Annotated in this window: 62 protein-coding genes and 1 tRNA gene (1 of these 63 running past the window's edge); 62 read left to right on the top strand and 1 reads right to left on the bottom strand. The window is 29.1% G+C overall.

Annotated elements, in window-relative coordinates:
- The 32 genes from VJI77_RS04480 to fabZ form a co-directional block, all read left to right on the top strand.
- Positions 1-837, top strand: the 3' portion of a protein-coding gene (locus VJI77_RS04480; protein ID WP_323988436.1) for an alpha/beta hydrolase fold domain-containing protein. It extends 78 nt beyond the left edge of the window; 837 of the gene's 915 nt are visible here — the last part of the coding sequence; its start codon lies off the left edge, out of view; it ends in the stop codon at positions 835-837.
- A 49-nt stretch (positions 838-886) separates the two neighbouring features.
- Positions 887-1216: a nuclear transport factor 2 family protein gene (locus tag VJI77_RS04475; protein ID WP_323988435.1), complete on the top strand. Its 330-nt coding sequence runs from the start codon at positions 887-889 to the stop codon at positions 1214-1216.
- A 171-nt stretch (positions 1217-1387) separates the two neighbouring features.
- Positions 1388-2836: a glutamate--tRNA ligase gene (gene gltX, locus VJI77_RS04470; protein WP_323988434.1), complete on the top strand. Its 1449-nt coding sequence runs from the start codon at positions 1388-1390 to the stop codon at positions 2834-2836.
- Positions 2837-2849: 13 nt separating this feature from the next.
- Positions 2850-4547 carry a DUF2207 family protein gene (locus VJI77_RS04465; protein WP_323988433.1) on the top strand — a complete coding sequence of 566 codons (1698 nt, stop codon included), beginning with the start codon at positions 2850-2852 and terminating at the stop codon, positions 4545-4547.
- A gap of 50 nt (positions 4548-4597) precedes the next feature.
- A complete protein-coding gene (locus tag VJI77_RS04460) occupies positions 4598-6319 on the top strand; it encodes a DUF2207 family protein (RefSeq protein ID WP_323988432.1) in 1722 nt (573 codons plus the stop codon).
- A 47-nt stretch (positions 6320-6366) separates the two neighbouring features.
- A complete protein-coding gene (locus VJI77_RS04455) occupies positions 6367-6915 on the top strand; it encodes a LemA family protein (protein ID WP_323988431.1) in 549 nt (182 codons plus the stop codon).
- A 141-nt stretch (positions 6916-7056) separates the two neighbouring features.
- On the top strand, positions 7057-7530 hold the full coding sequence (locus VJI77_RS04450; protein ID WP_009354514.1) for a YehR family lipoprotein: 474 nt from the start codon (positions 7057-7059) through the stop codon (positions 7528-7530).
- Between the two features lie 149 nt (positions 7531-7679).
- On the top strand, positions 7680-8153 hold the full coding sequence (locus VJI77_RS04445) for a YehR family lipoprotein (protein ID WP_323988429.1): 474 nt from the start codon (positions 7680-7682) through the stop codon (positions 8151-8153).
- A 253-nt stretch (positions 8154-8406) separates the two neighbouring features.
- A complete protein-coding gene (locus VJI77_RS04440; protein WP_009355006.1) occupies positions 8407-8880 on the top strand; it encodes a YehR family lipoprotein in 474 nt (157 codons plus the stop codon).
- A gap of 245 nt (positions 8881-9125) precedes the next feature.
- Positions 9126-10088 carry a metal ABC transporter solute-binding protein, Zn/Mn family gene (locus VJI77_RS04435; RefSeq protein WP_323988428.1) on the top strand — a complete coding sequence of 321 codons (963 nt, stop codon included), beginning with the start codon at positions 9126-9128 and terminating at the stop codon, positions 10086-10088.
- A gap of 68 nt (positions 10089-10156) precedes the next feature.
- Positions 10157-10867: a metal ABC transporter ATP-binding protein gene (locus VJI77_RS04430; protein ID WP_009354812.1), complete on the top strand. Its 711-nt coding sequence runs from the start codon at positions 10157-10159 to the stop codon at positions 10865-10867.
- A 3-nt stretch (positions 10868-10870) separates the two neighbouring features.
- Positions 10871-11755 (top strand): metal ABC transporter permease, encoded by an 885-nt coding sequence (locus tag VJI77_RS04425; RefSeq protein ID WP_323988427.1) that lies wholly within the window; start codon positions 10871-10873, stop codon positions 11753-11755.
- Positions 11752-12861 carry a metal ABC transporter permease gene (locus VJI77_RS04420; protein WP_323988426.1) on the top strand — a complete coding sequence of 370 codons (1110 nt, stop codon included), beginning with the start codon at positions 11752-11754 and terminating at the stop codon, positions 12859-12861. The genes VJI77_RS04425 and VJI77_RS04420 overlap by 4 nt, the downstream gene beginning before the upstream one ends.
- Positions 12862-13196: 335 nt before the next feature.
- Complete coding sequence (locus tag VJI77_RS04415; RefSeq protein WP_323988424.1) at positions 13197-14255, top strand: ABC transporter substrate-binding protein; 1059 nt, start codon at positions 13197-13199, stop codon at positions 14253-14255.
- Between the two features lie 92 nt (positions 14256-14347).
- Positions 14348-16033, top strand: coding sequence for an ABC transporter permease (locus tag VJI77_RS04410; protein WP_323988423.1), 1686 nt, complete (start codon positions 14348-14350; stop codon positions 16031-16033).
- 8 nt (positions 16034-16041) lie between these two features.
- A complete protein-coding gene (locus VJI77_RS04405; RefSeq protein ID WP_323988422.1) occupies positions 16042-17112 on the top strand; it encodes an ABC transporter ATP-binding protein in 1071 nt (356 codons plus the stop codon).
- A 112-nt stretch (positions 17113-17224) separates the two neighbouring features.
- Complete coding sequence (locus tag VJI77_RS04400) at positions 17225-17809, top strand: DUF3841 domain-containing protein (RefSeq protein WP_009354448.1); 585 nt, start codon at positions 17225-17227, stop codon at positions 17807-17809.
- Positions 17810-17910: 101 nt separating this feature from the next.
- Positions 17911-18357 (top strand): hypothetical protein, encoded by a 447-nt coding sequence (locus VJI77_RS04395; protein ID WP_323988421.1) that lies wholly within the window; start codon positions 17911-17913, stop codon positions 18355-18357.
- Between the two features lie 84 nt (positions 18358-18441).
- The gene (locus VJI77_RS04390; RefSeq protein ID WP_323988419.1) at positions 18442-19050 is read left to right on the top strand and encodes a hypothetical protein; all 609 of its coding nucleotides are present in this window, start codon (positions 18442-18444) and stop codon (positions 19048-19050) included.
- A gap of 171 nt (positions 19051-19221) precedes the next feature.
- A complete protein-coding gene (locus VJI77_RS04385; protein ID WP_009354570.1) occupies positions 19222-19740 on the top strand; it encodes a biotin transporter BioY in 519 nt (172 codons plus the stop codon).
- Between the two features lie 222 nt (positions 19741-19962).
- Entirely contained in the window at positions 19963-20190 is a 228-nt protein-coding gene (gene acpP, locus VJI77_RS04380; protein WP_009354724.1) for an acyl carrier protein, read from the top strand.
- Positions 20191-20231: 41 nt separating this feature from the next.
- Positions 20232-20669: an acetyl-CoA carboxylase biotin carboxyl carrier protein gene (gene accB / locus VJI77_RS04375; protein ID WP_323988418.1), complete on the top strand. Its 438-nt coding sequence runs from the start codon at positions 20232-20234 to the stop codon at positions 20667-20669.
- Between the two features lies 1 nt (position 20670).
- A complete protein-coding gene (accC, locus tag VJI77_RS04370; protein ID WP_323988417.1) occupies positions 20671-22038 on the top strand; it encodes an acetyl-CoA carboxylase biotin carboxylase subunit in 1368 nt (455 codons plus the stop codon).
- Complete coding sequence (accD, locus tag VJI77_RS04365) at positions 22022-22888, top strand: acetyl-CoA carboxylase, carboxyltransferase subunit beta (protein ID WP_323988416.1); 867 nt, start codon at positions 22022-22024, stop codon at positions 22886-22888. The genes accC and accD overlap by 17 nt, the downstream gene beginning before the upstream one ends.
- Positions 22888-23805, top strand: coding sequence for an acetyl-CoA carboxylase carboxyltransferase subunit alpha (locus VJI77_RS04360; protein WP_323988415.1), 918 nt, complete (start codon positions 22888-22890; stop codon positions 23803-23805). Before accD ends, VJI77_RS04360 begins: the two co-directional genes overlap by 1 nt.
- On the top strand, positions 23805-24752 hold the full coding sequence (locus VJI77_RS04355) for a beta-ketoacyl-ACP synthase III (RefSeq protein WP_323988414.1): 948 nt from the start codon (positions 23805-23807) through the stop codon (positions 24750-24752). Before VJI77_RS04360 ends, VJI77_RS04355 begins: the two co-directional genes overlap by 1 nt.
- A 9-nt stretch (positions 24753-24761) precedes the next feature.
- On the top strand, positions 24762-25706 hold the full coding sequence (fabK, locus tag VJI77_RS04350; RefSeq protein ID WP_323988413.1) for an enoyl-[acyl-carrier-protein] reductase FabK: 945 nt from the start codon (positions 24762-24764) through the stop codon (positions 25704-25706).
- Positions 25699-26778 (top strand): NAD(P)H-dependent flavin oxidoreductase, encoded by a 1080-nt coding sequence (locus VJI77_RS04345; protein ID WP_323988412.1) that lies wholly within the window; start codon positions 25699-25701, stop codon positions 26776-26778. Before fabK ends, VJI77_RS04345 begins: the two co-directional genes overlap by 8 nt.
- A gap of 4 nt (positions 26779-26782) precedes the next feature.
- Positions 26783-27679: an ACP S-malonyltransferase gene (locus VJI77_RS04340; protein ID WP_323988410.1), complete on the top strand. Its 897-nt coding sequence runs from the start codon at positions 26783-26785 to the stop codon at positions 27677-27679.
- The gene (gene fabG, locus VJI77_RS04335; protein WP_323988409.1) at positions 27672-28406 is read left to right on the top strand and encodes a 3-oxoacyl-[acyl-carrier-protein] reductase; all 735 of its coding nucleotides are present in this window, start codon (positions 27672-27674) and stop codon (positions 28404-28406) included. Before VJI77_RS04340 ends, fabG begins: the two co-directional genes overlap by 8 nt.
- A gap of 7 nt (positions 28407-28413) precedes the next feature.
- A complete protein-coding gene (gene fabF, locus VJI77_RS04330; RefSeq protein ID WP_323988408.1) occupies positions 28414-29646 on the top strand; it encodes a beta-ketoacyl-ACP synthase II in 1233 nt (410 codons plus the stop codon).
- 1 nt (position 29647) lies between these two features.
- Positions 29648-30079, top strand: a complete 432-nt coding sequence (gene fabZ, locus VJI77_RS04325; RefSeq protein WP_009354623.1) for a 3-hydroxyacyl-ACP dehydratase FabZ — start codon at positions 29648-29650, stop codon at positions 30077-30079.
- A 20-nt stretch (positions 30080-30099) separates the two neighbouring features.
- On the opposite strand, the gene VJI77_RS04320 is transcribed toward fabZ, so the two are convergent.
- Complete coding sequence (locus VJI77_RS04320; RefSeq protein WP_323988407.1) at positions 30100-30870, bottom strand: biotin--[acetyl-CoA-carboxylase] ligase; 771 nt, start codon at positions 30868-30870, stop codon at positions 30100-30102.
- 107 nt (positions 30871-30977) lie between these two features.
- Between VJI77_RS04320 and VJI77_RS04315 the strand changes: the two genes are divergently transcribed.
- The 30 genes from VJI77_RS04315 to VJI77_RS04170 all read left to right on the top strand — a co-directional run.
- Positions 30978-31523, top strand: a complete 546-nt coding sequence (locus VJI77_RS04315) for a MarR family winged helix-turn-helix transcriptional regulator (RefSeq protein WP_293439297.1) — start codon at positions 30978-30980, stop codon at positions 31521-31523.
- Between the two features lie 102 nt (positions 31524-31625).
- Positions 31626-31910 carry an Asp-tRNA(Asn)/Glu-tRNA(Gln) amidotransferase subunit GatC gene (gene gatC / locus VJI77_RS04310; protein ID WP_009354885.1) on the top strand — a complete coding sequence of 95 codons (285 nt, stop codon included), beginning with the start codon at positions 31626-31628 and terminating at the stop codon, positions 31908-31910.
- Complete coding sequence (gatA, locus tag VJI77_RS04305) at positions 31910-33316, top strand: Asp-tRNA(Asn)/Glu-tRNA(Gln) amidotransferase subunit GatA (RefSeq protein WP_323988406.1); 1407 nt, start codon at positions 31910-31912, stop codon at positions 33314-33316. The genes gatC and gatA overlap by 1 nt, the downstream gene beginning before the upstream one ends.
- 1 nt (position 33317) lies before the next feature.
- Positions 33318-34745, top strand: a complete 1428-nt coding sequence (gatB, locus tag VJI77_RS04300; RefSeq protein ID WP_323988404.1) for an Asp-tRNA(Asn)/Glu-tRNA(Gln) amidotransferase subunit GatB — start codon at positions 33318-33320, stop codon at positions 34743-34745.
- Positions 34745-35347 carry an RdgB/HAM1 family non-canonical purine NTP pyrophosphatase gene (rdgB, locus tag VJI77_RS04295; RefSeq protein WP_323988403.1) on the top strand — a complete coding sequence of 201 codons (603 nt, stop codon included), beginning with the start codon at positions 34745-34747 and terminating at the stop codon, positions 35345-35347. The genes gatB and rdgB overlap by 1 nt, the downstream gene beginning before the upstream one ends.
- Complete coding sequence (locus VJI77_RS04290) at positions 35328-35798, top strand: metallophosphoesterase family protein (RefSeq protein ID WP_323988402.1); 471 nt, start codon at positions 35328-35330, stop codon at positions 35796-35798. The genes rdgB and VJI77_RS04290 overlap by 20 nt, the downstream gene beginning before the upstream one ends.
- Positions 35799-35858: 60 nt before the next feature.
- Entirely contained in the window at positions 35859-36890 is a 1032-nt protein-coding gene (locus tag VJI77_RS04285; protein ID WP_323988400.1) for a S66 family peptidase, read from the top strand.
- Between the two features lie 4 nt (positions 36891-36894).
- Positions 36895-37212 carry a nitrous oxide-stimulated promoter family protein gene (locus VJI77_RS04280; protein WP_323988398.1) on the top strand — a complete coding sequence of 106 codons (318 nt, stop codon included), beginning with the start codon at positions 36895-36897 and terminating at the stop codon, positions 37210-37212.
- Between the two features lie 417 nt (positions 37213-37629).
- Positions 37630-37956: a hypothetical protein gene (locus tag VJI77_RS04275; RefSeq protein ID WP_009355052.1), complete on the top strand. Its 327-nt coding sequence runs from the start codon at positions 37630-37632 to the stop codon at positions 37954-37956.
- Positions 37943-39886, top strand: a complete 1944-nt coding sequence (locus tag VJI77_RS04270; RefSeq protein ID WP_323988397.1) for a V-type ATP synthase subunit I — start codon at positions 37943-37945, stop codon at positions 39884-39886. The genes VJI77_RS04275 and VJI77_RS04270 overlap by 14 nt, the downstream gene beginning before the upstream one ends.
- 45 nt (positions 39887-39931) lie before the next feature.
- Positions 39932-40417, top strand: coding sequence for a V-type ATP synthase subunit K (locus VJI77_RS04265; RefSeq protein ID WP_009354363.1), 486 nt, complete (start codon positions 39932-39934; stop codon positions 40415-40417).
- 34 nt (positions 40418-40451) lie between these two features.
- Complete coding sequence (locus tag VJI77_RS04260) at positions 40452-41003, top strand: V-type ATP synthase subunit E (RefSeq protein WP_009355146.1); 552 nt, start codon at positions 40452-40454, stop codon at positions 41001-41003.
- Between the two features lie 13 nt (positions 41004-41016).
- On the top strand, positions 41017-42003 hold the full coding sequence (locus VJI77_RS04255) for a V-type ATP synthase subunit C (RefSeq protein ID WP_313961229.1): 987 nt from the start codon (positions 41017-41019) through the stop codon (positions 42001-42003).
- Positions 41996-42304, top strand: a complete 309-nt coding sequence (locus VJI77_RS04250; protein WP_004832801.1) for a V-type ATP synthase subunit F — start codon at positions 41996-41998, stop codon at positions 42302-42304. Before VJI77_RS04255 ends, VJI77_RS04250 begins: the two co-directional genes overlap by 8 nt.
- A gap of 16 nt (positions 42305-42320) precedes the next feature.
- On the top strand, positions 42321-44090 hold the full coding sequence (locus tag VJI77_RS04245) for a V-type ATP synthase subunit A (RefSeq protein WP_009354608.1): 1770 nt from the start codon (positions 42321-42323) through the stop codon (positions 44088-44090).
- On the top strand, positions 44083-45459 hold the full coding sequence (locus tag VJI77_RS04240) for a V-type ATP synthase subunit B (RefSeq protein ID WP_041954576.1): 1377 nt from the start codon (positions 44083-44085) through the stop codon (positions 45457-45459). The genes VJI77_RS04245 and VJI77_RS04240 overlap by 8 nt, the downstream gene beginning before the upstream one ends.
- 13 nt (positions 45460-45472) lie before the next feature.
- Positions 45473-46108: a V-type ATP synthase subunit D gene (locus tag VJI77_RS04235; protein ID WP_004832806.1), complete on the top strand. Its 636-nt coding sequence runs from the start codon at positions 45473-45475 to the stop codon at positions 46106-46108.
- 134 nt (positions 46109-46242) lie between these two features.
- Positions 46243-46983, top strand: a complete 741-nt coding sequence (locus VJI77_RS04230) for a hypothetical protein (protein WP_323988396.1) — start codon at positions 46243-46245, stop codon at positions 46981-46983.
- Between the two features lie 620 nt (positions 46984-47603).
- A complete protein-coding gene (locus VJI77_RS04225) occupies positions 47604-47924 on the top strand; it encodes a PadR family transcriptional regulator (RefSeq protein WP_323988395.1) in 321 nt (106 codons plus the stop codon).
- On the top strand, positions 47917-48531 hold the full coding sequence (locus tag VJI77_RS04220; protein WP_323988394.1) for a DUF1700 domain-containing protein: 615 nt from the start codon (positions 47917-47919) through the stop codon (positions 48529-48531). Before VJI77_RS04225 ends, VJI77_RS04220 begins: the two co-directional genes overlap by 8 nt.
- Complete coding sequence (locus VJI77_RS04215) at positions 48524-49456, top strand: DUF4097 family beta strand repeat-containing protein (protein WP_323988393.1); 933 nt, start codon at positions 48524-48526, stop codon at positions 49454-49456. The genes VJI77_RS04220 and VJI77_RS04215 overlap by 8 nt, the downstream gene beginning before the upstream one ends.
- Positions 49457-49607: 151 nt before the next feature.
- Positions 49608-49910 carry a DUF1292 domain-containing protein gene (locus tag VJI77_RS04210; RefSeq protein ID WP_009354519.1) on the top strand — a complete coding sequence of 101 codons (303 nt, stop codon included), beginning with the start codon at positions 49608-49610 and terminating at the stop codon, positions 49908-49910.
- 56 nt (positions 49911-49966) lie between these two features.
- Positions 49967-50827 (top strand): Cof-type HAD-IIB family hydrolase, encoded by an 861-nt coding sequence (locus VJI77_RS04205; RefSeq protein WP_009354405.1) that lies wholly within the window; start codon positions 49967-49969, stop codon positions 50825-50827.
- Positions 50817-51257, top strand: a complete 441-nt coding sequence (locus VJI77_RS04200) for a peroxiredoxin (protein ID WP_009354702.1) — start codon at positions 50817-50819, stop codon at positions 51255-51257. The genes VJI77_RS04205 and VJI77_RS04200 overlap by 11 nt, the downstream gene beginning before the upstream one ends.
- Complete coding sequence (locus VJI77_RS04195; RefSeq protein WP_323988392.1) at positions 51257-52204, top strand: TIGR01212 family radical SAM protein; 948 nt, start codon at positions 51257-51259, stop codon at positions 52202-52204. Before VJI77_RS04200 ends, VJI77_RS04195 begins: the two co-directional genes overlap by 1 nt.
- Complete coding sequence (sdaAB, locus tag VJI77_RS04190) at positions 52204-52866, top strand: L-serine ammonia-lyase, iron-sulfur-dependent subunit beta (RefSeq protein ID WP_293441099.1); 663 nt, start codon at positions 52204-52206, stop codon at positions 52864-52866. Before VJI77_RS04195 ends, sdaAB begins: the two co-directional genes overlap by 1 nt.
- Positions 52867-52874: 8 nt before the next feature.
- Positions 52875-53756: an L-serine ammonia-lyase, iron-sulfur-dependent, subunit alpha gene (sdaAA, locus tag VJI77_RS04185; protein WP_293441101.1), complete on the top strand. Its 882-nt coding sequence runs from the start codon at positions 52875-52877 to the stop codon at positions 53754-53756.
- Between the two features lie 26 nt (positions 53757-53782).
- A tRNA-Leu gene (locus VJI77_RS04180) sits at positions 53783-53868 on the top strand.
- Between the two features lie 248 nt (positions 53869-54116).
- Positions 54117-54602, top strand: coding sequence for a site-2 protease family protein (locus VJI77_RS04175; RefSeq protein ID WP_323988391.1), 486 nt, complete (start codon positions 54117-54119; stop codon positions 54600-54602).
- Positions 54603-54945: 343 nt separating this feature from the next.
- Positions 54946-57671: GbpC/Spa domain-containing protein (locus VJI77_RS04170; protein ID WP_323988390.1), on the top strand; the 2726-nt coding region annotated here is incomplete at its 3' end.

Raw genomic sequence — 57671 nt, 5'->3', positions numbered from 1 at the left:
AGTGAAACAGAAATTATTTCAAACGCTAGAAAGAGAATGAAAAAAACAAAAATTCCAGTTCTTTCTCATAATGAAATCAACTATGAAATCAAAGAGTTTAATGGAGCAAAGGTTGTGTATATAACACATAAAAAGCCGACAAAAAAAGCTTGTCTATTTATAATAGGAGGAGGGATGATTATGCATCCAAGTAAGAATTCTATTAAAACAGCTTTAAAGGTAGCTCTTGAAAGTGGTCGTAATATGGTTATTCCATATTATCCACTATGTATAAATCATACAATTGATGAAGTGTATGAATGGATGTATAGTTTATATAAGTCAATGCTTAATGAATATAATGTTTCAGATATTCTTGTTACAGGAAGTTCTTCCGGTGCAACTCTTGCATTAGGACTTGTATCATATATAAATATTTCAAAGAAAGATATTGAAGTTCCAAAGAAAATATATGCATCATCTCCAGGAGAATGTTTTAAAGATGAAGATTTGATAAAAAAAGGAGAAATTCTTGATAAAAAAGATATTTTATTGACTTTATCATTTGTTAAAATTTTTGGTAAAATTATGGCTCATGGAAAAGATATGCCAGAGTATATGCTGTATCTTGAAAAGGGTGATTATCACGGAGTAGAGGAAGTCTATCTTTCTTATGGAAGTGATGAAGTGCTTTATGCTGCATATGATAGGATAAAAGATAAACTTGAGAATGATGGAGTTAACGTGATTTCAGAAATAGGAGAAAATTTGTTTCACTGTTATCCGTTCTTTCCTATTGTAAAGGAAAGCAAGTCCGGTTGGAAAAATATGTTACAATATCACAAAACTAATGAATAAACGTATTTAGTATTTTGATAATTTAGAATTTAATGAAAGCAGAGAAATTATGGATAATAGAGATATTTTATATACTTTTTTTAAGGCTGAAAATGAGCGTAATTGGGAATTGTACAAACAGTTTTTACATCAAGAAGTATGTTGGGAATTGTTCAGCAAAGAAAAGAAAAAAATTGTTGGAATAGAAAATTATATGAAAACTATAAAAAATGCATATCTAAATACGGATTCTAAATTTTCGTGTATAGATATGCAGATTTCTAAAAGCGGAAATAGAATAGCCACTTATTTAGTAAATAATTTTGGTGTTCGTTCTTTGGATATTTTTGATTTTAAAGATGGAAAAATATATAGAGAATATGAGTTTATTTTAGATTGATAAATTAAAATTGTTAAATATAAAAAAATTTATAGAATTTTTGACGGTAGAGATAACGTCTTTTTTTGTGTATGAAATTAATTATGTTTTTTGTACTAATTCTTTACAAAATAGTGCAATTAATATATAATTATTGTAAGTTTATGTTTATTTTTTAGGAGGGAAAAAGGAATGGTTAGATTACGTTTTGCACCAAGTCCAACAGGATATTTACATATAGGAGGACTTAGGACTGCTTTATATAATTATTTATATGCTAAGCAAAATGGAGGAAAGTTTTTGCTTAGAATTGAAGATACTGATAGAACAAGATATGTTGAAGGAGCTATAGAAAATTTAATTCACGAACTTAAGTGGGCAGGAGTTGAGGCAGATGAAGGGGTTTGTCTTGATGAAAATGATAAGATTACAGAAGTTGGAGATTGTGGTCCATATATTCAATCTGAAAGAGTTGAAAAGGGAATTTACAATAAATATGCAGAGGAACTTATTGAAAAGGGATATGCTTATTATTGTTTTTGTAGCAAGGAAAGACTTGATGATATAAAAAATCAACAAAAGGCTGATGGAAAAATTCCAAGATATGACGGACTTTGTAGAGGCGTTAGCATTGAAGATGCTAAAAAGAGAATTGCAAACGGCGAAAGTTATGTTATCAGATTAAAATTACCGGAAAATAGAGATATTGTTTTTGAAGATGTAATCAAAGGCAAAATTACAATAAATACAAATGATATGGATGACCAAGTTTTAATTAAGGCTGACGGTTATCCAACTTATCATTTTGCAGTAGTTGTTGATGACTATTTAATGGGAATTACTCATATTGTAAGGGGAGATGAATGGATTTCATCAACTCCAAAACATATTTATCTTTATGAAGCTCTTGGCTTTGAAAAGCCTACTTTTGTTCATTTACCAACAGTTTTAAATAAGAGTGGAAAGAAATTATCCAAGAGAAATGATGATGCGTCTGTTGAAGATTTTAGATTAAAAGGATATTTACCAGAAGCACTTATAAATTATCTTGCTCTTGTAGGTTGGAGTCCTGAAAGTAATGAAGAAATTTTATCCTTAGATGAAATGGTTAAACAATTCTCTTTCGATAGAGTTTCAAAATCTGGTGGAGTTTTTGATGTAGATAAATTAGATTGGGTTAATGCTCAATACATTAGAAAGATGGAAGTTTCAGAACTTGCAAAACTTGTTAAACCTTATTTGGTTGAAGCTGGTTTTATAAAAGAAGATATTTGTGAAAAGAGACTTGAGCTTATCACAAAGACTTTCCAAGAGTCTATTTCAAGACTTCCTGAAATTGTAGATCAATCAAGATTCTTATTTGAAGAAGTTGAAGTTGAGGCTGATGCTTTAGAAATGAGAAATGTAGAACATATAGGAATTTTAAAGGAAAAAATCAAGGAAGAATTATCTCAAATTGACGAAATTGATGAAGAGATTGCTAAGGGCTTTATGAAAAAAGTTCAAAAGGCATCAGGTTTTAAGGGCAAAGACTTGTATATGCCTGTTAGAGCATTGCTTACAGGTCAAGTTCACGGACCTGAACTTTCAAATATTTTAGAAATTTTAGGTAAGGGAGAAATTTTGAGAAGATTGAAATAGGAGGTTAAGTCTTATGAAAAATCTTAAAAATTTAGCAAAAAAAGTTTTTGCATTTTCCATTGTTTTATTAACTTTGTTTGTAATACCTTTCAATAATTCTTTTGCAGACACTTTTTATAAGAATGAAATTAATGTTAAGATTAATAAAGACGGAAGTGCCGATGTTGAAAGTATTATGGATTTTGAACCATCTAAAGGAACTGAATACTATATTCCTATAGAAAATTTAGGAAAAAGTGAAATTTTAAACTATGATGTTTCTGAAATTATAGAAGGAAAAGAAGTTCCTTATGAAACTTTAAAAACTTGGAATGTAAAACAATCTAGAGAACAAAAAGCAAAGAAAGCCGGAGTTGTAAAGACTAAAAATGGTTATGAACTCTGTTTTGGATTTGGTGAGTATCAGAGAAAAACTTTTGTTTTAAGATATAGGGTTACAAATTTTGTAAAACTTTTAAAAGACTCTGATATGGTTTATTGGCAATTTGTCAATAAGGGATTAAATTCAGCGCCACAAGAAGTGAAAATTACTATTTCTAAAGCTGAAGGTAAATTCGACAATTCAAATTCAAAGATTTGGGCTTTTGGAAATAAGGGAAAGATTGAATTTTTAGATGGAAAAATAGTTTTTAATAGTTTAACAGGTCTTTCTAGTTCTAATTATGTAACTATTTTAACTCAGATTAATAAAGGAGAGTTTACCTCTGGTGAAACTATAAATAAAGATTTTTCATATTATCAAGATTTAGCTTTTAAAGGCTCCGATTATACTAAAAAAGCCGATAAAAAAAGTAGCAATAAGATTTTTTATGTTGCAGGAGGTATAATTGTTGCCATTGTTGCTCTTGTTAAAATATTTGGCAAGAAAAAGAGCAATGGATATCAAAAAGGAGACTTTAAAGGAGAATATTACAGAGATATTCCTGAAAAAGAATGGTGGAAATTGTCCGATATTTTAGAAGATATAGGTTTCGATGGTCAAGAATCGATAATTAGAGCATATTTTCTAAAATGGATACAAGAAAAAATATTAATACCTGTAACTGAAGAAAAGGGACTTATTTTTAAAAAAGACACATTGGCTTTGAAAATAAAGAGCGGTTTTAACAATGATTTCGAAGAAAAAGTAGAGAGAAAACTATTTGCTATGTTTGTAGGTGCTGCCGGAGCTGATGGAATCTTACAAGAAAATGAGTTTTCTGATTATTTGGAAGATACGGATAATCAAGAAGAATTTGAATCAATAGAAGAAGATTTAGAAGAACTATCCAATGAATATGCAAGTAAAAATGATCTTTTTGAAAAAAGTAGTAAAGGAAAATATTCTCATACTTATAGTGAAAAAGGCAAAGAATTTACTGCAAAATTAGTAAAAAATTATAATTATTTGAAAGATTTTTCATTATTGAGTGAGAGAGAAATTTCAGAGATAAAAGTTTGGAAAAACTTGTTAATTTATGCAACGCTTTATGATGTTGCAGATGAAGTTGAAAAACAATTAAAGAAATTATCTCCGGAATTTTTGAGAAATATAGATATGGATGTAGAATCATTGCATACGGCAGTTATTTATTCTAATGCATTCTCTAATGATTTCGTAGATGCTTATTCAAGAAGTGTTGAAGAGGCTTCTGATGGAGGTGGAGGCTTTACAAGCATCGGCGGTGGAGATGATTCCTTCGGTGGCGGAGATGGTGGAGGAACTCGTTAATAGTATTTAAGACAAAATAGATAATGATTTTAAGGAAATATAGGAGGCTTATGAAAAATTTTAAAAGTATTATCAGGAGACTTTTTATATTCTCATTTATAATAGTTGGCATTTTTATAATTTCTTCCAATAATTCTTTCGCAGACACTTTTTATAAGAATGAAATTAAAGTTAAAATTAATAAAGACGGAAGTGCTGATATTGAAAGTATTATGGATTTTATGCCAACTAAAGGAACAGAATACTATATTCCTATAGAAAATTTAGGGAAAAGTGAAATATTAAATTTTACAGTTTCTGAAATTCAAGAAGGAAAAGAAGTTCCTTATGAGAGTTTACAGACTTGGAATGTAAAACAAACAAGAGAACAAAAGGCAAAAAAGTCTGGAGTTGTAAAAACGACAAAAGGGTATGAGCTTTGTTTTGGTTTTGGAGAATATAAGAGAAAGACTTTTGTATTAAGATATAGGGTTACGAATTTTGTAAAACTTTTAACTGACTCGGATATGGTTTTTTGGAAGTTTGTAAATGACGGATTAAGTGCAGCACCAAAAGAAGTAAAAGTTACTATTTCAAAGGCAGAAGGAAAATTTGACAATACTAATGCTAAGATTTGGGCATTTGGTAATAAAGGAAAAATAGAATTTTTAGATGGAAATATAGTTTTTACTAGTTTATCAGCACTTTCTGGCTCTAATTATGTAACTGTTTTAACACAGTTGAATAAGGGAGAATTTACTTCTGGAGAAGTTATAGATAAAGACTTTTCATATTATAAAGATATGGCATTTAAAGGTTCAAGTTATAAGAAAAATACAACTAAAAATACAAAAACATCTAAAGCTACTTACAGAACAATAATTAAAGCCATAATATTTTTATTTATTGCTCTTTTTGGATCTTCTGCTGCAATCTCATCTAGTAAGAAATTTAAAGGTGGATACAAAAAAGGAGATTTTAAAGGAGAGTATTACAGAGATATTCCTGAAAAAGAATGGTGGAAATTATCCCATATTTTGAAATGTGCGGGTTTTGATGGTCCAGAGTCAATAATTAGGGCTTATTTTCTAAAGTGGATTCAAACCAAACTTTTAACACCTATGACTGAAGAAAAAGGATTTATCTTTAAAAGAGAAATTTTATCTTTGAAAATAAATTCTGAATCAAATTACGAATTTGAGACTTCTACAGAGAGAAAATTATTTGATATGGTTAAGGCAGCTGCTAGAGATGATGAAATACTACAGGAAAATGAATTTACTGCATATTTAAGAAAGACAAAAAATCAAAATGCGTTTAAAGCTATACAAGAAAGTCTGAAACAAGAATCTGTTACTTATGCAACACAAAATGACTTGCTTGTTAAAAATAGCAGAAATAAATATGTATATACTTATAGTGACAAAGGTAAAGATTTTACTGCTCGTCTAATTAAGTATTATAATTATTTAAAAGATTTCTCATTATTAAGTGAAAGAGAAGTTTCTGAAATAAAAGTTTGGAAAGATTTATTGATTTATGCAACTCTTTTTGATGTTGCAGAAGAAGTTGAAAAGCAATTAAAGAAATTATCTCCAGAATTTTTGGAAAGTTACGATGTTGATGTTTATTCGTTGCATACTGCTATGATTTATTCTCATGTATTTTCTAGTAACTTTTTAGACGCTTACTCAAAAAGTGTTCAAAGTTCCTCTGGCGGAGGCGGAGGCTTTTCAAGTATCGGAGGTGGCGGAGGCTCCTTTGGTGGTGGTTCCGGTGGTGGAACTAGATAGTTGGGTATATATTCAATGAAATATATAAATTTAGAAAGGAGAAAAATATGACTGTTTTATATGTAGTACTTGCAGTAGTAGTCCTACTTGTATTGTGGATTATCTCAAGTTATAACAGATTAATAAGACTTAGAGAAATGGTAAAAAATGCTATGGGACAAATAGCTGCAAATGTTGAATCAAGATGGGATGCTTTAAAATCTTTGATTGATGCAACTAAAAAATATTCACAACATGAAGCTGAAACATTGGAAAAAGTTGTTCAAGCAAGAGGAGGATTAAATAGTAACAGTTCTGTAAAAGATATTGAAGCTGATGATAATATGTTTACTCAAGCTCTATCAAGACTTGCTGTTGTAGTTGAATCATATCCTGAATTAAAAGCTAATACAGTGTATTTAAATACTATGGATAAAATTGACTCTTATGAACAAGATGTAAAGAACTCCAGAATGATTTACAATGACACTGTTACTAGATTTAACAGATCAATGTTAACTTTCCCAATAGTTTTAATTTCAAGAATGTTAGGATTCCATGAATATGAATATTTCCAAAATACGGAATCAAAAGCAAACCCACCAAGTTGGGATTAGTAGGAAAATATTATTATAGTTTAAAAAGCACTTGTAAGAGTGCTTTTTAGTTGAGTTTTTATAAATTTTTTTACAATAAGTAATTGAAAAATTGATTATTATGTGATAAAATTACTTATATATTTTTTATGGAGGAATATTATGAAAAGATTAAGAAATGTTATGTTATCTTTAGCAATGCTTTTTGTTATAGTATTATCAACTGCTTGCTCAAGTAAAGAAACTACTGCTACAAAAACTTTTGTAAAGGAACAAAATGGTGTTAAGGTAACTCTTGTCTATACTTATATTGAAAAGGACGACAAAGTTGTTAAACAAACAAGTAAAACTGAGGCTCTATTCTCAGCATTTCAAGGCAGAGACATAGAACAATTAAAGAAACAAATACAAGATGTTTCTGCTAAATATCAAGGGATTAAAGGTTTAAAAGAAACTTTAGATATCCAAGAAGATAAATTTGTTGAAGAAGTTGAAGTAGATTATACAGACTTTGATTATGAAAAGGCGAAAGGCCTTCCAGGAATGGTGTTCACTGGAAATCCTAGCACGAATAAAGTTAGCATGGAAAAAAGTGCAGAAATGTTAAAATCACAAGGATTTGAAGAACAAAAATAATATTTGTACGATTTGAAAGACGGTATATAATATCGTCTTTTTCATTTTAGATTTAGTGATAATATGATTAGTTTAGAACTTAAACTAGATTGAAAAAAACTTTTTAATATGTTAAAATTAATTATAAAATTTTTACGCGGAGGAAAATTATGAAAAAATTTAGAAAGATACTATTATCAGTAGCTATGCTTTTAGTTGTAGTTTTAGCAACAGCTTGCTCAAGTAAAGAAGCTAATGCAACTAAAACTTTTGTTTTGGATAAGAATGGCTTAAAAACAACTATTACTTATACTTATATAGAAAAAGATGATAGAGTTATTAAGCAAACAACTGTAAATGAAGGTATATATGAACAATTGCCATCTACTAAGACAAAAGAAGCAGTTCAAAAGGTATTAGATCCAATTGCTGCAAAATACCAAGGAATCCAAGGAATAAAAGAATCAATTGATTATCAAGATGATAAATTTATTGAAAATTTGGAAATTGATTATGAAAATATTGACTATGAAAAAGCAAAAACTGTTCTTGGAAGTGGATTTGCAGATCCTTCAAAGACTAAAATTAGCATGAAAAAAACTGAAGAAATGCTATTAGGTAAAGGATATAAAGAACAAAAATAGAAAAATTTTAGAACAAAGAGTAGTATAATTTTTATACTACTTTTTTATTGCAAAATTGTAATAAAATTTTAGAAGATAATCTTTTACAGTAATTTAGTGGGTTTGTGAAAATTTAGTTTATATTATAGAATTTATGTCTAATTTACACTAGTATAAATTATGAAAATATACAGTGTTTTATCCTGGGTCTATTTGAAAAAAATATGTGTTTATGATAAAATAAACTGAATTATTTTTTATATGGAGGTTAATTATGAGAAAATTAAAAAATATTCTTTTATCATTATTAATGATATCTGTTGTAGTATTATCTACTGCTTGTTCAAGTAAAGGTAGTAATCCTACAAAAACTTTCGAATTAGAAAAAGATGGTATGAAAACAACTATTACTTATACTTATATTGAAAGTGAAGACAAGGTTATTAAACAAAATACTGTAGTTGAAGGCGAATATGCAAAATTAAAGCCAGCTAGAACTAAAGAAGAATTTCAAAAAATAGTTGGACCTATCGCAGAAAAATATCAAGGCATCCAAGGTATAAAAGAATCTATTGATTATCAAGATGAAAAGTTTGTAGAAAATATCGAAATAGATTATGAAAATCTTGATTATGAAAAGTCAAAAACTGTTTTAGGAAATAATTTCCAAGACCCAGCAAAAGTTAAGATTAGTATGAAAAAGACTGAAGAAGGCTTGATTAAACAAGGATATACAGAAAAGAAATAATAAAATTTTAGAATGAAAAGTAGTATAATTTTTATACTACTTTTTTGTTTTAAAAGAAAATGTATCACTTAAATTATATAGCACATTATTATTGTCATATTAGAAATCCATTTAATTATAGTCAAAAATAAAGATAAAAAAATATTTGTGAAATAGATAATCATTATTGATATTTTTAAAAAAATGTGGTAATATATATGAGTAAGAGAAATTAAATTCTTTACAGATTTTTTAGGAGGGAAAAAATGAGAAAAAAAATTATATTATTACTTGCATTGGTACTTTCCGTTGGGGTTTTGGGAGCTTGTACCAAAAAAGATGATAGTAAAAACAAAGAGAGAGAAAAGAAAACTGAGCAAAAGACTTCAAAGAAAAAAGTTGTTGCTACAAGTACAATGCTTACAGATTTAGTAAAGCAAATAGGTGGAGATAATTTTGAAGTTGAGGGAATGATGAAAGCGGGAGTTGACCCTCACTTATATAAACCAACAGCAGGAGATGTTGAAAAACTTGAAAAAGCAGATGTTGTAGTTGTAAACGGATTACATTTGGAAGGACAAATGGGAGAAATTTTACAAGGTTTAGAAAAACAAAATAAGAACGTTGTAACTGCAGCAAAAAATATTCCATCAGATAGATTACTTCCTTGGGATGAAGAAGGAGCAGGTCCTAATGATCCACATATTTGGTTTAGTGTTAAGAACTGGAAAATAGCTGCGAAAAATGTAGCAGAAGGTTTGAAGAAAACTGATAGTTCAAAAGCTGAAGAAATAGATAAAAATCTTGCTAAATATGAAAAAGAACTTGATGAACTTTCTGATTATATAAAGAAAAAAGTTTCTGAATTACCTGAAAATCAAAGAGTTTTAGTTACTGCTCATGATGCTTTTAATTATTTTGCAAAGGAATTCGGATTTAAGGTAGAGGCTATTCAAGGAATCAGTACAGAATCAGAAGCAAGTGCAGCTGATATAAAGAAACTTTCAGATTTCTTGGTTAAAACAAAAATAAAAGCAGTTTTTGTTGAATCTTCAGTTCCTAAGAAAACTATTGAATCTTTAGTTGAATCTTGTAAAGCTAAAGGACATAATGTTAAAATAGGTGGAGAGTTGTATTCTGACTCATTAGGAGATGATAATACAAAAGAAAATACTTATATCTCAATGTTTAAATATAATATTGATACTATAGTTGATGCTTTAAAATAATACTTGAAAAAAATCTCCTAAATATATATACTTATATTGTGGAGATTTTTTGTTTTTTGGAGGAAAAAATGGACGAAATAGCTGTAAAAGTTGAAGATTTAACTATTGCCTATTATCTTAAACCTGTAGTTTGGGATGTGGATTTGGATATTAAAAGAGGTAAACTTACCGCGATTTTGGGACCAAACGGTGCAGGTAAATCGACTTTGTTAAAGGCAATGTTAAATTTAATCCCCATTTCATCCGGAAAAATTTCATTTTTCGGCAAGCCTTATAAGGAATTTAGAAAAGATATTTCTTATGTGCCACAAAGTGAGTCTGTCGATTGGGATTTTCCGACAGATGTTTTGGATGTTGTTATGATGGGAACTTATGGGAAGCTCGGTTGGATAAAAAGAGCAGGTAAAAAAGAAAGAGAATTGTCTTTAGAGGCTTTAAAGAAACTTGGAATGGAAGAGTTTGTCGATAGGCAAATAAGCGATCTTTCCGGCGGCCAACAACAGAGAGTTTTCTTAGCGAGAGCATTAGTTCAAGATAGTGAAATTTATTTTTTAGATGAACCGCTAAAAGGGGTTGATGCTAAAACGGAAAAAGAAATTATGAAAATTTTGAAAGAACTTAGAGATAGCGGAAAGACAATCATAGTTGTTCATCATGATTTGAGAACTGTTGAGGAATATTTTGATGAGGTTGTACTTTTAAATAAATTGGTTATCGCTTCAGGTTCCGTTAAGGATGTTTTTACAGAAGATAATATAAATAAGGCATATAGGGTGTAGATTATGAACGGAATTTTAGATTTACTTACTGACTATACTTTTTTGATGATAGCTTTAGGTTCAGGACTTTTGGGACTTTTAAGTGGAATTATGGGAGTATATGTTACAGTGAGAAAACAAGGACTTATCTGTGATGCAATCAGCCATTCAACTCTTCCCGGTGTTTGTATTGCTTTTATGGTACTTGGAATTAAAAATTTGGAATTTTTACTTCTTGGAGCTTTTATTGCAGGAGTTATAGCTGCACTTCTTATTTTCGGAATTGATTTAAAATCAAAAGTAAAATTTGACAGTGCATTGGCAATTGTTTTGTCAACATTTTTTGGGCTTGGCGTTGTTTTACTTGCACTTATTCAAAGAAAGGCAAATACTAATCAAGCAGGTCTTGATAAATTTATATTTGGGCAAGCTGCCGCTTTTTTGAAAAAAGATATATATTTTTTAATCGGAATAATTATTTTGGTACTGTTTGTAATTTTACTATTTTGGAAAGAATTAAAACTTTTTTCCTTTGATCCGGAGTTTGCACAAACAAAGGGATTTTCTATAAATTTAATGACCGGAATATTAATAGTTTTACTTGTAATTTCAATAGTTATGGGAATTCAATCAGTTGGAGTAATTCTTATGAGTACAATGTTAATTGCACCACCTGTTGCTGCAAGACAATGGACGGATAAATTCAATGTTATGATGATTTTATCAGGAATTTTTGGAGCTTTTTCAGGAATTACCGGTTCATTTATAAGTATGTACTATAAGGGGTTGTCAACAGGACCAGTTATAGCGATAGTTGCAAGTTTAATTGTATTTTTTAGTATATTATTTTCGCCTAAAAAAGGAATTTTATTCAGTAAAAAGAGAACTATGCAAGGAGGGACTAAATGAGACAATTAGAAATTTTAATAGCTGTAAGTTTAGTTTCAGCTGCTTGTTCACTATTGGGACCATTTTTAATTCTTAGAAAAATGTCTATGATGATAGATTCTATAACTCATACAATTTTACTTGGAATCGTAATTGCTTTTTTCATTACAAAAGATTTGACAAGTCCTTTGCTGATTGTCGGTGCCGGACTGGTTGGAATACTTACTGTATTTTTGACGGAGCTTATAAATCAAAAGACAACTTTGCATGAAGATTCGTCAATTGGACTTGTATTTCCATTCTTATTTAGTATTGCTATAATAATGATTTCAAAGTTTTTAAGAGGAGTACATCTCGATGTCGATTCAGTTTTAGTTGGGGAAGTAGCCTTTTCAATAATTCCAAGAATAGAGTTTTTCGGATATGAAATGTCAAAAGTTATTTTTGTAATGGCTGTAATATTTTTAATCGATTTAATCTTTGTTTGGGTTTTCTTTAAAGAATTAAAAATTTCTACTTTTGACAAGAATTTAAGTTTAATTTCAGGGTTTACACCTGTTGTCATCTATTATGCACTAATGAGCTTAGTTTCGGTAACAACTGTAGGAGCATTTAACGCTGTAGGTTCAATACTTGTAATTTCATATATGGTTGTTCCGTCTGCAACGGCATATCTATTAACACATGATTTGAAGAAAATGATATTTCTAAGTGTTTTCACGGGAGTTTTAAGTAGTGTAATAGGATTTTATATGGCATATATTTATGACCTTTCTATTGCAGGAACAATAGCCATAGTTAACGGATTGATATTTTTATTAGTATTTATATTTGAACCGAGAAATGGAATTATCAAAAAAATATTAAATGAAAACAGAAAAAGAGCTGAATTTGCAGAGGTTACAATGATGCTTCATATAATAAACCACGAAAATACTCAAAGAGCTGATATTGAATGTAATGTTGTAAAAATAAATGAGCATCTATGTTATGCAAAGAATAAATTTGAAAGAGTTTTAAAGAATTTATTGAATAAAAAATTTGCATATATAGAAAATGATATTATTAAAGTTACTGACATTGGTAGAGAGAAAACTTTGAATAAATTTAATGAGTGGATGAAGTAGAATATAGGTAAATTAATTTTTTGATTATTATTTATCTTTATTTAAATTTGCAAAGTGATTATTTCAAAAATTTAATATTTTTTTAAAAGAGAGACAATTTTTCATAAAATATCTCTCTTTTTAGTGTAAATTTACTTTTTGTATAATTTAGATAAGAACTAATAAATAGGGATAATATTTTTTATAGGGACAAAATAGTCCCTTAATTTTTTTAGAAAAATTTTAAATTATTTAGAAAATCACCAAAAAAATTGTAGATTTTTTTTAGAATTTTGAATATAATTAGTTCTGGAGTGTGTACTCGAAAAAGATATTATTTCTATTTAGGAGGATTTATGAAAAAGAAATTTTTGGCACTTATGTTGTCAGCATTAATGATTGGTGCAACTGCTTGTGGTGGAGGCTCTGATAAGAAAGATGATACAAGTAAAGATATGAAGGCGAATGAAGAAGTTTCTGGAAAAGTTAGAATTTATACTTCAATGTATGAAGATATAATTGCTAATATGAAACCTGCACTTAAAAAGAAATTTCCTAATTGTGAAATTGAATTTTTCCAAGGCGGAACTGGAACTTTACAAACTAAAATTGCTGGGGAAATCGAAGCAGGAAAACTCGCTTGTGATATTATAATGGTTGCAGAACCTTCCTATGCTTATGAATTAAAAGAAAAAAATGTATTACATAAATTTGATATCGAAAACAAAGATAAATTAGCTTTCGAATATGATAAAGAAGGATATTGGTATCCAGTTAGAATTTCTAATATGGTTTTAGCTTATAATCCGGAAAAAACAAAGAAAGAAGATTTAGCCCAAACTTTTAAAGAATTTGCTGAAAAGGAAAGCCTTACAGGAAAGATTTCAATGTCAGATCCTTTAAAATCAGGTACAGCTCTTGCAGCTATCAGTGGATTAAAAGATAAATATAATGATGAATATTTTGCTAATTTAGCTAAGAGAAAAGTTGCTATTGAAGCAGGTAGTGTTGCTTTGACAAAACTTGAAACTGGCGAAATGGATGAACTAATGATTCTTGAAGAATCTGTTTTAAAGAAAAGACAAGATGATAATTCTTCATTAGAAGTTATATATCCTAAAGATGGAACAATTGTAGTTCCTTCACCAATTATGGTTGTAGATGAAAAATTAACAGAAAATAAAAATACAAAAGCTGCAGAAGCAATTTCAAAATGGTTCTTATCAGAAGAAGGTCAAAAATATATAGTTAAGGGATGGATGCATTCTGTACTAAAAGATTTCCCTGAAGTTCCTTATGATGCAATTAAAACTTCTGAAATTACAGCAAATAGTATAAATGTTAAATGGGAACAATTAGTTAAAGACAGAGATTCTCTAAGAAAGATGTTTACAGATACAATTGGTAAAAAATAAGAAATAAGAACCATATAAAAAATTGGAGCTTATTGTTTTACAATAAAAATATAGAGGGAGGAAACTCCCTCTTGTTAATGGAAGGTTATTTTATGCAAAAGACAGAAAGAAAATTTAGATTAGATATAAAGTGGATAATAATGCTTTCTATTGTTGCACTTTTACTTATTTTTGAAGTTTTTCCACTTTTATATCTCTTTGTTAAATCCGTATTTCCTAATGGAAGTTTTACTTTTGAGGCATTTAAAAGAGTTTATAGTTATGATGCCAATTTTATAGCTATTAGAAATACTATTGTTACTGCGGTTGCAACAACATTCTTTGGAATGTTAATCGCTTTTCCACTTGCTTTTTTAGTTGGAAGAACTAATTTATATGGCAAAAAAATATTTAGAACTATGTTTGTTATTACATATATGGTTCCTCCTTATGTAGGAGCAATGGCTTGGCTTAGACTTTTAAATCCAAGAGTTGGAACTTTAAATATGTTTCTTCAAAAGATTTTTGGATTAAGTGAACCAATCTTTAATATTTATAGTGTATGGGGAATGATTTGGGTACTTACTTGTTTTTATTATCCTTATGCTTTTATCACAATTTCTCGTGCAATGGAAAAAATGGATCCTTCTTTAGAAGAAGCTGCTAGAATTTCAGGAGCAAGTCCTTTAAAGACTTTATTTACTGTTACAATTCCGATGATGACACCAAGTTTAATCGCTGCAGGACTTTTAGTTTTTGTAACAGCCGCTTCTTGTTATGGTATTCCGTCAATAATCGGAGCTCCAGGGCAAATTCATACAGTTACAACTAGAATAATAGAGTTTGTTCATATAGGAAATGAAGAAGGTATAATAGATGCTACAACTTTAGCAGTATTTTTGATGATAATTGCAAATTTAGTTTTGTATTTTTCAACATTTGTACTAGGAAAGAAACAATTTATAACTATGAGTGGGAAATCAACAAGACCTACAATAGTTGATTTAGGAAAATGGAGATTACCTCTTACAATATTGGTTTCAATTTTTTCTTTTGTAGTAGTAATAGTTCCATTTATAACAGTTGCTCTTACTTCTATAACTATCAATATGGGTAAGCCTTTATCTGCAAGAAATATCTCATTTAGATTTTGGCAACAAATGCTAACAAGAGATAGTATATTGAGTTCTACAATAAACAGTTTAATTGCAGCTTGTGCAGCAGCATTTTTAGGGATAATAATCTCTTGTATGATGGCTTATTTGCTTGAAAGAACAAAAGTAAAGGGAAGAAAAATTCCAGACTTTTTGATAACTGTAGGTTCAGGAACTCCTAGTATTGCAATAGCACTGGCTCTAATAATGACAATGAGTGGAAAATTTGGAATAAATATTTATAATACAATTTATATTATGATAATCGCATATATGATTAAGTATATGTTAATGGGAATGAGGACTGTTGTTTCAGGAATGAGTCAGGTTCATCCTTCTTTAGAAGAGGCATCACAAATTTCAGGAGCAGGTTGGCTAAGGATGATTAAAGATGTTACAGCACCGCTTATTATGCCTTCAATTGTTGCAGGTATATTCTTAATATTTATGCCTTGTTTCTATGAACTTACTATGAGTACAATTTTGTATTCATCTCATACTAAGACGATTGGTTTTGAACTTTACAATTATCAAACATATCATAGTCAACAAATAGCAAGTGTGCTTGCTACTGCAATTTTGATTTTTGTATTGGTAGTTAACTGGATTTTAAATAAACTTACAAAAGGTAAGTTTTCAATTTAGGAGGAAAAATGTCAACAATTACTATAAAAGAATTAAGTAAATCTTTTGGTGATGTAGAAGTTTTAAAACCTTTTACAGATACTTTTAAAGATGGTGAATTTATAACTCTATTAGGACCTTCTGGTTGTGGAAAAACTACAATGTTAAGACTTATAGCTGGATTTGAAAAACCTACAAGTGGAGAAATTTTAATAGGAGATAAAGTTGTTTCAGGCGGAAAAACATTCCTTCCACCTGAAAAGAGAGGAATAGGAATGGTATTTCAATCATATGCAGTTTGGCCTCATATGAATGTTTTTGACAATGTTGCCTATCCTTTAAAAATAGCAGGAGTTAAAAAAGAAGAAATTAAAGAGAGAGTTGAAAAAGTTTTGGAAATAGTTCACTTATCTCAATATAAAGACAGAGCTCCATCAGAACTTTCAGGTGGACAACAACAAAGGGTTGCACTTGGACGTGCTTTGATTGCTAAACCTAAATTGCTTTTGCTTGATGAGCCTCTTTCAAACTTGGATGCAAAACTAAGAGAAGAAATGCGTTTTGAAATAAAGGAAATACAAAAAAGGCTTGAAATTACAGTTATTTATGTAACACATGATCAAATAGAAGCTATGACAATGAGCGATAGAATTATTTTGATTAATAAAGGTGTGGTTCAACAAATAGGAACTCCAGAAGAAATTTACAGAAATCCTGTAAATCCTTTTGTTGCAAACTTTGTTGGTCGTGTTAATTTCATCAAGGGAGTTGCAAAAGACGGCTTTGTTGAACTTGCAAATACCGGAAAGAAATTACCTTATGACGGAGATAAGACTGGAAATGTTATAGTTGCTATAAGACCGGAAGCTCTTAGAATTGATGAAAGAGATGGAACAATTGATGCTAAGCTTGTAAGTCAATTCTATCTTGGAGATGTAAATGACTGTAAGGTGGATTTGGGAAATGACAATGTAGTCAGAGTTATAGACCATGTTGAAACTTACGGAGTTTATGAAGAAAATGCAAATATCAAATTGAGAATTAAAAATTTTATGGTATTTGATGATGACGGAAAAGATTATACAAAGATAATAACTTAAGAACAGAAGCTATTGAATTTTTTCAATAGCTTTTTTGTGTATTATTTTCAATTTGATTTTTGCGGTTTAATGTAATATAATAAATTATAGAGATAAGAAGGGATGTGAATATATGGAAACTGTAAGATTATATACTAGACAAGATATTAGATCTTTAAAAGAAATTGAAGAGAAAGGTTACTTTACGAATAAAATTTCTTATGTTAAAGAAAATTTTGGAGTGATTTCTGACTATATTTTAAATTGTTATAATTATTTTGTAAAAGAGGCAAGTAAAAGAGTTCCAAAACCAGAAGAAGTTGAAATGCCGGTTTGGTGTGGAGTAAGTAATAAAAATTGTATGCCTCCAATTGAAAATTCAGTTCTATATGTTTTGGATGTTCCTAAAGAAGAAGTAATCTACTTTGACGGAGTTAAATGGGATTATGTACTCAATCATCATTATATTCCATTAGATGAAGAAGATGATAAAAAGTATAAAAAAAGATTAAAAGATAAAGGTATAGATAATGGTTTTGAGTTTTTTGAAGGAAAGTATAAGAATTTTTATCCTGAGGAAAGACAAATAGTTATAGACAGTTGGACTAGAATATTCGATATTGATGAATGGGATATTTACAGAGTTCAAGCAAACATTTGGAAGATAAAAAAAGAATGGATTTTTGCTTTGGTAAAAAAAGGAGATATTATTCCTTAAATTTAACTGTGAATATAATAAATAATTATTTTAGAATTTTTGGAAAATGCTATAATGTACATATTTTAGGTTAGACTTTGAAAAATTTCAAGGAGGATATTATGAAAAAATTTTTTAAGAAGTTTGTTTTGATTTTGCCTGTTTTTATTGCTTTGTCTGGTTGTTCTAAAAGTTCCAAAGTTGATGACGATAATACAAAAAAGCAAGTAGTTAGAAAGGCAAGTAAAGAGGTTGAAAAAATTTGTGGATATTATTATGCTTATGATTCACAAATTGTTTTAGATAATGGTGAATATTATGGTGTGCCTTGTATGTATTATAAGGCTAAACCTATAGACTTTGATAAATGTTCAAAAGAGTCCGTTAAAAAACTTCGTGGTGATTTTACGGATGATGGAAACTTTTTAGAACCGAAAATTTTTGAAGAAGATGGAAAAAAGTATTTAACAGCTAATTTTTTCCCTGAAAAGAAGTTTTGGATAAAAGACGAAAAAACCATTGTTGATGTTGAAACTAATACGGAATATAAAAAGGGTGACCCTAAATAAATATGTGAATAAAAATTGTAAGAAACTAATGCATAGTTTTTTGCCATTAGTTGTTTTTTAAAAATAAGAAGTAAGGGGGATGTTATGAAAAATAAATTTAAAATTTTATTTCTATCGTTCTTTTTATTGACTTCTTGTAGCAATGGAAGAACTAAATCGTATGAAAATAATTTTAGAAAAAATCAATATGGGAATCACGTTATTGCAGAGGCTAAGCTAGATTATTATGGAAATTTGGATGATGTTGAAAAGGAAACGGAAGTAATTGTTTTGGGTAAAAAAATAAAACAAAATCCATCTACAATAAAAAAGGATAAAGTTTATAGAGGTGTTTATGGGGCATATACAATCTCGAATTTTAAAATAGAAAAGGTTTTTAAAGGTAATTTTAAACCGGGAGATGTTATAGATGTTTATGAAAGTGCCGGAATAGATGAGGAAACTGGAAAGATTTATCATATTGCAGGATATGAGTTAATGGAAAAGGATGAGGAATATTTACTGTTTTTAAGACATTCGGAAACTGATCCATGGTATATGATATCAGGATTGAAATTTGGTAAAATTTCACTTTCAGGTAAAAAATCAGAGTTCAGAATAGAATTAGAAAAAGCAGATCATTATCCGGAAGAGTTTGAACTTGAAGGTAAAATAAGAGAAGAAGCAATAAAAAAATATTTAAAAAATAATTAAAAATTTTTAAAACGGTCTGTCAGGTGATTTTGACAGACCTTTTTTTATGTAATATAAACTTAAATTATATTAAATAAATTTTCACATTTTTAAATAATTAATAAAGAATATTGACAAAAAGATTTTTTTGTGTTCTAATTCTTATGTAAATTTATAAAGAAAGGAGAAATTATGAAGATAAGTACAAAAGAGCTTAATTTAGTAGCCTTGTTCAGTGCATTAATTGCAGTTGGAGCATTTATAAAAATTCCATTTTTACTTGTTCCAATTACATTACAAACTCTATTTGTTGTTTTATCAGCATTAGTACTAGAACGAAGATTGGCTGTTTTAAGTGTAATTGTATATATAATGATTGGACTCGTAGGATTTCCTATATTTGCGAATGGTGGTGGAATAAATTATATTTTTAGTCCAACTTTTGGATATTTGTTAGCATTTATATTTGCAACTTATTTTATTTCTAGCTTTAAGGAAAAAAATATTTATATAAGTACTGCAATTGGAATGTTAATCATTTATTTTTTTGGAATGATTTACTTTATATTTATACAATATGTTCTTAATGGAAAAGTATATTTATTTAGTTATTTATTTTATAATTTATTTTTAGTTTTTTTACCGGGAGATATACTTTCTTGTGTGGTTGCAATCATTGGATATAGAAAAATACTTAGATTAAAGAAATAGAACTTTTAACGATTTTTAAAAACAATACTCTTAGTGATTTTTTATCATATTTTAAGGGTGTTGTTTTTTATTGCTCAATTATGTGTTTTTATAAATTAATTTTCATAAAAATTTATTTTTTATAAAAATGCTTGACATTATAAAATAAATAATATATAATTTGACTGTCAAAACTTTGACTGTCAAATATTTGATAATCAAAATAAAAAAGGAGATAAAATTATGTTAGAAAAAGTTAGAGAAATTTTAGTTGAGTCATTAAATATTGAAGGAAGCGAGGTAGTTCCTACTGCAAGATTGAATGAAGATTTAGGAATTGATTCTTTATCATCTATTGAACTTGCATTGGAAATTGAGTCAGAATTCGATATAAAAATTGAAGATGAGGAATTAATGAAATTGCAAACTGTACAAGATGTAATAGACATTATTGAAGCAAAAACTAAGTAGTAAGCTAAAAAATTAGCTTACTAAATTTTTAGGAGAAATTTATGGATATTGATAAGATAAATAGTATTATTGAGTTGTTTAAAAATTCAGGTTTAGATGAAATGACTTTAGAACTTAAAGATTTTAAGATTAATTTAAAAAATAATAAAGTTGAATATGTTACTAAAGAAATTGTAAATGTTGTAGAGAAAAGTAATCCTATAAAACCTGTGATAGAAGAAAAACAATCCGATGATACTAATGGTGAATGGATTAAAGCTCCTTTTGTTGGAACTTTTTATGCTTCACCAAGTGCTAATGAGTCGCCTTATGTAAAAGTTGGACAAAAGATAAATGAAGGCGATGTTATTTGTATTTTGGAAGCTATGAAAGTTATGAATGAAATAAAGTCCAATAAGAGTGGAACTGTACTTGAAATTAAAGCACAAAATGGAAATATGGTTGAATTTAATGAGGAGCTTATCTTGATAGGAGATTAAAATGATTAGAAAGTTACTAGTTGCTAATCGTGGTGAGATAGCAGTAAGAATAATAAGAACTTGCAAAGAAATGGGCATAACATCTGTTGCAGTTTATTCAGTTGGAGATAAGGACGCACTACATGTTAATTTGGCAGATGAAGCAATATGTATAGGTCCTGATAATCCTTTACAATCATATCTTAATATGAATAATATTATTCAAGCTGCTTGTAGTAGCGGATGTGATGCAATTCATCCTGGATTTGGATTTTTAAGTGAGAATCCTAAATTTGCAAAATTAGTTGAAGAATGTGGTTTAATTTTTGTAGGCCCTAATCATAAATTGATAAGTATGTTAGGGGATAAAAATGAGGCCAGATTACAAATGATAAATATTGGAGTTCCAGTTATTCCTGGAACAAAAAATGTAATTGAAAATGCTGAGGAAGGACTTTTAGAAGCAGAAAAAATTGGCTATCCAGTTATCATCAAAGCCTCTAGTGGTGGTGGAGGTAAAGGAATGAGAATAGTTTGGAATAGTTCAGATTTTACTGAAAATTTTAATACCGCAAAGTCTGAGGCAAAAGTTAGTTTCAATGATGATAGAGTTTATATTGAAAAATATATTGAATTACCAAAACATATTGAAGTGCAAGTTTTAGGGGATATGTTTGGTAATGTAATTCATCTATATGAACGTGATTGTTCAATGCAAAGGAAAAATCAAAAAATTTTGGAAGAGGCACCTTGTCATGTTCTCGATAAAAAAATTCGAGAAAAGTTGATTGCAGATGCTGTTAAAATTTGTAAGCATTTGAAATATTATTCAGCTGGAACTATTGAGTTCCTGGTTGATAAATCAGGCAATTATTATTTTATGGAAATGAATACCAGAATTCAAGTAGAGCATCCTATTACAGAGATGATTACAGGGGTTGACATAGTAAGACAACAAATTCGTATTGCGTCAGGATTAAAGCTAAATATAAAGCAAAAGGATATAAAAATCAAAGGATATTCTATTGAGTGTAGGATAACAGCAGAAGATACTAAGAATAATTTTGCACCTTCTCCAGGTAAGATTAAGTTTTTGAATGTACCTTGCGGGAATGGAGTTCGTATTGAAACTGCTGTATATAATGACTACACAATTCCACCTTTTTATGATTCTATGATAATGAAGGTTATAACTTATGCTCCTACCAGATTAGCTTGTATTAAGAAGATGAGAGCTGCTCTTGAAGAATTATTTGTTGATGGAATAAGTACGAATATAGAGTTTCAATATTTGTTATTACATAGTCCAAAATTTATTAATGGCAGATATGATACTGGATATGTTGCAAAATATATAAAGGAGTTAAGTGAAAATGCAGAGTATATTTAATAATAGAAAAAATAAAATAAGTAAACTTAAAATTTATAGAAAAAATAATACTACATTTTTACCAAAGGAAATTCCGGATAATCTTTTTAAAGCTTGTCCAAATTGTAATGAGAATATTACTAATGAAGAGTGGGAGTCTAATTTGTATGTCTGTAGCAAATGTGGACATCATTTGAGAATTGGAGCTCCAGAGAGAATTAGAGAGCTTTGTGATATTAACTCCTTTGATGAATTTGATGCTGAAGTTACTACCTTTAATGAAGAAAATTTTTATCAATATGAAGAAAAGCTTGAAAAAGCTAAAGTAAATAGTGGAATAAATGAGGCTGTAGTTTGTGGGATTGGAGAAATTTCAGGAAAAAAAGTCGTTATTTGTGCTATGGATAGTAATTTTATGATGGGTAGTATGGGAAAAGTTGTAGGAGAAAAGATTACACGTTCCATTGAATATGCAACATTAAAAAAATTACCTTTAATCATTGTTACTGCAAGTGGTGGTGCCAGAATGCAAGAGGGAATTATTTCTTTAATGCAAATGGCTAAGACCAGCTCAGCTTTAAAAAAACATAATGATAAAGGTTTATTATATATAACTATTTTAACAGATCCAACTACAGGAGGTGTAAGTGCTAGTTTTGCAATGCTAGGAGATATTATTATTGCAGAACCCAATGCTCTTATAGGTTTTGCTGGAAAGAGAGTTATTGAAAAAACTATAAATGAAAGTTTGCCAGAAGAATTTCAAAGAAGTGAGTTCTTGTTAGAAAAAGGCTTTATAGATTTTATAGTAACTAGAAATAAATTAAAAGAAACTATACATAAACTTTTAATTTTACATGGAGTGAAGTAATGGAATATAAAGATTATGAGGTAATTATAAAGGATCTTTTAAAGAAAAAAAGTAGTGCAACAGATGAAAAAGAAAAAGAAATTTTAAGAAATAAAATAAGAAAATTTTGTTATGAAGCAAATCAGAATTTAACTTCTTGGGATAGAGTTTGTATTGCAAGAAATAAGTTTCATCCTAAAGCAGAAGATTACATTAAAAGATTATTTTCAAATTTCATTGAATTGCATGGAGATCGCTATTATGGAGATGATAAGGCTATAATTTCGGGAATTGGGATGTTTCACGACATTCCTGTTACTATAATAGCACAAGCAAAGGGAAAGACTACAGAAGAAAATATTGAAAGAAATTTTGGAATGAGTAATCCGGAAGGTTATCGTAAAGCAATTAGACTTGCAAAACAGGCGGAAAAATTTAACAGACCAATTATAACTTTTGTTGATACTGCTGGAGCTTATCCAGGAAAAGATGCAGAAGAAAGAGGACAGGCAGAGGCGATTGCTAAATGTTTATTTGAATTTTCGACAATTGAAACACCTATAATATGTGTTGTAATCGGAGAAGGTGGAAGCGGTGGAGCTCTTGCTCTTAGTGTAGGCGATAGTATTATTATGCTTGAAAATTCAATTTATTCTATTTTATCGCCAGAAGGATTCTCATCAATTTTATGGAAAGATGAAACAAAATGTAAAGAAGCTAGTGAAATGATGAAACTTACAGCTTCAGATTTAAGAGATAAAAATATTGTTGACGAAATTATAAGAGAACCTTTTGGTGGAGCACAAAATAATTTTTCCGAAGTGATAAAACTTTTAGATGAATGTATCTATAAAAAAATCAAAGAATTGAGAAAAGTTAGTAAAAGTACTTTGCTTTCTAATAGATATAAAAAATATAGGAATATTGGAGTTTATTAATGAAAATTTTAGGTTTTGGGAAAGCTGTTCCTAGAAAAATTGTTACAAATGATGATCTTTCAAAATTTGTAGAAACAAGTGATGAGTGGATTTTTCAGAGAACAGGAATAAGAGAACGTAGAATTTCCGATGAAAACACAAGTGAATTGGCATATAGATCAGCTGTTGATGCGATAAAAAATTCAAATATTGATAAAAATGAAATCGACCTAATTGTTTGTGCAACAATGACTCCGGATAATTTTACTCCATCAGTAGCATGTATGGTACAAGAAAAGTTAGGACTTGGAGATAATGTTACTGCATTTGATGTAAATGCTGCATGTACAGGTTTTGTGTATGCCTTAAAAATTGTAGCTTCTATGCTTAATACATATCATAAAAAAGCATTAATAATAGGCTGTGAAACACTTAGTAAAATAATAAATTTTGAAGATAGAAATACATGTGTTTTATTTGGAGATGGAGCTGGAGCGATTGTTGTAGAAAAAGACGAAAAGAACGAAGAATTTTATACTTGTAGTTTAGGAAATGACAAAGATCTCGTTGCAGAAAATGTAGAAATGAATTTTGAAATGAAAAATAAAGTTCTTAAATCAGGATTTTTAAAGATGAATGGTAAAGAAGTATTTAAATTTGCTATAAATGTTGTAGAAAAATCTATAAATAAAATTTTAGATATAAATAATTTAAAAATTGAAGATATTAATTTGATTATTCCACATCAAGCAAATCAGAGAATAATTAGTAATGTTGCAAAGAAACTTAATGTAGATAATGATAAATTTTTCGTTAATTTAGAAAAATATGGAAATACAAGTGCTGCAAGTGTCCCAATGGCTCTTTGTGAAGCCTTTGAATCGAAAAAAATTACAAAAGGAGATAAAGTAATTTTAGTTGGCTTTGGTGGAGGATTAACTTGGGGTTCTACAATTATTGAAATATAGGAGAAGATAATGATAAATGAAATATTAGGAATAAAATATCCGATTTTTCAAGGTGCAATGGCAAATATTTCAACTGCAGAATTTGCAGCAGATGTTAGTAATTCGGGTGCTCTTGGAATTATCGGAACTGGTGCAATGAATGCCAAAATGGTAAGGGAGTCTATAAAAAAATGTAAAGAACTTACGGACAAACCTTTTGGAGTTAATGTAATGCTTATGAATCCCTATTGCGATGAAATAATTGAGGTTATTTTAGAAGAAAAAGTTGCAGTTGTTACTACAGGAGCAGGAAACCCGGGAGTTTATGTTGAAAAATTAAAAGCTCAAGGAATAAAAGTTATTCCAGTTGTTCCAAGTGTTGCTCTTGCAAGAAGAATGGAAAGTGTTGGTGTTGATGCAGTTATAGTTGAGGGAACCGAATCTGGAGGGCATGTTGGAGAACTTTCAACAATGGCTCTCGTTCCACAGGTAGTTGATGCGATTAATATTCCAGTAATTGCTGCAGGAGGAATTGCAGACGGCAGAGGTTTTAATGCTGCTATAAGTTTGGGAGCAATTGGTGTGCAAGTAGGTACTTGTCTACTAGTTGCTAAAGAATGTCCAATACATCAAAATTACAAAAATGCTGTAATTAAAGCAAAAGATATAGACACAGTTGTTACTGGTCGTACTATAAATACACCGGTTAGAATTTTAAAAAATGATATGAGTAGAAAATTTTTACAATTAGAAAAAGAAATTTCATCAAGGGAAGAATTAGAAAAACTGACTTTAGGTTCTTTAAAAAGAGCCGTGGTTGAAGGCGATGTTAAAAATGGTTCAGTTATGCTTGGTCAAATTTCAGGTATGATAAAAGAAGAAAAAACATTGAAAGAAATTTTTGAAAATATTATGCAAAAAAGTAAAGTAGAATTTGAAAGATTAAAAAATTTAATAGGGGGAGATAATGCTTAATTCTATTAAATTAAAAGATAAAATTTTAGAAGTACCAATTATTCAAGGAGGTATGGGAGTTGGAATTTCCTTATCAAATTTAGTTGGTAATGTTATGAAAGAAAATTGTATGGGAGTTTTAAGTTTTGCTCATCCAGGCTATAATCGTAGTACTTTTATAACAAAAACTTCTGAAGATAATTTTATTGCAATGAAAGAAGAGGTTGATAAGGCTAGAAAGATTTCTGAAGGAAAAGGACTACTTGGAGTTAATATAATGGTTGCTACTTCTCAATATGCACTTTATGTTAAAGAATGTGTAAAGCTCGGTGTTGATGCAATAATTTCAGGGGCAGGTCTTCCTCTTAATTTGCCTGAATTGACTAAAGGAAGTGACGTTCTTATTGCCCCCATAGTTTCAAGTGCAAAGGCTTTAAATCTTATCATTAGAAGATGGGATCAACATCATAATAAAATTCCTGATTTTGTTGTAATTGAGGGAAGTGAAGCTGGAGGACATCTCGGATTTAAAAAAGACGATGTTCTAAATGATACTTGTGAAAGTATAGATGAAATTTTGGAACAATGTTTGAAATTAGTTGTTGATTATGAAGAAAAATATAATCAAAAAATTCCGATTTTTGTAGCTGGTGGAATTTTTACAGGAAAAGATATAGCAAAATATGTGAAACAGGGAGCGAGTGGAGTTCAAATAGGAACTAGATTTATTGCAACAGAAGAATGCGATGCCAACGAAAAATACAAAGAGATGTTTGTAAAAGCTAAAAGAGAAGATATCATTATAGTTAAAAGTCCAGCAGGATTTCCTGGAAGGGCTATAAGAAATAAATTTACAGAAAGATTGGATAGTGAGGGAAGAATTCCAGTAAGATACTGTGTTGATTGTATTTTACCATGTAATCCTAAAAATACAGTTTATTGTATAACAGATGCTCTAATTAGAGCGGTCAAAGGTGATGTGGAAAACGGATTAATATTTTCAGGAACTAATGCTTATAGAATAGATAAGATAACAACTGTTAAAGAATTAATTTCGGAATTGGTTTCTGAAGCGAATAATGAATTGAGGTGATTATATGAAGATAGCATTTTTATTTGCTGGTCAAGGGGCTCAATATGTAGGAATGGGACAAGAATTGTCAAATAGTTCGGCATTTAAAGGAGTATTTGAATATCTACCTTCAAATCTACAAAAGATTTGTTTTGAAGGTCCTGCAGAAGACTTAAATAATACTTTAAATGCCCAACCTTGTATAGTAGCAGTTTCTTTAGGAATAGCAAAAGTTTTAAAAAGTAAAGGTGTCGACTGTGAATATGCAGCGGGCTTAAGTTTAGGAGAATATACAGCTTTAGCCTATAGTGAAGCAATTTCCGTTAAAGATGTTTTAGAGCTTGTGAAGAAACGTAGTGAGATTATGTCTAATGCTGTGCCTAAAAATACAGGAATGGCTGCAATATTTAATTGTGAGGCAGAAATAATTGAAAATGTAATAAAAGATATAGAAAATTTAGAAATTGCAAATTACAATAGTCCTAAACAAATAGTAATTACTGGTAGTATGAATAGTATTGACGAAGCCATTTTGAAATTAAAGGATTTGGGATATAAGTCAAAAAAATTAAATGTAAGTGGGGCTTTTCATTCAAGTTATCTAAAAAATGCAAGTGAAGAATTATTTTCTGTATTAAAAGAAGTTGAATTTAAAGAACCTAATAAAAAAATAGTTTTTAATACTATTGGAAAGACAAGTGATGAGGATGTTAAAATCCTTTTGAAAAATCAAATAAAATCTAGTGTAAAATTCATGCAAAGCGTTGAATTTATGATTGAAAATGGAGTTGATACTTTTGTTGAAATAGGACCTGGAAAAGTATTAAGTGGCTTGGTTAAACAAATCAATCCCGATGTAAATATTTATCCTGTTGAAAGTCTTGAGTCTATTGGAAAGGTGGTTGAGTTATTAAATGAATAAGGTTGCATTGATTACTGGAGGAAGTGGAGGAATAGGTAAAGCTATTTCTATAAAACTTGCTCAAGAGGGATATGATGTAGTTATAAACTACAATTCCGACTATGAAAAGGCATTAGAAGTAAAAAAGATTTGTGAAGAATATAATGTAAAAGCTATGTTATATAAATGTAATATTTCAAAATTTGAAGAAGTTGAAGTTATGTTTAAAGAAGTTGTAAAAGAGATGGGAAGAGTCGATGTTTTAGTTAATAATTCCGGAATTACAAGAGATACATTGATTTTAAGAATGAGTGAAGAAGATTTTGACAAAGTAATAGATGTAAATTTAAAGGGCTGTTTTAATTGTATAAAAAATGTTTCAAGAATTATGATGAAACAAAAATCTGGTGTTATTGTAAATATTTCAAGTGTAGTTGGACTTTCCGGAAATATCGGACAGGTTAATTATGCAGCAAGTAAAGCAGGAATTTTAGGAATTACAAAATCTGTTGCAAGAGAATTAGTTTCACTAAATGTAAGATGTAATGCAATAGCTCCAGGTTTTATAGAAACAGAAATGACAGACAAACTTTCCGAAAATGTAAAAGAAGGAATATTAAAATCAATTCCTATGAATAAGATGGGAAGCCCTGAAGATGTAGCAAATTTAGTTAAATTTTTAGTTAGTGATGAATCAAAATATATAACTGGTCAAGTAATCAATGTTGACGGTGGAATGATAATGTAGGTGTGATATGAAAAGAAGAGTTGTTATAAGTGGATTGGGAGTTGTTTCTCCAATTGGAAATGATAAGGAAGAACTTTGGAATTCCATAGAAAATGGAAAGTGCGGAATTGATGAGATTACTTTTTTTGATACGAGCGAACATAAGGTAAAACTTGCAGCAGAAGTTAAAGATTTAGATTTTGAAAAGTATTATAATAAACGTGATTTAAAATTTAATGATCGTTTTGTAAAATTTGCAAGAATTGCTACTAAACAGGCTTATGAAGATTCAAATCTTCAAGATATTGATAGAGATAGAATGGGAGTAATTTTAGCAAGTGGAATAGGTGGAATAGAAACTATTTCAAATTGTGAAAATGTATTGAATGAAAAAGGGCCTAGTAGAGTTTCTCCATATTTTATTCCTATGGCACTAATTAATATTGCAGCAGGAACAGTAGCGATAGATTTAGATGCGAGAGGATATTGTAGTAGTGTTGTTACGGCTTGTGCAGCAGCTACAAATGCAATAGGTGAGGGATTTTTGAAAATTAGAGATGGATATTTAGATATTGTTGTCGCCGGAGGAAGTGAAGCTTCAATTACTCCGCTTGCTGTAGCTGGATTTGCCAGTATGAGAGCTTTAAGTGAAAGCACTGATAAAAATAGAGCGAGTATTCCTTTTGATAAAGAAAGAAATGGATTTGTAATGGGAGAAGGAAGTGCCGTATTAATTCTTGAAGAATTGGAACATGCCTTAAAACGTAATGCAAAAATTTATGCTGAAGTTGTGGGATATGGAAATTCTTGTGATGCTAATCATATTACAGCTCCTTTAAGTGATGGTAGTGGAGCAGGAAAAGCGATGTTAAACGCGATTAATGATGCAGGATTAGAACCAAAAGATATTGAATATATCAATGCTCATGGAACTAGTACTCCTCTAAATGATAAGTCAGAAACTTTAGCAATAAAATACGCTTTTGGAGAAAAATATAAAGATGTGCTTGTTAGTTCGACAAAATCTGCAACAGGACATTTGCTTGGTGCAAGTGGAGCCGTTGAAGCATTAATTACAACTTTAGCATTAAAAAATTCTTATATTCCTGCAACATTGAATACAAATGAAATTGATGAAGAATGTGATTTGAATATCGTAAAAAATAAAGGATTAGAAAAAAATATAAAATATGCAATGAGTAACTCTTTAGGTTTTGGTGGGCATAATGCAAGTTTAATCTTGAAAAAATGGGAGGACTAATATGGTTTATAATTCAAATGAAATTCAAGAAATAATACCACATAGATATCCGTTTTTGTTAGTTGATAGAATTGATTATATAAGTGAAGATAAAACTGAAATAATTGGGACAAAATGTGTCAGTGCAAATGAAATGCAATTTATTGGACATTTTCCAAATAAACATGTTATGCCGGGTGTTTTAATTGTCGAAGCTTTGGCACAAACAGGCTGTGTTCTATTACTTAGCAAAGAAGAAAATAAAAACAAAATTGGATATTTTGCAGGAATAAATAAAATGAGATTTAAACAAATGGTTCTGCCTGGTGATGTGCTAACTTTAAAGGTAAAACTTATGAATAACAAAGCGAATATTTATATTGCAGAAGTTTGTGCAACAGTTGAAAACAAGATTGTTTGTAGTGGAGAAATAATCTGTTCGGTTGGAAATTAAAAAACTGATATAAGTATAAGTTATCTTATACTTATATCAGAACTGATTAATTTGATGATTTTTTCTTGTTCTTGGACTATTAAAGAGCCATTATCGTCAATATCTATTGCCTTTGCATAGAATTGTTTATCATTTTGAATTACTTTAATATCTTTTCCAAGAACATAGGAATTTTCTTTATAAAGATCGATATAATTTGCTTTTTCTATAAAATATAAATCAAAAAAGTTTATTATTTCTGAAATTAATGCATTTCTTGAAATTTTAATATTTGTATGATTTTCAATAGATGTTGCGATATTTTTTAAACTTGTAGGAAATTCAAATTCTTTTACATTTATTCCTATTCCAACAATCATATTATCAATTATGTTGGTACTTAGGTTTATTTGACTTTCACAAAGAATTCCTCCAACTTTTAAATCATTTAAAATTATATCATTGACCCATTTTAGTTTTACATCTAAATTATAGATAGACTTTATTGCAGATAGAATGGCAACACTCGTTAAAATTGTGATTTTTAAAGATTCTTTGATTAAACAATTTGGATTAATTAAAATGGACATATATATTCCTACATCTTTATTGGACATAAATTGCCTATTTTTTTTTCCATAACCATTAGTTTGTTCATTACTTATTACAATAGTACCATAGTTTTTTTCATTTATCTTTGATTTTAAATACTTATTTGTTGAATCGATACTATCGAAAATTTCAATATTATGTTTATGCTTTAGATTGTTTTGAATTTCTTGTATATTTAAGTTATTTTTTAAAGTTTTCATATGCTAATTATATATAAATTTTATTAAAAATACAACTATATTGATTTTCTATATTGACTAAAGTAAAATACTATTATATACTTTTAATATAAATTGGGAGGTTAAGAATGGCTGAATGTAAAACTAGACAGACATTAAATGAATTATTGGTTGATTTATTTAATTTTATACTGTATATACAAGAAAAATATATGAAAGAAAAAGGTGTGCCTTTGACAATGTATGAAGTTCATTTACTTGAAAATGTTTCAAAAATTGAAAATAATACAATAGGTAATATTGCTGATGCTATGTTAGTTACAAAGGGAACCCTTTCAGTTAATGCTAGCAGACTTATAAAAAAAGGATATCTAACAAAATATGTAGATAAGGATGATAGAAGAGTTGTTAGAGTTGAAATAACTGATAAGGCTAGAGATATTTTAAAAATTCATGATGAATTCCACGAAAATTTAATAGATAGAGCATTAGAGGATTTGAATTTATCAGATAATGAAGTTTTAAATAAAAGTTTTGAATCTATTTTGAATTATTTTAAAACGGAATATAAAAAAATGACTCAAAAAACTGATGAACCTAAAGTTAATAAACAAAAATTTAAAAAGATTAAGAAAATAAATATGACTAAAAAGAAATTAAAATATTCTGATTAGGCTGTGAATATAGGGCTGATTTAAAGCGGCCTTTTTTTGTTTTTTTAATTAAAATATGTTAAAATTATACTTGATAATTAATATTTTAGATAGGAGATTTTTATGGTTAGTAAGGAAGAAGTAAAGAAAATTTATTATCTTGCAAACTTGAATGTAAAAGAAGAAGAACTCGATTCCATTGCTAAAAAGTTTGACGATGTTTTAGTTTTTGCCAATGAAATTATGGAACTTGATACTTCAGATTGTGAAGCACTAGAAATTGTTGTTGAACATAACAGTCCTTTGAGAGAAGATGTTGTTGAAGAAAGTATTTCAAGGGAAGATGCACTTTTGAATGCAAGTGACAAAGAGTATGGATATTTTAGATTACAAAGGGTTGTGAAATAATGGATATTTTAAGTATAAGAGAAGATTTTATCAGTGGTAAGGTGGATTTGATTTCATTTTATACTGATGTTATAAAGAGAATTGAAGATAAAAAAGATTTGAATATTTTTCTTGATTTTTCTAAAGAAAAAATTATGGAAAGAGTTGAATTTTTAAATAATAAATTAAAAAATAAAGAAAAATTGGGCTCTCTTTTTGGAGTTTCAGTTTCCGTTAAAGATAATATTTTAGTTAAAGGATATAAAAATACTTGTGGTTCAAAAATTTTGGAAAATTATTCTCCAATTTTTAATGCTACAATTATTGATAGACTTTTGGAAGAAGACGCTGTTATTCTAGGAAAAGTTAATATGGATGAATTTGCAATGGGTGGTTCAGGCGAGACTTCTTATTTTGGAGCAACAAAAAATCCACTTGACGAAAGTTTAATTCCCGGTGGTTCATCCTCAGGTTCTGCAAGTAGTGTAAGTGCTGACCTTGCTATGATTAGTTTGGGATCCGATACAGGCGGTTCTGTTAGAAATCCTGCATCTTTTTGTGCTTGTGTAGGATATAAACCTACTTATGGAATGATTTCAAGATATGGAGTTGTTTCTATGGCAAGTAGTTTAGATCAAGTAGGAATTTTATCAAGTGATGTTAAATCAATTTTGCCTGTTTTAAATACAATTGGCGGTTTGGATAAAATGGATGCAGTTACAATGAGAGATGCTTTAGATATTAAAGAAGATAAAGATTTTTCTTTAAAGGGTATTAAAATTGCAACAGTTTCTAATATTGAAAATTATGAAATTGATGAAATTATTTTAAAAGATTATAAAAAGGCGATTGAAAATTTAAAAAATCAAGGAGCTATAATTGAAGAAGTAGACTTTAAATATATTAAACATTCTACAAATGTGTATAATGTTATTATGAGTTCTGAAGTTTCAAGTAATATGTCAAGATTTGACGGTATCAGATATGGATATAGAACTGAAAATTACGACTCAACAAGAGAACTTTTTACAAATACTAGAAGTGAAGGTTTTGGAGAAGAAGTTCAAAGAAGAATTGCAATGGGAACTTTCTATCTTGCAAGCTCAAACAATCAAATTCTTTATAAAAAAGGCTTGGAAGTTAGAGATTTGATAAGTAAAGAAGTTAATAAAGTACTTGCAGAATATGATTTTATTTTAACTCCTACAACAACTTGTCTGCCAAGCAAGATTGGAGCTGAAAAGGATAATGCTTTAAAATCTTATGCTGGTGATACTTTTAATGTACCTGTGAATTTTGCAGGGCTTCCAGCTATATCAATTCCTTTAAATCTTAAAAAAATTGGTGGAAGTGTTCAATTTATAGGTAAGAGATTTGATGATGAAAGATTATTAAATCTTGCAATGAATTTTGAAAGGGGGCTTTAATATGAGTTTAAAAACAATAATAGGACTTGAAATTCACGTTGAGTTACAAACTGATACAAAAATGTTCTGTGGTTGTAAAAATGAATATGGTTGTCCTCCAAATACTAATGTTTGTCCAATTTGTTTAGGACATCCAGGAACTCTTCCAAGAATAAATAAAAGAGCGATTGAATATGCAATAATGGCAGGTAATGCTTTTAATTGTGAAATTTCTATGGACATGAAAATGGATAGAAAAAAATATTTTTATCCAGACTTGGTTAAGGGTTATCAAATAACTCAAGAGAGAACTCCTATCTGTAAAAATGGATATATAGAAATTGAAACTGAAAATGGAGTGAAGAAACTTAGATTACAAAGAATTCATATTGAAGAAGATACAGGAAAGTCAATTCATAATGAAAATGGACATACTCTAATGGACTATAACAGAGCGGGAGTTCCATTAATTGAAATTGTATCTGAACCTGATATGAACAGTCCTGAAGAGGCTATTGCCTTTTTGACAAATTTAAAAGAAACTATAAAATATCTTGGAATTTCAGATGTTAAAATGGAAGAAGGCTCACTTCGTTGTGATGTAAACTTAAATGTTGTTGATGAAGAAAGTGGATTTAAGACAAAAATTACTGAAATTAAAAATCTAAATTCATTTAAGGCTGCACTTCGTGCTATGGAATATGAACAAAAAAGACATATAGAAAATGTTAAGAATAATATTGTTGGTGAAAAAGAGACAAGACGTTGGGATGAATCAAAGCTTGAAACTATAATTATGCGTCATAAAGAAGAGGGAAATGATTATAGATTTAGTGTTGAGCCTGATATTCCATATATCAAACTTGAAAAAGACTTTGTTGAAGCCATTAATGAAAAAATGCCAGAGCTTCCAAAGAATAAGAAAAATAGATTTTTAAATGAATACAAACTTTCAGAATATGATGCAAATGTATTAACTCAAAATAAATATTTATCTGAATATTTTGAAAGAGTAGTTAAAAAAGTTGATGATGCAACTCTTGTTTCAAACTGGTTGCTTTCTGATGTTTTAAGAAGAGTTAAAGATTTGGAAATCGAATTTGAAGAAATTCCTTTAAATATTGAATCTTTTGCAAGTCTTTTAAAATTGGTTAAAGAAAATAAGATAAATGCAAATGTCGGAAAAAAACTTCTTAGAGAATTATTTGAAAAAGGAGACTTTGATCCACTAAAAGTTGTTGAAGAAAGAGGATTAATTCAAATTTCAGATGATGGTGCATTGATTGAAATAGTTGAAGAAGTTCTAAAAAATAATCCATCTTCAATAGAGGACTATAAAAATGGAAAAGACAGAGCATTAGGATTTTTGATGGGACAATGTATGAAGGCTTCAAAAGGCAAGGGTAATCCGCAAAAATTCAATGAATTGATTTTAGAAAGGTTAGTTTAATGAAAAAGGTAGCTCTATCTACGGATAACAAAAATAAAGTCAAGGAAATGCTTGCGATTTTAAGTAAATATGATTTTGAAATAGTAACAAAAAGCGAATTAGGTGTAAATGAAGAATTTGAAGAAATTTATGATACACTTGAGGAAAATTCAAAACTAAAAGCTGAAAAACTAAGAGAATATTGTCCTTTTGCCGTTTTAGCAGACGATACGGGACTTTTTGTAAATGCTTTAAATGGAGAACCAGGAGTGCTATCTGCAAGATATGCAGGAGAACATGGAAATAGTGAAGCAAATAGAGAGAAGCTTTTAAGAAATCTTGAAGGAAAGTCCGATAGAAGCGCATATTTTAAAACAGTAATTGTCTTTGTTGATGAAAATGGAAAAGAATTTATTGCAAAGGGAATTTTAAAAGGAACTATTTCAGAAGTTGAAAGAGGAGAAAACGGCTTTGGATATGACAAGATTTTTATTCCTGAAAATATGGAAAAGACTTTGGCTGAAATCAGTTCCGAAGAAAAAAATAAATTTAGTCATAGAAAAAGAGCATTAGAAGATTTAAAAAATATTTTAGGTGATAGATATGATAGTAGCAATTGTTAGTGATACTCATGGAATTGTACTTCCTGTAGCATACAGTTTACAAAGAAATAAGGTTGATATAGTTCTTCATCTTGGAGATGATGCAGAAGATGCAAAGAAAATAGAACAGATAACTGGAATGGAGATTTATGCAGTTTCAGGAAATTGTGATAAAAATTCAAAAGATATTCCAGAAGAATTAGTTTTAGAAATTAGAAGAAAAAAATTCTTTTTAACTCATGGGCATAATTATGATGTTGACAATGGAATTGATAAAATAGTTGAAAAAGCTAAAGAAGTTGGGGCGGATTATGCTCTTTTCGGACATACTCATGTTCATTTAAGAGAAAGAGTTGATGGAATAACTGTTTTAAATCCCGGTAGTACAACTCTTCCAAGACAAGGAGATACAAAGGGATATTATATCGTAAACTTAATTGAAAAAAGTGTAAATAGAATAAATTTAAAATAATCGGCTTTATAACCGACCATTTGGTCGGTTCTTTAGCTGATTTTTTCTATGGAGGAATATATGAAAGTAAGAAAAATAGGAATAGTAAGTTTATCCAGTGGTGTATTGGGAGAAGATTTTGTTGCTCATGAAGTTAAAATTGGAATTGAAAGACTAAAAGAATATGGAATTGAAGTTGAATTTTTACCTAATTCAAAAAAGGGTATTGAATTTATAAAAAATAATCCTAAAGAAAGGGCGAAAGATTTAATAAAAGCTTTTAAAGATGATTCAATAGATATGATATTATGTGCGATAGGTGGAGATGATACTTATAGATTATTGCCTTATTTGTTTGAAAATAATGAATTAGAAAAAGTAGCAAAGCAAAAGATATTTTTAGGCTTTTCAGATACTACAATTAATCATTTAATGCTCAATAAAGTAGGAATAAAAACATTCTATGGACAGGCATTTTTACCCGATGTTTGTGAATTGTCAAATGAAATGCTACAATATTCAAAGCATTTTTTTGAAGAATTGATTAATAACGGGAAAATTAAAGAAATTTATCCTAGCGATGTTTGGTATAACGAGAGGGAAGATTTTAGTGAAAAAAGTATTGGAATTTCTATGGAAGAACATCATAATAGAGGATTTGAATTATTAAGAGGAAATGCAAAATTTGAAGGTAAAATATTGGGAGGATGCATAAATACTTTATTTGATATTTTTGATAACACAAGATATGAAGATACAGTATATCTATGTAAAAAATATGAATTATTTCCAAGTTTAGACGAGTGGAAAAATAAAATCTTGCTTCTTGAAACTAGCGAAGAAAGGCCTAAACCTGAGTTATTTAGAAAGATGATTGTTAAACTTCAAGAATATGAAATATTTGATGTTATTTCAGGTTTGATTATAGGAAAACCACAAAACGAAGAATATTATGAAGAGTATAAACAAATTCTTCTTGATGAAATAAAAAATCAAGATTTGTCAATTGTATATAATATAAATGTTGGACATAGTACTCCAAGATGTATCATTCCTTTTGGAGTAAATGCAAAAGTTGATGTCGAAAGGCAAATTATAGAATTTGAAGAATAAAGATATGGAAAAAAGTATTGAAAAGAAAAGAGATAGAGAGAAAAAAGTAATAACTGAAATGGTGAAATTGTATTGCAAAAAGAATCATAAAAATCAAGACCTTTGTGATGAATGTAAGGAGATTTTAGATTATTCTTTAAAAAGAATTGATAATTGTAAATATATGGATACGAAAACTTTTTGTTCAAATTGTAAAAATCCATGTTATAGTCCAAAAATGAAAGAAAAAATAAAACAAATCATGAAATTTTCAGGACCTAGAATTCTATTTCATCATCCATTATTAGTTATTTCTCATATGTTAAGTAGATCAAAAAAATAGAGATTTTATATTGTTATAAATAAAAAATTTTTATGCTGAAAAAGAAAATGAAATTCTGTCGTAAAAGTTATCGTTTTTCTTGAAATTTGAGCATTTATTTAACATATTTCTTTTATAATTATCATTGACTTTAATTGATTTTTATAATATATTTAATCTAGTAAATTAAAGCGAATTTTTTTATAAATTAGGAAGGTTTTTTATAAAAAAAGTGCTTGAAAAAATGAAAAAAAAAGTTTATAATAATCTTACGATTAAAATGGGGGAGATTTTTTTGTTTTTGAAAATGTCGTTACTTTATTTTAACGTAATAGAAAACTTAGTGTTTTAAATTACATAAATTTTATACATTTATCATGAAAATGTTATTTTGTAAATTTTAATTTAAAATTCTATTTAAAATTAGGAGGTGATGAAATGACTACTGATGCTATAAACAGAGTTAAAGAGGCAGAATTGGAAGCAAAATCTTTAGTTGATGCAGCTAAACTTGAAGCTACGAATTTGAAAAAAACTTCAGGAAAAGAATGTACTGAAATTTCTGATAAAGTTATAAGTGAAGCGAATAAAAAAGCTGATGAAATCAAATTCGGATTAATCAATGAAGGTGAAATGTTGGCAAAACCTGTTATTGAAAAAGCTAAAAGAGAAGTTGAGCATATTAAATCTGTTGACGATAAAAAGTTAGAATCTGTGGTTAATTCAATAGTAGAGAGGATTGTGAGTGTAAATGGCAATAGTTAAGATGAAGAAATTCACTTTATTTGCTTTTGAAGCCGAAAGAAAGCGATTGTTAGAAGAACTTCAAAGATTTGGTTATGTAAACTTTTCAAAATCTGACTCTATTGAACAATTTGATTATCTTAAAGATGTGGAAGTATCTACTATAGATAATAATTATATTGAAGAATCCACAAGAATTAAATGGATGATTGATTATGTGGGGAGATTTGTCGAAAAGGAAAAAGGTTTATCCGCTTTGAAAAAAGGTCCCGTTGTTTATACATTTAGTGAACTTGAAAAAGAAGCTAGTTCTTATGATTACATTCCAGATTTTAATATTTTGAGTGAAATAAGTAAAAAGGTAGATTCAAATAATCAAAGATTAACAGTTATAGATAATACAATTAAAGAATTATCACCATGGAAATCTATTAAAGAACCTATTGACGACTTGAATTCATTTAAAAAATCAAAATTCATTATGGGATATTTACCGACTAAGAATCTTGAAAAATTTAAGACATCTACTGTAGATTTGAAATTTACTTATTTTGAAGAAGTAGATATAGTAGGGAAAAATTCATATTGTATTATCTTCACTAATGAGTTAGAAAAAGAAATGGCTCTTGAAAACTTAAGATTAAATGGTTTTTCTGAAGTTAATCTTGAATTTAAAGGTGTTGTTTCTGAAGAGATTGAGAAGTTGGAAGCTGAGAAGAAAATATTAGAAGATGATAATTCTAAGCTGACTGAGGAAATTAAAAAATTTACTGTTAATATTCAAAAGATGCAAAGTGTTTATGAGTATTATCAAAATTTAGCTCTTAGAAATACAGTTGTTTCTAATTTTAAAGCTACGGATAAGCTAGACATTATTCAAGGCTATATACCGGCAGATAAAGAAACAAATTTTAAAGCTTTACTTGAAAAAGTTTCTGCATCAAAGATATATTTGGAAATTGAAGATGCAAAAAAGGATGATCCTAATGTTCCTATTATCCTAAAGAATAATAAGATAGCATCACTTTTTGAATCAGTTACAAATATGTATGCTCTTCCAAAGTATGATGAAGTAGATCCAACATTTATATTATCAATATTTTATTGGATTTTCTTCGGAATGATGGTTGCAGACTTTGCTTATGGATTAATTTTATGTATAGGCTCAGGAATAGCTTTAAAAGTATTCAAATTTAAAGATTCAACAAAAAAATTCTTAAAATTTTTCTTTGCACTTAGTTTTTCAACTATGATATGGGGATTGATTTACGGATCAGCTTTCGGAGATTTGATTACTTTACCAACTCAAATACTGGACTCATCAAAAGATTTTATGAAAGTTTTGATGTTGTCTTTAGCATTTGGTGGAGTACATTTAGCTTTTGGCTTAGGAATGAAAGCTTATGTTTTAATAAAGAACGGAAAGCCTATGGATGCATTCTACGATGTATTCCTTTGGTACTTAACTTTAACAACTGTTATTTTAGTTATTGTTGGGAAGGTAGTAACTTTGCCAAGTATTGTAAATACAATAGCATTTTATGGAATGATAGTTGGTATGTTAGGAATCATAGCTTTTGGAGCTAGAGATTCAAAAAGTATCGCTGGAAGAATTGCTGGTGGATTGTATTCACTTTATGGAATAACATCTTATATAGGAGATTTTGTTTCATACCTTAGACTTATGGCTCTTGGACTTGCAGGTGGGTTTATTGCAGTAGCAATCAATATAATTGTAAAAATGCTTGTAAGTGGAGGAATTGTAGGAATAATTTTCGGAGTAATAATTTTTATATTTGCTCAAATGTTTAATATATTCTTAAGTTTCTTATCAGCTTATGTTCATACTTCAAGACTTATGTATGTAGAATTCTTTAGTAAATTCTATGAAGGTGGCGGAAAGGCATTTAAGAAATTTAGAAGTGATAACAAATATATAGAAGTAAAATAAATCTAAAATAAAAAATAAAAAAACAAACGAAAAGGAGATTTTGTAATGAAAGATTTTATGGCTGTATTAGCACAAAATGGTGGAGTTGTATTTGGTATATTAGGGGCAGCTCTTGCTGTATTATTAGCAGGAATTGGCTCTGCAAGAGGTGTTCAAATGGCAGGGGAAGCTGCTGCTGGATTAGTTATTGATGAACCTGAAAAATTTGGTAAAGCGATGGTATTACAATTATTACCAGGTACACAAGGTCTTTACGGATTCGTAATTGGTCTTTTCATAATGTTCAAATTAAGAGTTGATATGAGCTTAGTTGAAGGTTTATATTATGTTATGGTTTCTCTACCTGTTGGTATTGTAGGATTAAAATCAGCTTACTATCAAGCAAGAGTTGCCGTTGCTGGTATTAATATCTTAGCTAAAAACGAAGAACATCAAACTAAAGGTATTATCCTTGCAGTAATGGTTGAAACTTACGCTATCTTAGCATTTGCAATGTCATTCTTATTACTTTCAAGCATTTCATTCAGTTAATAAGCATTAAATAATTTAAAAAGGATGTGATTGAATGTCTAATTTGGACAATATTATAGATGAAATCCTTCAAGATGCTAAAAATGAATCTAAAAAAATAGTAGAAGATGCTAAAAGTGAAGTTGCGGATCTTGTTGGAAAAACAGAAAGTGAAGCTCAAAAAGATGCTGATAAGATCATTGAAAAGGCAAAAGTAGAGGGCGCACAATCAAAAGATAGAATAATTTCAAACTCAAGTTTAACAGCAAGAGATATGATTTTAGTTGCAAAACAAGAAATGATAAATAAAGTTTTTGAACTAACTAAAGAAAAATTAAAAACATTAAATCATGAAGATTATTTAAAATTTGTTGAAAATTCACTAAAGATTTTAGATGTTAAAGAAGATAGTGAAATTATTCTTACTGAAAGTGAAAAGAAACTTGCAGGAGAAAAACTATTTGGAATTAAAGTAGCAGATGAAACTGTTGAAAGTGGATTTTCATTAAAGAATGGAAAAATAATATTAAATAATGAATTTTCAAGTCTAATAGATTTACAAAAGGAAGACTTAGAGAAAGAAGTAGCGATTAGATTATTTAGTTAATAGGAGGTGTATTATGGATAGAGAAGATTTTATCCAATCAAGTGTTAGAATTCGTTATGCTGAGAAAAAACTCCTTACTAAACAACAACTTCAAAGGCTGGCGGATGCAAAAAGTCTTGAAGATGCTATTAAGCTACTTAATGAAACTTCTTATTCAAGCGAAATTTCTAAGTTGGATAGGCCTGAAAATTATGAAGAAGTTTTATCCGATGTTTTAAACAAAACATACAGAGATGTTATGGAAATTTCTCCTGATAAGTCTTTGGTTGAGATACTTTCTTGCAAATATAATTATCATAATCTAAAAGTTTTGGTAAAAGAACATATTTTAAAAGAAAAGTTTGACTCAATGTATTGTATGTTAGATGAAAGTAGTATTGAAACATTCAGAGAATTAGCCTTAAAAAATGATGAGGGATTGTCAAAAGATTTTAAGGAATGTTTAGAATTTTATGATAAAACAAAAGACCCTCAAGATATTGACATTTTTATAGATAAAAAGTACTTTGAAAAAGTTTTGAGCTTAGCGGAAGAATTTAAACTTGATATGATTTCTGAATATTTTAGAGCAATGATTGATTTTATTAATCTGAGAACTTTTATAAGATGTAGAAAACAAAATCAAGTAAAAGAAACTTTGGAAAAAGTTTTAATAAAAGGTGGAGATATCGAAACTGAAAGGATTTTAGATATGTTCTACGATGATATAGAAGTTTTACCAATTAAGCTTAAGTCATATAAGATTGGTAGAGTTCTAGCAAAAATAGTAGATGAATATAGGAATACTAGTTCTCTTAATAGTTTTGAAAAAAATATGGATGATTATTTAATTGAAATAGTAAGAAAAACTAAATCAATCCACTATGGAGCTGAAGTTATTTTTAGTTTTCTTTTTGCTAAAGAATTGGAAATTAAAAATTTAAGACTTATTTTAGTAGGAAAAGTCAATGGTTTATCTCCTGAATTTATAAAGGAAAGGTTGCGTGAAGTTTATGTATAAAATAGCTGTAATTGGCGATAAGGATTCTGTTCTTGCCTTTAGAGCTCTTGGAGTTCATGTTTTTACTGCAATCGAAGGCAATGATGCCAGAAGAATTATTGACAAACTAGCAAAAGAAGGATATGGGATTATTTATATTACTGAGCAATTGGCAAAAGATATTCCCGAAACTATTCAAAGATATAACAATGAAGTTATTCCAGCAGTAATTTTAATACCTAGCAACAGGGGTAGTTTGAATATAGGCTTAGAAAATATCAACAAGAATGTTGAAAAAGCTGTTGGATCAAATATATTATAGAAAGCGAGGGCTTATATTGAAAGTCGGTAAAGTTATTAAAGTTTCCGGACCTCTTGTAGTAGCAGAAGGAATGGAAGACGCGAACGTATATGATGTTGTTGAAGTTTCTGATAATAAGCTCATTGGAGAAATTATAGAAATGAGAGGTGATAGAGCCTCAATTCAAGTTTATGAAGAAACTACAGGTATTGGACCTGGAGATGATGTTTATTCAACAGGTAGTCCACTTTCTATTGAACTTGGACCTGGAATGTTAGAACAAATGTTTGACGGTATACAAAGACCTCTTGAAGCTTTACAAGCGAAAGCAGGAGATTTCCTTTTAAGAGGAGTAAGTGTATCACCTTTAGATAGAGAAAAAAGATGGGATTTTGTTCCAACAGTAAATGTTGGTGATGAAGTTTCAGAAGGAAATATAATCGGAACAGTTCAAGAAACAACAGTTGTTTCACATAAGATTATGGTTCCTCCAGCTGTAAGTGGTAAAATTGTTGAAATTTTACCTGGTTATCATACAGTTGATGAAATAATTTGTAAAATAGAAACTGATGATGGAATTAAAGAATTAAATATGATTCAAAAATGGCCAGTACGTCGTGGCCGTCCATATTCAAGAAAATTGGATCCAATTAGACCACTTGTAACAGGTCAAAGAATCATTGATACATTTTTCCCAGTTGCAAAAGGTGGAGCTGCAGCGATTCCAGGACCTTTTGGTTCAGGAAAAACAGTAGTTCAACACCAACTTGCTAAATGGGCAGATGCAGAAATTGTAGTTTATGTAGGTTGTGGAGAACGTGGAAACGAAATGACAGATGTTCTTATGGAATTCCCTGAAATTTTAGACCCTAAGACTGGTCAATCACTTATGAAAAGAACAGTTCTTATAGCTAATACTTCAAATATGCCGGTTGCTGCTCGTGAAGCTTCAATCTATACAGGTATTACTATCGGAGAATACTTTAGAGACATGGGATATTCAGTTGCACTTATGGCTGACTCAACTTCTCGTTGGGCAGAAGCACTTCGTGAAATGTCCGGTCGTCTTGAAGAAATGCCTGGTGATGAAGGATATCCAGCATATCTTGCATCCAGAGTTGCAGACTTCTATGAAAGAGCTGGTTATGTAAAATGTCTAGGTGAAGATAGAGAAGGTGCTTTAACAGTAATTGGTGCAGTTTCTCCTCCTGGTGGAGATATTTCTGAACCAGTTTCACAAGCTACTCTTAGAATTGTAAAAGTATTCTGGGGACTTGACTATGCATTATCTTATAGAAGACATTTCCCTGCTATTAACTGGTTGAATTCTTATTCATTATATCAAGATAAGATGGATAAATTTATGGATGAAAGTATTGATAGAAAATTCTCTGCACATAGAATACAATCAATGGCACTTTTACAAGAAGAATCAAATTTGCAAGAAGTTGTTCGTCTTGTAGGTAGAGATTCACTTTCAGAAACGGATCAATTAAAGCTAGAAGTTGCTAAGTCTTTAAGAGAAGACTTCTTACAACAAAATGCTTTCCACGAAGTTGATACTTATTGTTCTCTTCCAAAACAATTCAAAATGTTAAATCTTATTTTAGGTTTCTATGATGAAGCAAAAAAAGCTTTAGATGCAGGAGTATATCTTGATGAAATTTTGAAGATTGAATCTCGTGAAGGAATAACAAGAAGTAAAAATATTTCTGAAAATGAATTGGAAAAGTTTGATGAATTATTCGAAACAGTTAAAGCTGACATAGAAAAATTAATAAGCGAAGGAGGTAACTCTAATGCTTAAAGAGTATAAGACAGTAAAAGAAGTAGTAGGACCTTTGATGGTTGTTGAAGGTGTTGAAGGTGTTAAATACGAAGAATTAGTTGAAGTTAGAGTTCAAAACGGAGAAAAGAGAAGAGGGAAAGTTCTTGAAATTGATGGGGACAAAGCAATGGTTCAATTGTTTGAAGGTTCAGCAGGAATTAACTTAAGAGATACATCTTGTAGATTTTTAGGTCATCCTCTTGAACTTGGAGTTTCTGAAGATATGATAGGAAGAATTTTCGACGGCCTTGGTAATCCTATCGATAAGGGGCCAAAAATTATTCCTGAAATGAAGATTGATATTAACGGATCTCCAATCAATCCTGTATCAAGAGATTATCCTTCAGAATTTATTCAAACAGGTATTTCTACAATAGATGGACTTAATACATTAGTTAGAGGACAAAAATTACCTATATTCTCAGGTTCAGGTCTTCCACATAACAATGTAGCTGCGCAAATTGCCAGACAAGCAAAAGTACTTGGTAGTGGAGAAAAATTTGCCGTAGTATTTGGAGCGATGGGAATTACTTTTGAAGAAGCTCAATTTTTCATTGACGACTTTACAAAAACTGGTGCGATAGATAGAGCAGTATTATTCATGAACCTTGCAAATGACCCTGCAATCGAAAGAATTGCAACACCTCGTATGGCTCTTACTTGTGCAGAATATTTAGCATTTGAAAAGGGAATGCATGTTTTGGTAATCTTAACTGACCTTACAAATTATGCGGAAGCACTTCGTGAAGTATCTGCAGCAAGAAAAGAAGTTCCGGGACGTCGTGGCTATCCGGGATATCTATATACTGACCTTTCAACAATTTATGAAAGAGCAGGAAGACTTAAAGGTAGACCGGGATCCATTACACAAATTCCTATTTTAACAATGCCGGAAGATGACATCACCCATCCAATACCTGACCTTACAGGATATATAACAGAAGGACAAATTATTCTTTCAAGGGAATTATATAAACAAGGTATTCAACCTCCAATTTTTGTAATTCCTTCATTATCAAGACTTAAGGATAAAGGTATCGGTAAAGGAAAGACAAGAGAAGATCATGCAGATACAATGAACCAAATCTATGCTGGTTATGCATCAGGTAGAGAGGCTCGTGAATTGGCAGTAATCTTGGGTGAATCAGCATTGTCAGAAGCAGATAAGGCTTTTGCAAAATTCGCAGACGCTTTTGATAAGAAATATGTTGACCAAGGATATGATACTAACAGAACGATAGAAGAAACTTTAAACTTAGGTTGGGAATTATTAAGTATAGTTCCAAGAACAGAACTTAAGAGAATTAGAGAGGAATATATTGATAAATATTTAGGAAAGACAGAATAAAGGGGAGATATAGATGGCAAAGCTAAATGTAAATCCTACACGTATGGCTCTTTCTAATCTCAAAGGAAGACTTGTAACTGCTAAAAGAGGTCATAAACTTCTTAAAGATAAACAAGATGAACTTATGAGAAGATTTATTGAAATGATTAGAAAAAACAAAAAACTTCGTCTTGAAGTTGAAGAAGAACTCTCAAACTCATTTAAATCTTTTCTTTTAGCGAGTGCTGTTATGAGTCCTGAATTTTTGGAACAAGCTGTGGCGTTTCCAAAAGAACAGGTATCCGTTGCCATTGAAACAAAAAATGTAATGAGTGTAAATATTCCTAAAATGAAATTTGACAGAACAGAATCAAGTGGAGCAATATTCCCTTATGGTTATGCTCAAACTTCTTCTGAACTTGACGATGCGATTTTAGAATTACATTCAGTAATGGATAAGCTATTAGAACTTGCAGAAGTTGAAAAAGCTTGTCAATTAATGGCAGATGAAATTGAAAAGACTCGTAGAAGGGTAAATGCTCTTGAGTATAGAACAATTCCTGATTTGGAAGAAACAATTAAATTCATTAGAATGAAATTAGATGAAAATGAAAGGGCTACTATTACAAGACTTATGAAAGTTAAGGATATAATAGCTAAACAAGTATAAAAAATGCTGTTGCAAATTGCAACAGCTTTTTTAGTATCCATTTTATACAATTACTTGCAAAAGTTTTTATATAATAGTATAATAAAATAGTATAATGAATGCAATTATATAATTTATTTTTAAGGAGGGATATTATGGATAATTTAAAAAATGATGATTTTGAAACTAAGGAAAACTTAGAAGAAAAACATGAAGAAAATCCAGTTGAAGAAATTAAAGAACAAGAAACTATTAAAGAATCTGTTGAAGTAAATGACGCTGAAGAAAAAGTTGTTGAAGAAAAAATAGAAGAAGAAAAGATTGTTGAAGAAAAAACTGTTGAAAGTAATGCTAATTCTAATGAAGGTGAAGAATCTCAAGTTGATGTGAAAGAAAGCTTTGACAAGTTTATTTCTAAAAAGAATTTGTTAGAATATATAATGTGTGGTATTTCAGTAGTTTTTGTACTTGATTTACTTTATATGGTTATAAAACTTATAAGTGTAGGTAGTCTTGGTAGAGGAGGAAGTAGTACAGAAAATTATTTATCTGGAATAACAAAAGCTGCTTCTAAGTATTCAAGTTTAAGAACAGTTGCTAATCTTAGAGATTTTTCTCACTTCTTAGTTTTCTTATCAATTGTATTAATTCTTGTTATGATTTATAAAAGTATTGTTCTTGATAAGAAGAATGACTTCTTTAAACTTACTAAGAATTTATACTTTATAGGTGCAAATGTTGTTGTTGTAGTAGCTGGATTGCTTTTAAAGTCAGCTTTAAGACATTTATCAACAGTAATGCTATATATATCTATTCTTGTTTATTTAGCAGCAATTGCAGGATTTGGATATATAGTTTATATTCTTTATCTAAGAATGTTTAAAAGTAAAAAATAATTAATTAAAAAAATATTTTGTTTTTAGTTTATAATTCTATTATTTAAAAGAGTTTATCAGATTTATATTTGATAAACTTTTTTATTGCAAAGCATCGTGGAGTTGTGGGGTTCTTATTGATAATGTTAAAATAAACAATTTTTTCCCGATTTCCTATAAAAAATTAAAAGTTATCCCACATTTTTATAAAAGTTATCCACAAAATAAAGGTCAAAATATCCACTTATCCACAAGTTATTCAACTTATCCACAATTTTATAAAAAGCTCTTTTCTTTTTTAATTATCATTTGATGTCTCATAATAACATTTTTCAGTAATAAATCTTCCAGTTATAAAAGAATACAAATAATATTATTCAAAAATATCTTTTCACTACAATTGTAATAAAATTGATATTTTAGAATTCTATTTTTTACAATAAGAACCCCACCCTTCCACGATGCTATGCATCGGGAGGGTAGCCGGGAACCTTGTTGTTTCACAATAAAAAATTGTTAATAAAAAATTTTTAAAAATGTATTTACAAAATATTTTTTTTATGATAATATATAAATAAATTATATATATAAATTTTATATATATAAAAATTATATATTAATAATTTAAATCGAGGTGAAATATGTATTATCCAATTTCAGCATTGTTAATTGAGTGTTTAATTTTATCAATTATAGATGTTAAAGATTCTTATGGTTATGAAATTAGTCAGAGCGTCAAAAAAATTTCAGATATAAAGGAATCAACTCTTTATCCAATTTTAAAAAAATTGGAGCAAAATGAGTTTTTGACAACATATGACGGAGAGTTTAACGGAAGAAAGAGAAAATATTATAGAATTACATCGAGTGGAAAAACACAACTTAAGTTTTTAAAGTCAGAGTGGATTGGTTATAGAGATGAAATTGACAAAATAATTATAGGAGGATTGTCTGATGAATAGAGAAGAATATCTTAGAGAGCTTTCAAAATATTTGAAAAAATTACCCAAAAAAGATTATGATGATACTATGAATTATTTTGAAGAATATTTTGATGAAGTTGGTGTTGAAGGAGAACAAGATTTAATTAGAGAATTAGGATCTCCAAGCGTTGCTGCAAGTGAAATTCTATCAAAATTATTGAATGAAAATATTTCAAAGGGAGAAAGTAAGGATAAATTTTTTCACTTTGGAGAAAATAGAATCTCAAGAACTTTTTTAATTGCAGTTCTCTGCATTTTTGCGGCTCCTATAGGCATTCCTCTTACAATTGCCGCAATTGCAATAACTTTTTCGTTTTTTATAGTTTGTATATCACTAGTTTTAGCTTCTTTTTCTTTTGCTTTTGCGGGGATATTGATAACAATTAAGCTAGCTGTTGTAGGAATAATTACAATTTTTAGTTCATCTGTTTCTGGAGGAATAATTTTACTTGGTAGTGGTTTGATTGTTTTGGGAATAACTGGATTGTTGTTTATTGCTGGGAAATTCACAGTTGATTTTTTGATTTATTTATTTAAGAAGTCTATTTCTTTTATTTCAAGAAAAAGAGGTGAGATATATGAATAAAAAAGTATTTAAATTTTCTATTTTAATGCTAATTTTAGGTTTTGTATTTTTGTTTTCAGGAATGCAAACAGGAGGGTTAGGTTATTTGGCAGACGCAGATATAGATAGCTATAATATGTATAAGAATAAAAAAATAAATAAATATACTAAAGATTTAGATAAAATTTCTTCTGTTGAAGTCGAGTTTTTTAATTCTAATTTTGAAATTAGAAAATCAGAAAATGGGAAAAATTATGTTGAGTATTTATATGAAAATGAAGAAGATTATAGTATTAAATTAGATGACGAGAAATTATTTATTCAAAGTTTACAAAAAGAGAAATCTTTTTCTTTTGGTATTAAACTTAATCTAAATGTTTTTAAAAATTTTCTGATTAATGGAAAAGTTTCTGATAACTCTTTTATTCTATATCTTTCAGAAAGTGAATTGGAAAATTTAAGTTTTAGTAATTTTAGTGGAAAAGTGGATATTTCTGATGTCAATTTTAGAAATATAAGACTTAATTTAAAAAGTGGAACTTGTAAGTTAAAAAATTTAAAGACAGAAAATATAGAATTATTAAATTCAGCTGGGAATATTTATTTGGATAATGTAAATAATTCTAATTATTTTACTTCTGAGAACAAAGCGGGTAATATTGAGTTTACAAATTCTAAATTTCATTTATGTAAAGTTGAGCAGAAAGCTGGAAATGTAAATTTTTCAAATGTTGAAATATCTCAATTTTTAAAGGTTGAAAATAAGGCTGGAAATATAAAATGTTCTTTAGTGTATAATGAAAATGTAAATTATGATTTGGATTTAGAGTCAAAGGTAGGGAATATATCAGTAGATAAAGATTTTAATAAAAATAGATCTGGAGTTAACTCTGTAAAGATTAGTTTAAAATCAAAAGCTGGAAATGTAAGATTAGAGAGAAATTAATGAAAAATTTTTAAAATTTTAATTAAAAGCTATGCTTTTTCTTAAAAATGTGGTATCATTATTGTAGATATATATTTCATAATTTTGTGAGAAATATATTTTATCAATTTAAAATTTAAGATTTTAAAAAATTTTAAGGAGGACATACAAAATGGAAGAAAACAAAGGCTGTGGATGTGGCTGTGGTTGCGGTTGCGAAGAAGAAATGGAAGCTGAGTTATTAGTTTTTGAAAATGAAGATGGAAAAGAAGAAACTTTTGAAGTTATAGGAGTTTTTGAAGTTGAAGAAAAAGAATATATGGCTCTTCAAAGTCAAGAAGACGGAAGTATATTACTTTGCAAATATATAGAAAAAGAAGACGGAGAATATGAAGTTGAAGAAATCGAAGATGATGAAGAATTCAATAAGGTTTCTGATGCATTTGACGCTTTAGTTGAAGAAGACGACGAATAGGATTAAAGTCTATAAGGTGCCGTTATCGGCACTTTATTTTTTTGAAAGAGGTGTTTATGTTAAAAGCAGTTTGTTTAGATTTAGATGGAACTTTGTTAGATGATGACAAAAAAATATCTCCTCGTAGTTTTACTTTATTGGACAATTTAATAGGAAATGGTATTGAGGTTGTGATTGCTACAGGTAGACATTTTTATATGGCATCAGGCTTTTTACAACCTTTAAAAAGAGATATAATGGTCTGTGCAAATAATGGAGCAATGAGTAGATTTAAGGAATCCAGTAAATTAGTAAATGTTGAATATGTAAATAATTCTAAGTTTTTGGAAGTTTATAATAAGGCTCTAGATTGTGGAATGAATCCTTATGTTTATGTAGATTCTTTTGTCGATGGTTATCATCTTGCGATTAAAGATGGGCAACCTAAGAAAAGTCATTTTGAAGAAAATATTGTAGATAAAAAGATTGCCACAGATAGTATTAGGTATTTCAGCCAAGTTGATATGAAATCTTTAGAAACTGTTTTATGTATAGCTTTCTTGGATCAAAAAGAAAAGATTGATGAATTTTATGGATTATTTAAAGATGAAAATAGTTTGGTTAAAAATAGGTATATGATTCCAAATGGAAAAAAAGTTTTGGAATTTCAATCTGAAAAAGCTGATAAATGGGTTGCTATAACTAATTATCTTAAGAGTAAGAATATTGAACTTTCAGATGTAGTATCTTTCGGTGATGAATTTAATGATAAATCAATGATTAAAAATTCAGGAATTGGTTTTGCAATGAAAAATGGAATTGATGAACTAAAATCTTTGACAAATAATGTTACTGAATTTACAAACAACGAGGATGGGGTATATTTCGAGTTGAAGAAATTATTTAAGGATGTTATAGGAGAAAAAAATGGCTTGTAATTTAAAGTTTAATGGAATAAATGGTGAATTTTCTTTAGATAAGTTTAAAGGAAAGAAGATAGTATTATATTTTTATCCAAAGGATAATACTTCAGGTTGTACTTTGGAAGCTATTCAATTTAGCGAACTTAAAGATGAATTTGAAAAGTTAAATGCAGTTGTTATTGGAGTTAGTAAAGATTCTCTTGCTAGCCACAAGAAATTTATTGAAAAACATAATTTAACTGTTGAATTGGTTTCTGATGAAGATATTTCTATACAAGAGTATTTTGATGTTTGGAAACTAAAGAAAATGTGTGGTAAGGAGTATATGGGAACTGTTAGATCTACATTTATTTTGGATGACAAGGGAAATATTTTAAAAGAATTTAGAAATGTAAAAGCTAAAGACCATGCAATAAAAGTTTTAGAAGCATTGAAGGAATTATAATGTTAGAGGAAGATTTTTACAGAACCTATTCAAAATATCTTAAAGATATTTATGGAGAAAAAGTTTATAAACTACCTGTTAAATTGAATTTGAGCTGTCCAAATAGAGATGGTAACATTGCAACAGGTGGTTGTATTTTTTGTGGAGAAGAAGGCGGTTCTTTTGAAAATTGTAATATTTCCATGTCAGTAGAAGAACAAGTTTTGAGAAATAAGTCTTATATTTCAAAAAAGTATAATGCAAAAAAATTTATTGTCTATTTTCAAAATTTTACTAACACATATCTTGGAATGGAAGATTTTAAAAAGATGATTGAAGATAGTATTGTTGATGAGGACATAATTGGGATTTCTCTGTCAACAAGACCAGACTGTATTTTAGAAGAGCAATTGTTATTTTTAAAGAATTTTCAAAAGAACAGAAATTTAGAGATAGACTTTGAATTGGGATTACAGACTGTAAATTATAGAACTTTGATAAAACTCAACAGAGGTCATACTTTGGCTGAATTTATAAATGCTGTTAATTTAATTCATAAATTTGGGTTTAGAGTTTGTACTCATATCATCGTTGGACTTCCTTGGGATGATGAATTGGATATGGTAGAGTCTGCAAAAATTTTATCTGCTCTAAAAGTTGAAGAGGTAAAATTACATTCACTCTATATTGTAAAAAATACAGTTTTAGGAGAAATGTATTCAAAAGGTGAAATAGAATTAATAAGTAAGGAAAAATTTATTGACTTAGTTATTTCTTTTTTAAGAAATTTAGATAAAAAAATAGTTTTACAAAGACTGCTTGGTCGTGTTCCTGAAGAAAACAGTTTATTTTGTAATTGGAATACGAGTTGGTGGAAAATTAGAGATGAAATTTTAGAAAAAATGGAGAAAAATAATTTTAGACAAGGAGACTTGTTTAATAATTTTGAAGGAGTTGTGAAAAAATAATGAAAAACTATGGACTTTTTGACGTTATTGGTCCTATAATGATTGGGCCTTCAAGTTCTCATACTGCAGGAGCTTGTAGGCTTGGACGAATTTCGAAAATTATTTATGCAAGAGATATAAAGAAAGTAATTTTTCATTTACATGGTAGTTTTAAAAACACATATCAAGGTCATGGAACTGATAGAGCTTTGGTAGGTGGAATACTAGGTTATGATACTGATGATGAAAGAATAAGAGATTCTTTAAATATTGCTAAAAGTAGAGGTATAGATTTTTCCTTTGTTCCTATGGACTTGTTATTTGCACATCCAAATACAGTTAAAACTGAATTTATTGATCCAAATGGAGAGAGCTTTTATGTAATAGGATCTTCTATTGGTGGTGGAGCCATTGAAATTACAAATATTAATGGGGTTGACGTTAAATTTGGGGGAGTTTATAACACAATAATCCTTAAATATAATGATAGATATGGAATGATTGCACAAGTTAGTACAATTTTAGCTGAAAATAAGATAAACATAGGTAGTTTAGTTATGAATAGAGAAGAGGGAGTTGCATCAGCAATTATGGAAATTGATGGTGGAATTGATGAAATGGCTATTTATAGAATAAGTAAGCTACCAGATATGTTGGAATGTATGATTTTAAAACCATTATAGGAGGTTATATGATTTCTTCAGGAGCACAATTATTACGATTATGTAAAGAAAAAAACAAAAAAATTAGTGAAATTGCATTAGAACATCAACTAGAAGAAATGGGTATAACAGAGGAAGAACTTTTAGAGATGCTTAGGGAAACTTATGAAGTAATGAAAGCTTCAGCATCTGATGTTATAACGAATGATAAAATCAATCCATTCAAAATAACTGGGGGAAATGCAAAGAAAATTTTAAGATATGCACAAAGTGGAAAAAGTATTTTAGGAGAGTCTATGGTTACAGCAATTGCTAGAGGTTTTTCAACTTCAGAAGTAAATGCAGGAATGGGAAAAATTGTTGCAGCACCAACTGCTGGTGGAGCAGGAATTTTACCAGGAAGTCTTTCTTGGATACAAGATAAATATAATTTTACTGATGATGAAATGTTAATGGCACTTTTAGTTTCTGGAACAATTGGGAGAATTATTGCAACAAATGCAACAATCTCTGGAGCTGAAGGTGGGTGTCAAGCTGAATGTGGTGCAGCAGCGGCAATGAGTGCAGCTGCAATAGTTGAATTGCATGGTGGAACTCCAGAACAATCTTTGACAGCTTCATCCTTTGCAATGCTTTCTGTATTGGGATTGGTTTGTGATCCAGTAGCAGGGCTTGTAGAATTTCCTTGTGCATTAAGAAATGGAACAGGAACTATTAATGCTCTTGTTGCAAGTGATATTGCACTTGCTGGGGTTGAATGTATAGTGCCTTTTGATGAGGTAGTCCAAGCAATGTATGAAGTTGGAAATGCATTACCTGAAACGTTGAGAGAGACAGCTTTAGGCGGATGTGCAGCTTGTCCATCAGCAAAAAAAATGGAATGTAAAGTATTTCCGAATAGATTAGGTTAGTAACGGGCTTTTTAAGTCCGAATTATGCAGAAATGGTGGAACTGGTAGACACGCTATCTTGAGGGGGTAGTGAGCAAAGCTTGTGAGGGTTCGAATCCCTTTTTCTGCACCAACTCCGTTAGTTTTACTAGCGGAGTTTTTTTGTGGGTAATAATTTTTAAAAGAAATAGTCTATTTTTAATATATTTAATTGTATAAATTAAGAAGTCAAAAAAATTATTGACATAAAAAATGTATTTGATACAATATACTTATAGATAAAAGCATTACATTTTAAATATAATAAAAAGGTTTTCTTATAATGCTAGACATAATAATATTTATATTATTGAGATGCTTATTTTATATAAGGAGAATATCATGGATGTACTAATGTTTATAATTAAATGGATATTAATGATACCATTTATGTGGGGGCTATTATTTATATCAATATTTTTTCATGAGATGGGTCATTTGATAATGTATCTTATATTTTATCGTGAGAATAATTGGAGAATTGAGATTGGATCAAAAGGGAAAAAATCACTTGAAATTGGAAGATTTACAATTTATCCAAAAATGCTAACTGGTCATATTTATTACAATTATAAAAAATATAATAAACTTAATTCAATTATGGTTAGTGCTGGAGGACCTTTGGTAAACTTAATTTTAATTATTTTCATAATTATATATCTATTTAACTTTTGTACTGACAAGACTGGATTATTATATTGGTGTATCTGCTTCTTATTTTATTCTAATTTAGCTCAATTTTTATGTACAATTATACCAATTAAAATTAAAGATTATATAAGTGATGGATGGAGAATTATAGATGATTTAAGAGGAGATTATGAATAATATTAAAATATATAATTGGAATAATCTTAAGTAAAAAAGAGTTACTTTGAATTAAATAATTTTTAATTTTTAGCGCAAAATACAGTAATTAAAATATAATATATTCAAATTCTGATGTAAAATTAATTGCATTATGACAAAAAAATTAAACATTTGTTGAAAAAAATTATGGACTTAAATTAAAAAATATGATAAAATATAGTGAAAAGATTTCTTTAAAAATATGATTTTTAAAAATATTAGAAAAATAGGAATATTAATTTTTTGGAGGACTTTTGTATTCTAATATTAAATTTTTTTGATGTAAAAAATTAATATTTGTTATTGAAAGGAGAAATGGATAGTGAAGAAAAGGGAAATCATTAATAAATTGGTATCTATACTTACTATATTCGCATTGCTTATGCCAATTGCATCTCAAGTTCATGCAGCTGATCCAGATAAGGGTTTAGAAATAAATGCTGATCATACTGAATTGGATAAAGCTGTAAAAGAACTTAAGGATTTGGGAGTAAATCCTACACAGACTCCTACTGAAGAAAAGGGAACTGTGAAGACAAAAGCAGATGTAGATGCTAAAGTGGCTGAAGTTAAGGCTGATTATGCTCAACAAATACAAGAGCTAAAAAAAGCTAAAGAAGCAATTGAAAAATGTAACAAAGATACTCAAGCTTATGAGGCAGAAAAGAAGAAATATGACGAAGCCTTAGAAAGATATAACAAATCGAAGGAACAATATGATAAGGATTTAGAGGCTTATAACAAGTCAATGGAAGAGTTGAAAAAGCATAATAAGGAAGATGGTTATTTATCTCAACCAGTATCTCAAAACTTAAAGTTTTCTTCTGAGCCTCAAGCTAAGATGAGTATTTCAGGATCAAAGGTATATTCACAAAGTGAATTTGACTCTACTGTTAGATCTTGGGGATATAAAGAAGGACATTGGGGATATGCGTATTTTGATGCATTAAATAAAGGACTTAAAGGTACTTCAACTCCTTTAGTTGCTGGTGATTCCAGAGTGATTTTGGAAAAGGGAAAACCTGTAACAGTAACTTATACTAATCTTCAAAAATCTTATATGAATGGTGTAAAAATTACAAAGGCTGTATTTACTTATACTTTGAAATCAACATCACCATTACCAAATAAAGTTCCTGTTATTATCAAACAAGATCCTACTGCAACAATTTGGTACACAGACTTTTTTGGGAATACTACTATTGGGGTTAATTTTCAACTATTTGATGAAAATGATAAACCTGTAGATTTAACAGGCGGATTATTGAGTTTTGCATCTCTTAATAAGGGACATACTCCAAAAGTTTTACCAAATTATAAAAATGCTATTGAAAAAGTTGGAAATTTCAATGGAGAATTACTAGAAATAAATGGTTCTAGTATTAAAAATCATAGTGGCTCTGCTTATGCTAATACTAGTAATGCAAATATAGAAGATGGCTCTAAGTATACAACTGGTCAATGGGATACTGAAACTTCTAAACTTAGTTGGTATGGAGCAATTGTTGGAAGGGCAAAAGGTAAGACAGTTAATTATGAAATGTCATCTAATTATTGTGGTAATATTTGGTTTGCTCTTAACTCAAAAATTAAAGCTAAAGGTATTCCAATAAAACCAATGGAACCTACAAAACCAACACCTCCAACTGAACCAAAATGTCCAAAAGTAGAAGCTAAATATCATTATGATGTATTTTTCTATCAACCACCGGTTGAAAAGAAAGTTCTTAATCAAAGTGATGCTGATATAAATAATAAAACTGTTGCTACAAATTCTGTTGTTAAATTTGTATTAAATGTTGCAAATTTACCAGCTGGACATAAAAAGCTTGAATCACTTTCATTTAAGGATAAGCTTCCATCAGGATATGAAGTTGATTTAGATGGTACAAAACAAGCAAGTTCTAACTATGATGTAAATTATGATAAGGACACTAATGAAATTACATTTACTGCAAAAGCAGAATATTTAAATACAATTAATGCTGATTTAAATAAAGAAATAAAAATATCTGCTCCTATTATTACTGGTAAAGTAACAAAAGAAGGAACAAAATATGATAATGATTTTGATTTGACTATAAATAATGATTATACTGTTAAATCTAAACCAGTTACTGTTTATACTCCAACTGAACCTAAAAAAGATGTTTTTAAAGGTAGTGATACTACTAGTATTGACGGTAAGATTGTAGAAGCAGGAGATGAATTGCGTTATGATATTACTTATAAGAATACTACAGGAACAAAACAAACTGTAACAATAACTGATAAAATTCCAGAACATACAACATTTGTTTCTGCAGATAATGATGGTGTAGAAAACGGTGGAGTAATAACATGGGTTAAGGAAGTTGAAAATGGAGCTTCTCTAACAGTTAGTTTTAAAGTAAAAGTTAATGACGATGTTAATGGTAATCCAATAGACAACATATCTCATGTTAAAGATGGATTTAATGAAACTGATACAAACAAGACTCACAATCCAACATCAACAAAACCAGTAAAAGACGTTTTTGATAGTAAAGATGATAAAACAAGTATCGATGGTAAAGAAGTAAAAGCAGGTCAAGAACTACTTTATAAGGTTACTTACAAAAATACTACAGGAACAAAACAAACTGTAACTATTACTGATAAGATTCCAGAACATACAACATTTGTTTCTGCAGATAATGATGGTGTAGATAATGGTGGAACTATTAAATGGGTTAAAGATGTAGAAAATGGTGATTCTTTAACAGTTACATTCAAGGTAAAAGTTGATGAAAATGTAAATGGTGAAAAGATTCTTAATAAAGCAAATGTGGTTGATGGACATAATGATTATGATACAAATGAAACAACAAACCCAACACCTACAAAGCCAGTAAAAAATGTTTTTGACAGTAAAGACGATAAGACAAGTATCGATGGTAAAGAAGTAAAGGCTGGTCAAGAACTACTTTACAAGGTTACTTACAAGAATACTACTGGAAAAGAACAAAAGGTTGTAATAAAGGATAAGATTCCAAAACATACAACTTATGTTAAAGACTCCGCTGATAA

The sequence above is a fragment of the Parvimonas sp. D2 genome (assembly GCF_035282635.1).
Taxonomy (GTDB): Bacteria; Bacillota; Clostridia; order Tissierellales; family Peptoniphilaceae; genus Parvimonas.
Note: the sequence above shows the minus strand (reverse complement) of the source record. Positions and strands in the feature narration are given on the sequence as shown.

Excerpts from the sequence above, each read along its gene's own strand:
- VJI77_RS04440 (WP_009355006.1), top strand. The coding sequence starts at position 8,407 with ATGAGAAAATTAAAAAATATTCTTTTATCATTATTAATGATATCTGTT.
- VJI77_RS04315 (WP_293439297.1), top strand. The coding sequence starts at position 30,978 with ATGGCTGAATGTAAAACTAGACAGACATTAAATGAATTATTGGTTGAT.
- VJI77_RS04205 (WP_009354405.1), top strand. The coding sequence starts at position 49,967 with ATGTTAAAAGCAGTTTGTTTAGATTTAGATGGAACTTTGTTAGATGAT.
- sdaAA (WP_293441101.1), top strand. The coding sequence starts at position 52,875 with ATGATTTCTTCAGGAGCACAATTATTACGATTATGTAAAGAAAAAAAC.
- VJI77_RS04415 (WP_323988424.1), top strand. The coding sequence starts at position 13,197 with ATGAAAAAGAAATTTTTGGCACTTATGTTGTCAGCATTAATGATTGGT.
- VJI77_RS04275 (WP_009355052.1), top strand. The coding sequence starts at position 37,630 with ATGACTACTGATGCTATAAACAGAGTTAAAGAGGCAGAATTGGAAGCA.
- VJI77_RS04270 (WP_323988397.1), top strand. The coding sequence starts at position 37,943 with ATGGCAATAGTTAAGATGAAGAAATTCACTTTATTTGCTTTTGAAGCC.
- VJI77_RS04235 (WP_004832806.1), top strand. The coding sequence starts at position 45,473 with ATGGCAAAGCTAAATGTAAATCCTACACGTATGGCTCTTTCTAATCTC.
- VJI77_RS04405 (WP_323988422.1), top strand. The coding sequence starts at position 16,042 with ATGTCAACAATTACTATAAAAGAATTAAGTAAATCTTTTGGTGATGTA.
- sdaAB (WP_293441099.1), top strand. The coding sequence starts at position 52,204 with ATGAAAAACTATGGACTTTTTGACGTTATTGGTCCTATAATGATTGGG.
- VJI77_RS04210 (WP_009354519.1), top strand. The coding sequence starts at position 49,608 with ATGGAAGAAAACAAAGGCTGTGGATGTGGCTGTGGTTGCGGTTGCGAA.
- accC (WP_323988417.1), top strand. The coding sequence starts at position 20,671 with ATGATTAGAAAGTTACTAGTTGCTAATCGTGGTGAGATAGCAGTAAGA.
- VJI77_RS04435 (WP_323988428.1), top strand. The coding sequence starts at position 9,126 with ATGAGAAAAAAAATTATATTATTACTTGCATTGGTACTTTCCGTTGGG.
- VJI77_RS04355 (WP_323988414.1), top strand. The coding sequence starts at position 23,805 with ATGAAAATTTTAGGTTTTGGGAAAGCTGTTCCTAGAAAAATTGTTACA.
- VJI77_RS04250 (WP_004832801.1), top strand. The coding sequence starts at position 41,996 with ATGTATAAAATAGCTGTAATTGGCGATAAGGATTCTGTTCTTGCCTTT.
- VJI77_RS04280 (WP_323988398.1), top strand. The coding sequence starts at position 36,895 with ATGGAAAAAAGTATTGAAAAGAAAAGAGATAGAGAGAAAAAAGTAATA.
- VJI77_RS04400 (WP_009354448.1), top strand. The coding sequence starts at position 17,225 with ATGGAAACTGTAAGATTATATACTAGACAAGATATTAGATCTTTAAAA.
- VJI77_RS04425 (WP_323988427.1), top strand. The coding sequence starts at position 10,871 with ATGAACGGAATTTTAGATTTACTTACTGACTATACTTTTTTGATGATA.
- VJI77_RS04255 (WP_313961229.1), top strand. The coding sequence starts at position 41,017 with ATGGATAGAGAAGATTTTATCCAATCAAGTGTTAGAATTCGTTATGCT.
- fabG (WP_323988409.1), top strand. The coding sequence starts at position 27,672 with ATGAATAAGGTTGCATTGATTACTGGAGGAAGTGGAGGAATAGGTAAA.
- VJI77_RS04420 (WP_323988426.1), top strand. The coding sequence starts at position 11,752 with ATGAGACAATTAGAAATTTTAATAGCTGTAAGTTTAGTTTCAGCTGCT.
- gatC (WP_009354885.1), top strand. The coding sequence starts at position 31,626 with ATGGTTAGTAAGGAAGAAGTAAAGAAAATTTATTATCTTGCAAACTTG.
- gatA (WP_323988406.1), top strand. The coding sequence starts at position 31,910 with ATGGATATTTTAAGTATAAGAGAAGATTTTATCAGTGGTAAGGTGGAT.
- VJI77_RS04175 (WP_323988391.1), top strand. The coding sequence starts at position 54,117 with ATGGATGTACTAATGTTTATAATTAAATGGATATTAATGATACCATTT.
- VJI77_RS04475 (WP_323988435.1), top strand. The coding sequence starts at position 887 with ATGGATAATAGAGATATTTTATATACTTTTTTTAAGGCTGAAAATGAG.
- accD (WP_323988416.1), top strand. The coding sequence starts at position 22,022 with ATGCAGAGTATATTTAATAATAGAAAAAATAAAATAAGTAAACTTAAA.
- gltX (WP_323988434.1), top strand. The coding sequence starts at position 1,388 with ATGGTTAGATTACGTTTTGCACCAAGTCCAACAGGATATTTACATATA.
- VJI77_RS04230 (WP_323988396.1), top strand. The coding sequence starts at position 46,243 with ATGGATAATTTAAAAAATGATGATTTTGAAACTAAGGAAAACTTAGAA.
- VJI77_RS04430 (WP_009354812.1), top strand. The coding sequence starts at position 10,157 with ATGGACGAAATAGCTGTAAAAGTTGAAGATTTAACTATTGCCTATTAT.
- fabZ (WP_009354623.1), top strand. The coding sequence starts at position 29,648 with ATGGTTTATAATTCAAATGAAATTCAAGAAATAATACCACATAGATAT.
- VJI77_RS04455 (WP_323988431.1), top strand. The coding sequence starts at position 6,367 with ATGACTGTTTTATATGTAGTACTTGCAGTAGTAGTCCTACTTGTATTG.
- VJI77_RS04225 (WP_323988395.1), top strand. The coding sequence starts at position 47,604 with ATGTATTATCCAATTTCAGCATTGTTAATTGAGTGTTTAATTTTATCA.
- VJI77_RS04240 (WP_041954576.1), top strand. The coding sequence starts at position 44,083 with ATGCTTAAAGAGTATAAGACAGTAAAAGAAGTAGTAGGACCTTTGATG.
- VJI77_RS04340 (WP_323988410.1), top strand. The coding sequence starts at position 26,783 with ATGAAGATAGCATTTTTATTTGCTGGTCAAGGGGCTCAATATGTAGGA.
- VJI77_RS04260 (WP_009355146.1), top strand. The coding sequence starts at position 40,452 with ATGTCTAATTTGGACAATATTATAGATGAAATCCTTCAAGATGCTAAA.
- VJI77_RS04290 (WP_323988402.1), top strand. The coding sequence starts at position 35,328 with ATGATAGTAGCAATTGTTAGTGATACTCATGGAATTGTACTTCCTGTA.
- VJI77_RS04445 (WP_323988429.1), top strand. The coding sequence starts at position 7,680 with ATGAAAAAATTTAGAAAGATACTATTATCAGTAGCTATGCTTTTAGTT.
- VJI77_RS04220 (WP_323988394.1), top strand. The coding sequence starts at position 47,917 with ATGAATAGAGAAGAATATCTTAGAGAGCTTTCAAAATATTTGAAAAAA.
- VJI77_RS04385 (WP_009354570.1), top strand. The coding sequence starts at position 19,222 with ATGAAGATAAGTACAAAAGAGCTTAATTTAGTAGCCTTGTTCAGTGCA.
- VJI77_RS04195 (WP_323988392.1), top strand. The coding sequence starts at position 51,257 with ATGTTAGAGGAAGATTTTTACAGAACCTATTCAAAATATCTTAAAGAT.
- acpP (WP_009354724.1), top strand. The coding sequence starts at position 19,963 with ATGTTAGAAAAAGTTAGAGAAATTTTAGTTGAGTCATTAAATATTGAA.
- VJI77_RS04460 (WP_323988432.1), top strand. The coding sequence starts at position 4,598 with ATGAAAAATTTTAAAAGTATTATCAGGAGACTTTTTATATTCTCATTT.
- VJI77_RS04320 (WP_323988407.1), bottom strand. The coding sequence starts at position 30,870 with ATGAAAACTTTAAAAAATAACTTAAATATACAAGAAATTCAAAACAAT.
- VJI77_RS04285 (WP_323988400.1), top strand. The coding sequence starts at position 35,859 with ATGAAAGTAAGAAAAATAGGAATAGTAAGTTTATCCAGTGGTGTATTG.
- VJI77_RS04200 (WP_009354702.1), top strand. The coding sequence starts at position 50,817 with ATGGCTTGTAATTTAAAGTTTAATGGAATAAATGGTGAATTTTCTTTA.
- fabK (WP_323988413.1), top strand. The coding sequence starts at position 24,762 with ATGATAAATGAAATATTAGGAATAAAATATCCGATTTTTCAAGGTGCA.
- VJI77_RS04265 (WP_009354363.1), top strand. The coding sequence starts at position 39,932 with ATGAAAGATTTTATGGCTGTATTAGCACAAAATGGTGGAGTTGTATTT.
- VJI77_RS04410 (WP_323988423.1), top strand. The coding sequence starts at position 14,348 with ATGCAAAAGACAGAAAGAAAATTTAGATTAGATATAAAGTGGATAATA.
- VJI77_RS04390 (WP_323988419.1), top strand. The coding sequence starts at position 18,442 with ATGAAAAATAAATTTAAAATTTTATTTCTATCGTTCTTTTTATTGACT.
- VJI77_RS04465 (WP_323988433.1), top strand. The coding sequence starts at position 2,850 with ATGAAAAATCTTAAAAATTTAGCAAAAAAAGTTTTTGCATTTTCCATT.
- VJI77_RS04360 (WP_323988415.1), top strand. The coding sequence starts at position 22,888 with ATGGAATATAAAGATTATGAGGTAATTATAAAGGATCTTTTAAAGAAA.
- VJI77_RS04345 (WP_323988412.1), top strand. The coding sequence starts at position 25,699 with ATGCTTAATTCTATTAAATTAAAAGATAAAATTTTAGAAGTACCAATT.
- VJI77_RS04450 (WP_009354514.1), top strand. The coding sequence starts at position 7,057 with ATGAAAAGATTAAGAAATGTTATGTTATCTTTAGCAATGCTTTTTGTT.
- VJI77_RS04395 (WP_323988421.1), top strand. The coding sequence starts at position 17,911 with ATGAAAAAATTTTTTAAGAAGTTTGTTTTGATTTTGCCTGTTTTTATT.
- accB (WP_323988418.1), top strand. The coding sequence starts at position 20,232 with ATGGATATTGATAAGATAAATAGTATTATTGAGTTGTTTAAAAATTCA.
- gatB (WP_323988404.1), top strand. The coding sequence starts at position 33,318 with ATGAGTTTAAAAACAATAATAGGACTTGAAATTCACGTTGAGTTACAA.
- VJI77_RS04215 (WP_323988393.1), top strand. The coding sequence starts at position 48,524 with ATGAATAAAAAAGTATTTAAATTTTCTATTTTAATGCTAATTTTAGGT.
- fabF (WP_323988408.1), top strand. The coding sequence starts at position 28,414 with ATGAAAAGAAGAGTTGTTATAAGTGGATTGGGAGTTGTTTCTCCAATT.
- rdgB (WP_323988403.1), top strand. The coding sequence starts at position 34,745 with ATGAAAAAGGTAGCTCTATCTACGGATAACAAAAATAAAGTCAAGGAA.